Annotated in this window: 54 protein-coding genes and 1 pseudogene (2 of these 55 cut by a window edge); 28 read left to right on the plus strand and 27 right to left on the minus strand. The window is 73.8% G+C overall.

Annotated features, from left to right (window positions below):
• Window positions 1–1124 carry the final stretch of a bifunctional lysylphosphatidylglycerol synthetase/lysine--tRNA ligase LysX gene (lysX, locus tag ACZ60X_RS38340; RefSeq protein WP_469609053.1) on the plus strand. It extends 2149 nt beyond the left edge of the window, so the window shows 1124 of its 3273 coding nt (coding positions 2150–3273); its start codon lies beyond the left edge, outside the window; the stop codon is at window positions 1122–1124.
• On the opposite strand, the gene ACZ60X_RS38345 is transcribed toward lysX, so the two are convergent.
• A complete protein-coding gene (locus tag ACZ60X_RS38345; RefSeq protein ID WP_469609054.1) occupies window positions 1069–2550 on the minus strand; it encodes an MFS transporter in 1482 nt (493 codons plus the stop codon). The genes lysX and ACZ60X_RS38345 overlap by 56 nt on opposite strands.
• Window positions 2551–2722: 172 nt before the next feature.
• Between ACZ60X_RS38345 and ACZ60X_RS38350 the strand changes: the two genes are divergently transcribed.
• Window positions 2723–3559: a polysaccharide deacetylase family protein gene (locus tag ACZ60X_RS38350; protein WP_469609057.1), complete on the plus strand. Its 837-nt coding sequence runs from the start codon at window positions 2723–2725 to the stop codon at window positions 3557–3559.
• 60 nt (window positions 3560–3619) lie between these two features.
• On the opposite strand, the gene ACZ60X_RS38355 is transcribed toward ACZ60X_RS38350, so the two are convergent.
• A complete protein-coding gene (locus ACZ60X_RS38355; protein WP_469609059.1) occupies window positions 3620–4291 on the minus strand; it encodes a class F sortase in 672 nt (223 codons plus the stop codon).
• A gap of 333 nt (window positions 4292–4624) precedes the next feature.
• Here ACZ60X_RS38355 and ACZ60X_RS38360 point away from each other — a divergent pair, with 333 nt between their 5' ends.
• Window positions 4625–5419, plus strand: a complete 795-nt coding sequence (locus ACZ60X_RS38360; RefSeq protein WP_469609062.1) for a hypothetical protein — start codon at window positions 4625–4627, stop codon at window positions 5417–5419.
• A 44-nt stretch (window positions 5420–5463) separates the two neighbouring features.
• Here ACZ60X_RS38360 and ACZ60X_RS38365 read toward each other — a convergent pair whose 3' ends face one another.
• The 3 genes from ACZ60X_RS38365 to ACZ60X_RS38375 all read right to left on the minus strand — a co-directional run bounded on the left by ACZ60X_RS38365 (window position 5464) and on the right by ACZ60X_RS38375 (window position 7088).
• Complete coding sequence (locus ACZ60X_RS38365) at window positions 5464–5940, minus strand: hypothetical protein (protein ID WP_469609064.1); 477 nt, start codon at window positions 5938–5940, stop codon at window positions 5464–5466.
• 168 nt (window positions 5941–6108) lie between these two features.
• Window positions 6109–6873: a bestrophin-like domain gene (locus ACZ60X_RS38370; RefSeq protein WP_469609066.1), complete on the minus strand. Its 765-nt coding sequence runs from the start codon at window positions 6871–6873 to the stop codon at window positions 6109–6111.
• A gap of 32 nt (window positions 6874–6905) precedes the next feature.
• Entirely contained in the window at window positions 6906–7088 is a 183-nt protein-coding gene (locus ACZ60X_RS38375; RefSeq protein ID WP_469609069.1) for a hypothetical protein, read from the minus strand.
• 673 nt (window positions 7089–7761) lie between these two features.
• Between ACZ60X_RS38375 and ACZ60X_RS38380 the strand changes: the two genes are divergently transcribed.
• From ACZ60X_RS38380 to ACZ60X_RS38390, 3 genes are all read left to right on the plus strand, one after another.
• A complete protein-coding gene (locus ACZ60X_RS38380; protein WP_469609072.1) occupies window positions 7762–8712 on the plus strand; it encodes an SCO0930 family lipoprotein in 951 nt (316 codons plus the stop codon).
• 277 nt (window positions 8713–8989) lie between these two features.
• Complete coding sequence (locus ACZ60X_RS38385) at window positions 8990–9802, plus strand: SAM-dependent methyltransferase (protein WP_469609073.1); 813 nt, start codon at window positions 8990–8992, stop codon at window positions 9800–9802.
• On the plus strand, window positions 9799–11952 hold the full coding sequence (locus tag ACZ60X_RS38390; RefSeq protein ID WP_469609076.1) for a putative bifunctional diguanylate cyclase/phosphodiesterase: 2154 nt from the start codon (window positions 9799–9801) through the stop codon (window positions 11950–11952). Before ACZ60X_RS38385 ends, ACZ60X_RS38390 begins: the two co-directional genes overlap by 4 nt.
• A gap of 25 nt (window positions 11953–11977) precedes the next feature.
• Here ACZ60X_RS38390 and ACZ60X_RS38395 read toward each other — a convergent pair whose 3' ends face one another.
• Window positions 11978–12862, minus strand: a complete 885-nt coding sequence (locus ACZ60X_RS38395; protein WP_469609080.1) for a LysR family transcriptional regulator — start codon at window positions 12860–12862, stop codon at window positions 11978–11980.
• A gap of 132 nt (window positions 12863–12994) precedes the next feature.
• Between ACZ60X_RS38395 and ACZ60X_RS38400 the strand changes: the two genes are divergently transcribed.
• The 5 genes from ACZ60X_RS38400 to ACZ60X_RS38420 all read left to right on the plus strand — a co-directional run bounded on the left by ACZ60X_RS38400 (window position 12995) and on the right by ACZ60X_RS38420 (window position 18217).
• Complete coding sequence (locus ACZ60X_RS38400) at window positions 12995–13666, plus strand: succinate dehydrogenase (protein ID WP_469609225.1); 672 nt, start codon at window positions 12995–12997, stop codon at window positions 13664–13666.
• A gap of 1 nt (window position 13667) precedes the next feature.
• Window positions 13668–15617, plus strand: coding sequence for a fumarate reductase/succinate dehydrogenase flavoprotein subunit (locus ACZ60X_RS38405; protein WP_469609082.1), 1950 nt, complete (start codon window positions 13668–13670; stop codon window positions 15615–15617).
• Window positions 15614–16363, plus strand: a complete 750-nt coding sequence (locus tag ACZ60X_RS38410; protein WP_469609084.1) for a succinate dehydrogenase/fumarate reductase iron-sulfur subunit — start codon at window positions 15614–15616, stop codon at window positions 16361–16363. The genes ACZ60X_RS38405 and ACZ60X_RS38410 overlap by 4 nt, the downstream gene beginning before the upstream one ends.
• A 244-nt stretch (window positions 16364–16607) precedes the next feature.
• Window positions 16608–17378, plus strand: a complete 771-nt coding sequence (locus ACZ60X_RS38415; protein WP_469609087.1) for a GNAT family N-acetyltransferase — start codon at window positions 16608–16610, stop codon at window positions 17376–17378.
• Window positions 17378–18217, plus strand: a complete 840-nt coding sequence (locus tag ACZ60X_RS38420; RefSeq protein ID WP_469609089.1) for a lysophospholipid acyltransferase family protein — start codon at window positions 17378–17380, stop codon at window positions 18215–18217. The genes ACZ60X_RS38415 and ACZ60X_RS38420 overlap by 1 nt, the downstream gene beginning before the upstream one ends.
• Window positions 18218–18472: 255 nt before the next feature.
• Here the strand turns inward: ACZ60X_RS38420 and ACZ60X_RS38425 are convergent, their stop codons facing one another.
• The 3 genes from ACZ60X_RS38425 to ACZ60X_RS38435 are packed head-to-tail and all read right to left on the minus strand — an operon-like array spanning window position 18473 to window position 22111.
• Entirely contained in the window at window positions 18473–20803 is a 2331-nt protein-coding gene (locus ACZ60X_RS38425) for an ATP-binding cassette domain-containing protein (protein ID WP_469609091.1), read from the minus strand.
• Window positions 20804–20835: 32 nt separating this feature from the next.
• Window positions 20836–21030: an antitoxin gene (locus tag ACZ60X_RS38430; protein WP_469609094.1), complete on the minus strand. Its 195-nt coding sequence runs from the start codon at window positions 21028–21030 to the stop codon at window positions 20836–20838.
• Window positions 20987–22111: an LLM class flavin-dependent oxidoreductase gene (locus tag ACZ60X_RS38435; RefSeq protein ID WP_469609096.1), complete on the minus strand. Its 1125-nt coding sequence runs from the start codon at window positions 22109–22111 to the stop codon at window positions 20987–20989. Before ACZ60X_RS38435 ends, ACZ60X_RS38430 begins: the two co-directional genes overlap by 44 nt.
• A 249-nt stretch (window positions 22112–22360) precedes the next feature.
• On the opposite strand from ACZ60X_RS38435, the gene ACZ60X_RS38440 reads away from it, so the two are divergent.
• The gene (locus ACZ60X_RS38440; RefSeq protein WP_469609101.1) at window positions 22361–22852 is read left to right on the plus strand and encodes a phosphatase domain-containing protein; all 492 of its coding nucleotides are present in this window, start codon (window positions 22361–22363) and stop codon (window positions 22850–22852) included.
• A gap of 49 nt (window positions 22853–22901) precedes the next feature.
• Here ACZ60X_RS38440 and ACZ60X_RS38445 read toward each other — a convergent pair whose 3' ends face one another.
• Window positions 22902–23117, minus strand: coding sequence for a dodecin (locus ACZ60X_RS38445; protein ID WP_067043298.1), 216 nt, complete (start codon window positions 23115–23117; stop codon window positions 22902–22904).
• A 203-nt stretch (window positions 23118–23320) separates the two neighbouring features.
• Here ACZ60X_RS38445 and ACZ60X_RS38450 point away from each other — a divergent pair, with 203 nt between their 5' ends.
• Window positions 23321–24574 carry an extracellular solute-binding protein gene (locus tag ACZ60X_RS38450; protein ID WP_469609103.1) on the plus strand — a complete coding sequence of 418 codons (1254 nt, stop codon included), beginning with the start codon at window positions 23321–23323 and terminating at the stop codon, window positions 24572–24574.
• 13 nt (window positions 24575–24587) lie between these two features.
• On the opposite strand, the gene egtD is transcribed toward ACZ60X_RS38450, so the two are convergent.
• Genes egtD through egtA form a run of 4 tightly spaced genes read right to left on the minus strand, consistent with a single transcriptional unit; the run spans window position 24588 to window position 29042 of the window.
• Window positions 24588–25547, minus strand: a complete 960-nt coding sequence (gene egtD, locus ACZ60X_RS38455; protein ID WP_469609106.1) for an L-histidine N(alpha)-methyltransferase — start codon at window positions 25545–25547, stop codon at window positions 24588–24590.
• Window positions 25544–26359, minus strand: a complete 816-nt coding sequence (gene egtC, locus ACZ60X_RS38460; protein ID WP_469609109.1) for an ergothioneine biosynthesis protein EgtC — start codon at window positions 26357–26359, stop codon at window positions 25544–25546. Before egtC ends, egtD begins: the two co-directional genes overlap by 4 nt.
• Window positions 26359–27702 carry an ergothioneine biosynthesis protein EgtB gene (egtB, locus tag ACZ60X_RS38465; RefSeq protein ID WP_469609112.1) on the minus strand — a complete coding sequence of 448 codons (1344 nt, stop codon included), beginning with the start codon at window positions 27700–27702 and terminating at the stop codon, window positions 26359–26361. The genes egtC and egtB overlap by 1 nt, the downstream gene beginning before the upstream one ends.
• Window positions 27699–29042: an ergothioneine biosynthesis glutamate--cysteine ligase EgtA gene (gene egtA, locus ACZ60X_RS38470; protein WP_469609115.1), complete on the minus strand. Its 1344-nt coding sequence runs from the start codon at window positions 29040–29042 to the stop codon at window positions 27699–27701. The genes egtB and egtA overlap by 4 nt, the downstream gene beginning before the upstream one ends.
• 275 nt (window positions 29043–29317) lie before the next feature.
• Between egtA and ACZ60X_RS38475 the strand changes: the two genes are divergently transcribed.
• Complete coding sequence (locus tag ACZ60X_RS38475; protein ID WP_469609118.1) at window positions 29318–30205, plus strand: TIGR02452 family protein; 888 nt, start codon at window positions 29318–29320, stop codon at window positions 30203–30205.
• A 167-nt stretch (window positions 30206–30372) separates the two neighbouring features.
• Here ACZ60X_RS38475 and ACZ60X_RS38480 read toward each other — a convergent pair whose 3' ends face one another.
• Both ACZ60X_RS38480 and ACZ60X_RS38485 read right to left on the minus strand, forming a co-directional pair.
• Complete coding sequence (locus tag ACZ60X_RS38480; protein WP_469609121.1) at window positions 30373–30819, minus strand: type II toxin-antitoxin system PemK/MazF family toxin; 447 nt, start codon at window positions 30817–30819, stop codon at window positions 30373–30375.
• A 73-nt stretch (window positions 30820–30892) separates the two neighbouring features.
• A complete protein-coding gene (locus ACZ60X_RS38485) occupies window positions 30893–31306 on the minus strand; it encodes a hypothetical protein (protein WP_469609124.1) in 414 nt (137 codons plus the stop codon).
• A gap of 147 nt (window positions 31307–31453) precedes the next feature.
• Here ACZ60X_RS38485 and ACZ60X_RS38490 point away from each other — a divergent pair, with 147 nt between their 5' ends.
• Window positions 31454–32125: a helix-turn-helix transcriptional regulator gene (locus tag ACZ60X_RS38490; RefSeq protein ID WP_469609127.1), complete on the plus strand. Its 672-nt coding sequence runs from the start codon at window positions 31454–31456 to the stop codon at window positions 32123–32125.
• A gap of 78 nt (window positions 32126–32203) precedes the next feature.
• A complete protein-coding gene (locus tag ACZ60X_RS38495) occupies window positions 32204–32632 on the plus strand; it encodes a hypothetical protein (protein ID WP_469609131.1) in 429 nt (142 codons plus the stop codon).
• A 99-nt stretch (window positions 32633–32731) separates the two neighbouring features.
• Here the strand turns inward: ACZ60X_RS38495 and ACZ60X_RS38500 are convergent, their stop codons facing one another.
• Window positions 32732–33961, minus strand: coding sequence for an MFS transporter (locus tag ACZ60X_RS38500; protein ID WP_469609134.1), 1230 nt, complete (start codon window positions 33959–33961; stop codon window positions 32732–32734).
• A gap of 56 nt (window positions 33962–34017) precedes the next feature.
• Here ACZ60X_RS38500 and ACZ60X_RS38505 point away from each other — a divergent pair, with 56 nt between their 5' ends.
• Window positions 34018–35013 carry an ArsR/SmtB family transcription factor gene (locus tag ACZ60X_RS38505; RefSeq protein WP_469609137.1) on the plus strand — a complete coding sequence of 332 codons (996 nt, stop codon included), beginning with the start codon at window positions 34018–34020 and terminating at the stop codon, window positions 35011–35013.
• Between the two features lie 500 nt (window positions 35014–35513).
• Here ACZ60X_RS38505 and ACZ60X_RS38510 read toward each other — a convergent pair whose 3' ends face one another.
• A complete protein-coding gene (locus ACZ60X_RS38510) occupies window positions 35514–36077 on the minus strand; it encodes an NAD(P)H-dependent oxidoreductase (RefSeq protein WP_469609140.1) in 564 nt (187 codons plus the stop codon).
• A 100-nt stretch (window positions 36078–36177) separates the two neighbouring features.
• On the opposite strand from ACZ60X_RS38510, the gene ACZ60X_RS38515 reads away from it, so the two are divergent.
• The gene (locus tag ACZ60X_RS38515) at window positions 36178–36861 is read left to right on the plus strand and encodes a TetR/AcrR family transcriptional regulator (RefSeq protein WP_469609143.1); all 684 of its coding nucleotides are present in this window, start codon (window positions 36178–36180) and stop codon (window positions 36859–36861) included.
• Window positions 36862–37216: 355 nt separating this feature from the next.
• Here the strand turns inward: ACZ60X_RS38515 and ACZ60X_RS38520 are convergent, their stop codons facing one another.
• A complete protein-coding gene (locus tag ACZ60X_RS38520) occupies window positions 37217–38401 on the minus strand; it encodes an FAD-dependent oxidoreductase (RefSeq protein ID WP_469609146.1) in 1185 nt (394 codons plus the stop codon).
• Window positions 38402–38485: 84 nt separating this feature from the next.
• The gene (locus tag ACZ60X_RS38525) at window positions 38486–39157 is read right to left on the minus strand and encodes a TetR/AcrR family transcriptional regulator (protein ID WP_469609149.1); all 672 of its coding nucleotides are present in this window, start codon (window positions 39155–39157) and stop codon (window positions 38486–38488) included.
• A gap of 132 nt (window positions 39158–39289) precedes the next feature.
• Between ACZ60X_RS38525 and ACZ60X_RS38530 the strand changes: the two genes are divergently transcribed.
• A complete protein-coding gene (locus tag ACZ60X_RS38530) occupies window positions 39290–40303 on the plus strand; it encodes a LacI family DNA-binding transcriptional regulator (protein WP_469609152.1) in 1014 nt (337 codons plus the stop codon).
• A gap of 98 nt (window positions 40304–40401) precedes the next feature.
• On the opposite strand, the gene trxA is transcribed toward ACZ60X_RS38530, so the two are convergent.
• Window positions 40402–40776 (minus strand): thioredoxin, encoded by a 375-nt coding sequence (gene trxA, locus ACZ60X_RS38535; protein ID WP_469609155.1) that lies wholly within the window; start codon window positions 40774–40776, stop codon window positions 40402–40404.
• Between the two features lie 139 nt (window positions 40777–40915).
• Here trxA and ACZ60X_RS38540 point away from each other — a divergent pair, with 139 nt between their 5' ends.
• The gene (locus tag ACZ60X_RS38540) at window positions 40916–42346 is read left to right on the plus strand and encodes a dihydrolipoyl dehydrogenase family protein (protein WP_469609157.1); all 1431 of its coding nucleotides are present in this window, start codon (window positions 40916–40918) and stop codon (window positions 42344–42346) included.
• A gap of 8 nt (window positions 42347–42354) precedes the next feature.
• Here the strand turns inward: ACZ60X_RS38540 and ACZ60X_RS38545 are convergent, their stop codons facing one another.
• The 4 genes from ACZ60X_RS38545 to ACZ60X_RS38560 form a co-directional block, all read right to left on the minus strand.
• Window positions 42355–42999, minus strand: coding sequence for a peptide deformylase (locus tag ACZ60X_RS38545; RefSeq protein ID WP_469609160.1), 645 nt, complete (start codon window positions 42997–42999; stop codon window positions 42355–42357).
• A gap of 154 nt (window positions 43000–43153) precedes the next feature.
• On the minus strand, window positions 43154–43504 hold the full coding sequence (locus ACZ60X_RS38550; RefSeq protein ID WP_469609227.1) for a tetratricopeptide repeat protein: 351 nt from the start codon (window positions 43502–43504) through the stop codon (window positions 43154–43156).
• A gap of 93 nt (window positions 43505–43597) precedes the next feature.
• Window positions 43598–44041, minus strand: coding sequence for a MarR family transcriptional regulator (locus tag ACZ60X_RS38555; RefSeq protein ID WP_469609164.1), 444 nt, complete (start codon window positions 44039–44041; stop codon window positions 43598–43600).
• Window positions 44038–44526 carry a MarR family winged helix-turn-helix transcriptional regulator gene (locus ACZ60X_RS38560; RefSeq protein WP_469609167.1) on the minus strand — a complete coding sequence of 163 codons (489 nt, stop codon included), beginning with the start codon at window positions 44524–44526 and terminating at the stop codon, window positions 44038–44040. Before ACZ60X_RS38560 ends, ACZ60X_RS38555 begins: the two co-directional genes overlap by 4 nt.
• Before the next feature lie 74 nt (window positions 44527–44600).
• Between ACZ60X_RS38560 and ACZ60X_RS38565 the strand changes: the two genes are divergently transcribed.
• Window positions 44601–45995 (plus strand): FAD-binding oxidoreductase, encoded by a 1395-nt coding sequence (locus tag ACZ60X_RS38565; protein WP_469609170.1) that lies wholly within the window; start codon window positions 44601–44603, stop codon window positions 45993–45995.
• Window positions 45996–46041: 46 nt separating this feature from the next.
• Window positions 46042–46476 carry an OsmC family protein gene (locus ACZ60X_RS38570; RefSeq protein WP_469609173.1) on the plus strand — a complete coding sequence of 145 codons (435 nt, stop codon included), beginning with the start codon at window positions 46042–46044 and terminating at the stop codon, window positions 46474–46476.
• A gap of 53 nt (window positions 46477–46529) precedes the next feature.
• Here ACZ60X_RS38570 and ACZ60X_RS38575 read toward each other — a convergent pair whose 3' ends face one another.
• On the minus strand, window positions 46530–47195 hold the full coding sequence (locus ACZ60X_RS38575) for a hemerythrin domain-containing protein (RefSeq protein ID WP_469609175.1): 666 nt from the start codon (window positions 47193–47195) through the stop codon (window positions 46530–46532).
• Between the two features lie 221 nt (window positions 47196–47416).
• Between ACZ60X_RS38575 and ACZ60X_RS38580 the strand changes: the two genes are divergently transcribed.
• From ACZ60X_RS38580 to ACZ60X_RS38590, 3 genes are all read left to right on the plus strand, one after another.
• Window positions 47417–47806 (plus strand): hypothetical protein, encoded by a 390-nt coding sequence (locus tag ACZ60X_RS38580; RefSeq protein ID WP_469609229.1) that lies wholly within the window; start codon window positions 47417–47419, stop codon window positions 47804–47806.
• 131 nt (window positions 47807–47937) lie between these two features.
• Window positions 47938–49740: a thiamine pyrophosphate-requiring protein gene (locus tag ACZ60X_RS38585; RefSeq protein ID WP_469609178.1), complete on the plus strand. Its 1803-nt coding sequence runs from the start codon at window positions 47938–47940 to the stop codon at window positions 49738–49740.
• Entirely contained in the window at window positions 49737–50849 is a 1113-nt protein-coding gene (locus tag ACZ60X_RS38590; RefSeq protein WP_469609180.1) for an SDR family oxidoreductase, read from the plus strand. Before ACZ60X_RS38585 ends, ACZ60X_RS38590 begins: the two co-directional genes overlap by 4 nt.
• On the opposite strand, the gene ACZ60X_RS38595 is transcribed toward ACZ60X_RS38590, so the two are convergent.
• Window positions 50777–52558, minus strand: a complete 1782-nt coding sequence (locus ACZ60X_RS38595) for a glycoside hydrolase family 15 protein (protein WP_469609183.1) — start codon at window positions 52556–52558, stop codon at window positions 50777–50779. The genes ACZ60X_RS38590 and ACZ60X_RS38595 overlap by 73 nt on opposite strands.
• 243 nt (window positions 52559–52801) lie before the next feature.
• On the opposite strand from ACZ60X_RS38595, the gene ACZ60X_RS38600 reads away from it, so the two are divergent.
• The 3 genes and pseudogenes from ACZ60X_RS38600 to ACZ60X_RS38610 all read left to right on the plus strand — a co-directional run.
• The gene (locus tag ACZ60X_RS38600; RefSeq protein WP_469609186.1) at window positions 52802–53104 is read left to right on the plus strand and encodes a hypothetical protein; all 303 of its coding nucleotides are present in this window, start codon (window positions 52802–52804) and stop codon (window positions 53102–53104) included.
• A 59-nt stretch (window positions 53105–53163) separates the two neighbouring features.
• Window positions 53164–53901 (plus strand): annotated as a pseudogene (locus tag ACZ60X_RS38605) (sigma-70 family RNA polymerase sigma factor); the annotation flags it as partial.
• Window positions 53902–54178: 277 nt separating this feature from the next.
• Window positions 54179–55052, plus strand: the 5' portion of a protein-coding gene (locus tag ACZ60X_RS38610; RefSeq protein ID WP_469609190.1) for a thiamine pyrophosphate-requiring protein. It continues 926 nt past the right edge of the window; the window shows 874 of its 1800 coding nt (coding positions 1–874); the start codon lies at window positions 54179–54181; its stop codon lies off the right edge, out of view.

Raw genomic sequence — 55052 nt, forward strand, 5'->3', positions numbered from 1 at the left:
GCCGCAGCGACAAGGGCGAGCCCACCGTCTTCCTCACCTCCTGGCAGCTCACCGGCAAGTGCCTGCGCCCGCTGCCCGACAAACGGCGCGGCCTCGCCGACCCCGAGGCCAAGGTCCGCCGCCGCTATCTCGACCTCGCCACCAGCCCCGCCGCCCGCGCGGTGATCCGGGCCCGCTCGGCCGTCGTACAGGCCCTGCGCCAGGGCCTGCTGGACCGCGGCTACGTCGAGGTGGAGACCCCGATGCTCCAGCAGATCCACGGCGGCGCCAACGCCCGCCCCTTCACCACCCACATCAACGCCTACGACCTCGACCTGTACCTGCGCATCGCCCCCGAGCTGTATCTGAAACGGCTGTGCGTCGGCGGCCTGGAGAGGGTCTTCGAGCTGGGCCGCACCTTCCGCAACGAGGGCGTCTCCTACAAGCACAACCCCGAGTTCACGATGCTGGAGGCCTACCAGGCGCACGCCGACTACACGGTGATGCTCGACCTCACCCGCGAGCTGATCCAGGCCGCGGCCGTCGCCGCCTTCGGCTCCGCCGTGGCCCGCCGGGACGGGCAGGAGTACGACATCTCCGGTGCCTGGCCGGTCAGGACCGTGTACGGAGCGCTCTCCGAGGCACTGGGCGAGGAGATCGGACCCGGCACCGAACTGCTGCGGCTGCACCGGCTGTGCGACCGCACCGGCGTGCCGTACACCGCCGACGACACCCCCGCCGACATCGCCCTGGAGATGTACGAGCGGCTCGTCGAGGAACACACCCGGCTGCCCACGTTCTACAAGGACTTCCCGACCGGCGTCTCCCCGCTGACCCGCCCGCACCGCACCGACCCCCGGCTCGCCGAACGCTGGGACCTCGTCGCCTTCGGCACCGAACTCGGCACCGCCTACTCCGAGTTGACCGACCCGGTGGAGCAGCGCCGACGGCTCACGGAGCAGTCGCTGCGGGCCGCGGGCGGCGACCCGGAGGCGATGGAACTCGACGAGGACTTCCTTCAGGCCCTGGAGTACGCGATGCCCCCGACCGGCGGTCTCGGCCTCGGCGTCGACCGGCTCGTCATGTTCCTCACCGGGCTGACGATCCGGGAGACCCTGCCGTTCCCGTTGGTGCGACGCCGCTGACCGCCGGCTGCGGGCCGGACGCCCGCACGGCGGCGCGGGGCAGGGCCAGCAGGGCGATCACCGCGGCGGTCAGGCACAGCGCCGTACCCAGGCGGAAGCACTGCCCGACCTCGTGCGCGAGGACGGCCTTGTACTCCCTCAGCCCGCCGAGCGTGCGCGTGGTCGTGCCCCGCTCGGCGACCGTGAGGATGCCGATGAACAGGGACGCGCCCAGACCGGCGCCCAACTGCCGGGAGGAGTTCAGCTCCTGGGGGAGCGCGCCGCTGCCCTGGCGCGCGAAACCGGCCGGCAGGGCCAGCACCCCGCAGCCGAACGCGATCAGCAGCAGCGGCAGTTGCACCGCGCCGAAGCCGTAGCCCGCTCCCGGCAGGCTCAGCAGCACGAAGCCGCCGGCCGCCACCACGCACGCCCCGGCCACCGTGCCCGCGAGCCCCACGCGGGCGGCGAGGACGGTCAGCACCGCACACCCCAGAACCACCCCGGCGACGGCGGGCAGCAGGGCCCAGCCCACCTGCATCGGGGAGAGGTCACCGAGCATCTGCAGGGCGATCGTGAGGAGGAACACCGCCCCGGCCAGGCTCGCGGCCAGCAGCGCCACCACCGTGTAGGCGCCGAACGCGGCCCGCTCCCGGCGCAGCCGGGCCGGCAGCGCCGGCATCCGCTCGCCGCGGCCCAGCCAGCCGAGCACGGACGGCAGCAGCGCGGCCCCCACGGCGATGAGGATGACCGTCGTCACGGACACGCTCCGGTCCCCGAGCCAGTCCGCGAACCAGGCCAGGAACCCCAGCGGCACGACGGCCAGCGCGGCGCCGCCCACCCGGGCACGCGCGTCGGGCGCGGGCGCGGTCTCGGCCAGCGCCACCGGGGTCAGCGCCAGGAGCACCAGCCCGGCCACCGCCTGCACCCAGAACACGGTGTTCTCCGTGTCGACCGTGTCCAGCAGCATGGTGCACGGCAGCAGCACGGCCGGGCCGGCGCAGGCGACCACCGCGAAGTGCACGTTCAGCGCCCGGTCCCGCTCCGGGCCCGCGGGGTGCGCGGCGTCGATCAGCGCCAGCGCCCCGGCCGTGATCACCGCCGCCGCCACGCCCTGCACCGCCCGCGAGGCCAGCAGCACGGCGGCGCCCGGCGACAGCGCGGGCGCCGCCGCGGCGACGCTCGACAGCGCGAACCCGGCCATCAGCACCATCCGGTGCCCGAACGCCCGACCGAGCGCCCCCGCGAGCACCGGCAGCGCGGCGAAACACACGCTGTACGCGGACAGCAGCCAGGTCAGTCCCGAGAACGACAGATTCCGCTCGTGCTGGATCAGCGGCAGCCCCACCGCGAAGACCGCGGTGTCGAAGACGACCAGGATCTGCGCGACCGCCAGCAGCACCACGGCCGGCGCACCGCGCCGCGCCCCGTTCTCTCCCCCGTACGACATCCCGGCTCGCCCCCGTGTCCCTTGTCCGACCGCCCTGTGGCGGACTGAATGGCTATCAGAACGCCGCGGCGGGTTCCACATCGGCCCCGGCGCTGGTCCGACCGGGTGCTTTCCCGCCGCCGCACCGGTGCCGTCGTGGTGCGCCGGAGCCTCGTGGGGCGAGGGATGAGTCATGCAGAAGGATCAGTTCTTCACGCGTCGCCGGATGCTCCTCGCCGGCGCCGCCGCACTGGGCGCCGCGGGTACCGCCGGAGCCGTCCTCGCGGGCGGCGCCGGGGAGACCGCCCCGACGGCAGCCGCCCCCGCTCCCGGCCCGCAGGCCCGTCAGGCGCTCAAGCCTTCCGCCTTCCGGCTCCAGCCGCTCACCGGTGACGGCCCGCCGCGTACCGCGCCGCGCAGGCTGAAGGCCCGTACGGAACCCCTCTTCAAGATCTCCGGGCGCGGCCGGCACATGATGCTGACCTTCGACGACGGCCCGAACCCGGAGTACACCCCGCACATCCTGGACACCCTCGCCAAGTACGACGTGCGGGCCATGTTCTTCGTGTGCGGCGAGTGCGTGGTCGTGAACAAGGAACTGGTGGCCCGGATGGCCGACGAGGGCCATGTCGTCGGCAACCACACCTGGACCCATCCGCTGCTGACCTCCCTCAACCGCTCCGAGATCCGCGACGAGATGGTGAGGACCAGCGACGCCGTCGAGGAGGCCTACGGCGAGCGCCCGCAGTGGTTCCGGGCCCCGTACGGCGCCTGGAACCGGGCCGCGTTCGAACTGGGCGCCGAGATGGGCATGGAACCGATGGCCTGGACGGTGGACACCACCGACTGGATGACACCGGGCACCGCCACCATCGTCGACCGGGTCGAGAGCGGCGCCGCCCCCGGCGTCGTGGTGCTCTCCCACGACGCCGGGGGCGACCGCTCGCAGACCGTCCACGCCATCCGTGAATGGCTGCCCTATCTCATCGACTCCGGATATCACCTGACCGTGCCGAACCGGCGCGTGTGAGCGATTCCCCGGCCCCGACGGGCACTTCGCCCGCCCGGCCGCGGCACTGGCGGTCCGCTGTCAGTTCACCGCGACCAGGCGGGCGAAGACGACGACATTCCCCTCGTAGCCGTTCCGCTTCGAGAATCCGCCGCCACAGGTGATGACCCGGAGTTCCGGAGCCCCCTTCGAGGCGTAGACGCGGTCGCTCGGGAAATCGGCCTTCGAGAACACCTCGATGCCGTAGATCTCGAACACCGCCGTCTTTCCGTCCTTGCGCAGGACCTCGACCCGGTTCCCCTTCTTCAGGGCCCCGAGTCCGTAGAAGACGGCGGGGCCCTTCTGATTGTCGACGTGCCCGACGATGACCGCGGTGCCCTTCTCGCCGGGGGAGACCGCACCGGTGAACCAGCCCGCGAGGCCGGGGTCGTCCGGCGGGGGCGCGCCGATCCAGCCGTCCGCGTCCAGGCCGACCGGCGTCACCGGCGCGTCCACCCCGATTGCGGGGATCCGTACCCGGTCGGCGGCGGAGAACGCGAGCGGTGCCGGAGCGGCGGCGAAGGTGCCCGCGGACGTACGGCTGTCCGGGACCGCCGCCACCGAGTCGGGCTGCGGTGGGCCGATGTCGAACTGCCCCGAACCGTTCCGGATGAGGGCCAGGCCGGTCAGCAGTACGAGCGCCATCACGCCCCACGGGGCACGCTTTTCCCGCCGCTCCTCCTCGGCGAGTTCGGACAGTCCGGACGCAGACATTCGCCATCCCCTCTCCACGCGGCCGCCGCCGCGTGCGTCGTGCATGGGAAAACGCTAAGTCCCGCGGGGGGCACGGGCGACGGGGTGAGCGGCGAACGGGTGGCTCACGGCGGGTGCGGTGCGCCATCCGAGTTGCCGTTCCCAGGATTTTTCGGACGGTCTGTGACCTGCGGAAATATCTGATTGTGTGCTTTCCGCCCGGTGTGTTGCCTCACCAGGACGGACCATTCTCGACATGCGGGCGTGTTCCCGGGGTTCGAGGGTCGTGCGCGGGAGGTGTTTTCTCGCCGATCGACCGGGGTCCGGACCCGGGCGCCTCCCGCGGAGGATCACATGCGAAACAAACGTGCCCTCGCGGCCGCGTGCGCCGCGGTCGCCGTGCTCGGATTCGCCGCCCCCGTGGCCGTCGCGGACGGCATGGGCAACGGCAACGGCGGCAACGTCGACAACCACGGTCACTTCACCGACGCCCGCCACGACCGCGAGCGGGAGGACCGCGACCGGGGAATCGGGGACCGAGGCCGAGACCGGGACGACGGCGGGCGGGATCAGCGCCGTGGGGACGACTCCGGCCGGGGCGACGACCACTGGCACGGCGACCGGGGCCACGACGGCGGCGACCGGGGCGACCGCGGCTACGGGGGCGACCGAGAGGCCCGGAGCGACGACGGAGGCGACCGGGGCGACCGGGGCGACCGGGGCGACCGGGGTGACGGTGGCGACCGGGGCGACAGCGGCGTGCGCCACATCGCCGCCGCACCGAGAGCGATCGTGAACGGCGCCCGGCTCACCGTCACCGTGGACGGCTGCCGCGGTGGCGTCATGTCCTCACCGGTCTTCCCCACCACCGAACTCAACCCGTTCCACGACGACACGGCTCGGGGAACCACCCTCATCGACCACGACGCCCGCCCCGGCCGGTACGACATCATGGCCCGCTGCGACGGCAGGAGCCTGACCCGCCTGGGGGCGTTCACCGTGCTCGGCGGTGTCCACGGCGGTCTCGGCGGCAGTGTCACCACCGGTGCCACACCGGCCGACATGGCGATCGGTGGCGGCCTCGTGAGCTCGGCCGTGATCGCGGGCGGGGTGTTCTGGCTGCGCCGCCGGAAGGAGAAGCGGATCTGACGCCGGCGGCGCGGACCGGTGGGGGAGCGGGCGGTCGGTGAGGGTCAGGCCCCGTCGTCCTGGGCGCGGCGGCGCGCGTAGTGGTACGCCGTGCCGAGGGAGCCGGTGATCAGGGCCGCGCCCAGGCCGATCTCCTTGGCGTCGAACCCGCCGATGCTGCCGCCCGCACCGGCCCGCACCCCGTGCGTCGCCGGCGAGAACGGCTGCTCGTAGCGCTGGTTCCCGCGCTGATCGCCCTGCTGGTCCCCGCGCTGGTACCCCTGCTGGTCACCCCGCTGGTCGCCCCAGGAGTGGCCACCACTGGAGTGACCGTCACTCGTGCGGCCATCACTCGTGCGGCCATCACTCGTGCGGCCATCAGTCGTGCGGCCATCACTCGTGCGGCCATCAGTCGTGCGGCCATCACTCGTGCGGCCGTCACCGGAGTGATCGTCTCCGGCGACGGCGGACGGTGCGACGAGAGCGAGGGCCAGGACGCCGGCGCCCAGCAGAGCGGCCGAAGCGACGCGTATCGCGCGCATGGTGTTTCCTCCGGTCCCCGAGGAGCAGCTGCGGACTTCGTTCCGCTGGGCCAGGCATGCACCTCGATGAAACGAACGCTAGGAACGGTCGCACACCCGCGCGATCGGAGTAGCGCGAACGGGGTACGGGTGTGCGCCGTCCGGGGAAATCCGCCGGCGTGTCCGGGGCTACTTCGGCAGACCCGGGAACAGGTTCGTGAACGGTTCCGCGGTCACCGCGATGCCCCGGCTGAAGGGGGCGTCGAAGTCCCAGATGAGGAACAGCATGAAGGCGATGGTCGCGGAGAACAGCCCGGCCAGCACCAGTTCGCGCCTGGTACGCCGGATCTGGAGCGCGAACACCATCCCGACGGTGACCAACGCGCCGGTGAGCAGTCCCCACCACACCACCGGCGGCATGGTGGCCCCGGTGGAGTCGGCGCGGGCGTTGCGCGCCTGGTCGGCTGCGGTCATCTGGTCCAGCAGCGGCTGGTAGGACTGCGCCTCGAAGTCGCTCTTCGGGTGGTAGTCGGTGACGTCCTGGCGGACCTTCTGGAGCAGCGCGGTACCGCGGTCCGTGACGCTCTCCTGGTGCGCCATCGTCTTCCACTCGTGGTCGACGACGTAGGACACGTACGTGTCGACGTCGCCGCGGACGCGGTCACGTACGTCCGGCGGGTAGACCCGGACCCGCTCCGAGATCTCGTGCAGGGCCTGGGCCTCGTTCTGCACGTAGTTCTCCGCGGAGCTGCGGGCCTCCCACACGCCCGCGATGGCCAGGCCCAGGACGATGGCGTACACGACGCCGATCCACATCGTCATGTACTCGATGACGTCCGGGGTCTCGCTGGGGTCCTCGTCCTCGGGAGCCCGCCTGTTGCGCAGGAAGGTGACGATCACCACGATGACACAGGCGCCCAGCATCGCGAGGACGAGAACAAGCCAATCCGGCAACGGATACCTCCAGGGGTGAGCGGGCCGGCGCGTCAGCGCGGGCGCAGGGCCGCGACGGCGACGATCGCGGGGACGGTGATGAGCAGCACGTAGACGACCGGCGGGGTGGTGCTCGGCGCCGTACGGCTGACGGGGTGCGGGCGGTAGGCGGGGTAGCTCACCGGCTTCACCGAGGGCTTCGGCGCGGGCTTCGGTGGGGGCGTGGGCTTGGGCACCGGTGCCGGCGTGGGCGTGGGTCTCGGTACCGGCCGGGGGGCCGGGGCAGGCGGTGCGGGCCGGGCCGGGGGCTTCGGCCGCGGGGTGGGCTTCGGAACCGGCGTCGGCGTCGGACGCGGCCGGGGCGTCGGCTTGGGCGGTGGAGGAGGCGGCGGTGGCGGTGGTGGGGTGGGTGTCGGCGTGGGCGGGCACGGCGGCGGGGGCGGCTGCGGGCAGGGCGGGATCGGCCAGTGATCGCCGTCACCGGCCCACGCCACCGCCACCGTGCCGTCCGGTCCCGTGGAGGCGTACGCGCAGGCGTCGGCCGACGCGCTGCCGGCCGGCCAGCCCACCAGGGTCCAGCCCAGCGTCAGCACGGCCAACGCCCTGACGGCGGGCGCGCATCGGGTCACTTCGTGTCCATGCACGACGACGATGATCGGATGTGAAAACCGCAAGTACGCCGTAGTGCGCCTGGATTGATCCGAAGGGGGGATATCTCGTGATCAGTGGTTTGACGCGCTGATATGCGCAGTTGGCGTGAAACATGCGCCCGCGTGCGCCTCCGGTCCACAGGAGCCGGAAAGAAATTCCCGTCCCCGTTGAACACGCAGGGCCCCGCGGTCCGTACCCATGGCCGTGCGGCGGCGCGTCAGGGCGCTGCAACAACCAGGCGAAAATGGGGAGTTGACGATGAAGACCTCCTGGCGGACCGTCTCACTGGCGGCGACAGCCGTCTCGGTGCTGGCGCTGACGACGGCGTGCGGTCAGGACAACAGCACCACTCCGGCCTCCGCGGCCCAGAACGTCGGTGCCACCGCGCCCGCGGGCAGCCCCACCACCGGCGCCGGCACGGGCAACGGCTACGGCGCCGACGGCAACCAGAGTTCCGCCTCCCCGGCCCAGGCCGCCCCCGCCGGCAAGCTCTCCGTGGCCGCCAACCCCGACCTGGGCAACGTCCTCACCGACGGCTCCGGCCTCACCCTCTACCGGTTCGACAAGGACACCGCGAACCCGCCCAAGTCGAACTGCGCGGGCAACTGCGCCACCACCTGGCCGCCGGTGCCCGCGAACGACGCCACCGCCGGCGCGGGCGTCGACAAGGCGCTGCTCGGCTCGGTCACCCGCCCCGACGGCACCAAGCAGCTCACCGTCGGCGGCTGGCCCGTGTACCGCTACGTGAAGGACGTCAACGCCGGCGACGTCAACGGCCAGGGCGTGGGCGGCACGTGGTACGCGGCGGCGCCCAACGGCAAGAAGGCCTCCCTGGGCTCGCTGCCCGGCCTGTCCGTCCGCAAGGACCCCAAGCTCGGCGACATCATCGTCGACAAGAACGGCAGGACCGTCTACCGCTTCCTGAAGGACAAGGCCTGGCCCAAGGTCATCTCGAACTGCACCGGAGCCTGCCTGGAGAAGTGGCCGGCCGTCGCCCCGGTCAAGGCCGACGACACGCAGGGCGTCAAGAAGAAGGGGCTGATGGGCTTCACCCGTCCCGACGGTACGCGGCAGATGACGGTCAACTGCTGGCCGATCTACACCTTCTCCGGGGACAAGGCCCCCGGTGACACCAACGGTCAGGGCGTGGGCGGCACGTGGTACGCCGTCGCGCCCGACGGCAAGCCGGTCGGCGCACCGGGCAAGTAGATCACCTCCCCAGGGTCGATCGTCCCGCCCGGCCCGGAGCGCCACCGTGGTCCGCCCCCTCCGAACCGCACGGAGGGGGCGGACCGTTGTGCTGTGCGCGGGCGTCCCGGGCCCGAGCCGGCCGTCACCGAGCGGGGGCGTCCGGGCACATGCCGCAGGCAGTGACCGGGAACGGATGGTCAATTTCCGGTTCTGCTCGCCCCTTTGGCGGGCGATCAGTAGCCTCAGCTCGAACACCGGATCGCCTACCCCTGTCGTCCACGCCTTGGAGAGATACATGGAGCGTCCCGCCTGGGCCCCACGGAGCATCGACATCTCGGTGCCGAGCGTCTCGCGGATCTACGACTTCTACCTGGGCGGTTCGCACAATTTCGAGGTCGACCGGGAAGCGGCGCGCAAGGCCATGGCGTTCCTGCCGGGCCTGCCCAAGATCATGCAGGCCAACCGGGCGTTCATGCGCCGGGCGGTGCGCTTCGCGGCCGCGGAGGGCCTCACCCAGTTCCTCGACGTCGGCTCCGGCATCCCGACGTTCGGCAACGTCCACGAGGTGGCCCAGGCGGCCGCCCCGGGCGCGCGCGTGGTCTACGTCGACCACGACCCGGTCGCCGTCGCGCACAGCCAGGCGGTGCTCGCGGGCAACGCGGACGCGGACGTCGTCGCGGCGGACCTCCGCAAGCCGCAGGAGATCCTCGCGAGCCCCGAGGTGGAGCGGCTGATCGACCTGAAGCGGCCGGTGGCCCTCCTGCTCGTTGCCATACTGCACTTCGTGGAAGACGCGGACGACCCCTACGGCGCGGTGGCCGGACTGCGCGAGGCGCTGGCCCCGGGCAGCATGCTGATCCTCACCCATGCCTCGTACGAGGGAATCCCGCTGCCCGCCGAGCGGGCCGAGGGGGCGGTGGACGTATACAAGGACATTCGCAACCCGCTGATCATGCGCTCGCGCGAGGAGATCGCGCGGTTCTTCGAGGGGTACGACATGGTGGAACCCGGACTGGTGCAGATGCCGCTCTGGCGCCCGGAAGCCGCGCCGGAGGACGAGGATCCCTTCGCCTTCTCCGGGTTCGCCGGCGTGGGGCGCGCGGCGTGAACGCGGAGCCGGACGGGCCGGAGGGCAGACTGCGCCGGTTCGCGACGATCTGGAGCCGGGCCGTCTACCCGGTGACCTCCACGTCGCTGACCCGCGTCGAGTTCGAGGAGCGACTGCTGCCGCTCGCGCGCCGGTTGAGCGAGCTGCTGCGGGCGCACAGTTTCGACGCCGACGGCGCGAAGGCGGTCGGCGCCGCCCTGGTGGCCGCGCACTGCACCGACCCCGAGGCGCTCACCCGCACCCTCGACTGCGTCGACGCCTATCTGGTGCTGTACTGCGGCGAGGAGGGCGCCGAGGTCCCGCAGGACGCGCCGCGGCTGCGCTCCTCCCGGCTGCAGCACGCGATGGCCGCCGGGTACGCCCAGGAGCTGCGCGAACGCACGCTCGCCGAGCAGGAGTCCATCGCCCAGGCCGCGCTCCGGGCCCAGGGTGTCGTCGCTCAGGCGCTGCACGCCAGCGAGGCCCGCTTCCGCGCGGTCTTCGAGGGTGCCGCGATAGGGATCGGCATCGCCGACCTCGACGGCAACGTCCTCCAGGTCAACGAGGCGCTGCTGCGCATGTTCGGCCTGTCCTCGCAGACCCTGCGCGGCCGCCGGGTGCAGGACTGGGTGCACCCCGAGGACGCCCCGCAGACCTGGAAGCTGTACGAGGAACTGGTGCGCGGGGAGCGCGAGCACTACCACCTGGAGAAGGCGTTCAACCGCCACGACGGCACGGTCCTGTGGACCAACCTGACCGTCTCCCTGCTCCGTGACGCCGACGGCGCCCCGCAGTACCAGCTCGCCCTCATGGAGGACACCACCGAGCGCCGTCTGCTCAACCTCCGGCTGCGCTACGAGGCGACGCACGACGCCCTCACCGGCCTGCCCAACCGCACCCTGTTCTTCGAACGGCTGGAAAAGGCCCTCGCCGCCGGCGAGGGCCAGCGCTTCGGCCTGTGCTACCTGGATCTGGACGGCTTCAAGACCATCAACGACAGCCTCGGGCACGCGGCCGGTGACCGGCTGCTGGTGGAGGTCGCCGACCGGCTCCAGTCCTGCGCGACCGCGCCCGGCGAGATGGTCGCCCGGCTCGGCGGCGACGAGTTCGTGGCCCTGATCACCGGTCCCGGCACCGAGCGCACGGTGGACGACCTCGCCGAGCGCATCATGAACGCCCTGGTGACGCCCATCAGCATCGACGGCCGGGACCTGATGGTGCGCGGCAGCCTCGGCATCGTCGAGGGCCCGGCCGGCGAACGCACCGCCGCCGAGGTCCTGCGCAGCGCCGACATCACCATGTACCGGGCGAAGTCGGCGGGCGGCAACCGCTCCGAACTGGCCGACCCGGAGGCCGACGCCCGCGCCATCACCCGCCACGGCCTGACCACCGCCCTCCCCACAGCCCTGGAGCGCGGCGAGTTCTTCATCGAGTACCAGCCACTGGTCCACCTCGGCGACGGCAGCGTGCGCGGCGCCGAGGCCCTGGTGCGCTGGCTGCATCCGCAGCACGGCGTCCTCGGCCCCGACCGGTTCATCCCGCTCGCCGAGCACACCGGCCTGATCGTGCCGCTCGGCCGCTGGGTGCTGGAGGAGTCCATCCGGCAGGCCCGCGCCTGGCGCGAACGGTACGGCGAGCAGACGGCGGCCGGGCCGCTGCGCATCAACGTCAACCTGTCGCCGTGCCAGCTCAGCCACCCCGGACTGGTGCAGGACACGGTCGACATCCTGGAGCGGGCGGGAGTCACACCGGACGCCCTGTGCCTGGAAGTCACCGAGTCCGCGCTCATCGGCGCCGACGACGACCTGCTCAAACCCCTGCGCCGGCTGGCCGAGATGGGCGTCGACATCGCCCTGGACGACTTCGGCACGGGCTACTCGAACCTGGCGAACCTGCGCCGCCTGCCGGTGCGGGTCCTCAAGCTGGACCGCTCCTTCACCCAGGGCATGCAGCAGTTCCCCGCCGACCCGGTCGACCTCAAGATCGTCGAGGGCATCGTCACGCTCGCCCACAGCCTCGACCTCGCCGTCACCGTCGAGGGCGTCGAAACCGGCGCCCAGGCCGAGCAGTTGCGCGTCCTCGGCTGCGACACGGCCCAGGGCTGGTACTACGCCCGCCCGGGCCCGCCGGAGCGGCTGCACGACCTGGCGCTGGTGGACGCGACGGGCTGAGCGGCAGGACCCGGTCCGGCCGCCCCTACCGCTCCAGCAACATCCGCTGCAACTCCCGCGCGGCCCGCGGCGGAGCCACGTCACTGCGATGCGCCAGCGCGATCGCCCGGTGCAGCCCGGGCCTGGCCAGCGGGGTCACCCTCAGCCCCCGCCCGGTCCGCGCCGCGACCATGCGGGGCACGACCGCGACGCCCAGCCCGGCCCGGACGAACCCCAGCACCGCGTCCATCTCACCCCCCTCGACGGCGAAATCCGGCTCGAACCCGGCGGAGCGGCACGCGGCGACCGTCAGCTCCCGCAGGTCGTACCCGTGCCGGAACATCACCAGCCGCTCACGCTCCAGATCGGCGATGTCCACGACCCGCCCGCCCCGGCCGGGTGCCGGCGCCTCCGGTGAGGACACCACCACCAGCTCCTCCCGCAGCAGCTCCACCGTCGTCAGCGCGGGCGCGGGCGTCGGCAGCGGCAGCACGACCAGCGCGAGATCGAGCGCACCGCGCGCCAGCTCCCGCACCAGGTCGTGCGAGCCGCTCTCCTCGATCAGCAGCTGGATGCCGGGATAACGGTCGTGGAAGGCGCGCAGCACATCCGGCAGCAGGCCGGTGCACAGACTCGGCGTCGCCCCCAGCCGCACCCGCCCCCGGCGCAGCTGCACCAGCTCCAGCACCTCATGGCGGGCCGTGTCCGCGTCGGCGAGGATCCGCCGGGCCAGCGGCAGCAGCGCCTCGCCGGCGTCGGTGAGCGTGATGTTGCCCCGGGCGCGCAGGAACAGATCCGCGCCCAGCTCCCGCTCCAGCGCCTTGATCTGCTGTGACAGCGACGGCTGGGCGACGTGCACCAGCTCGGCGGCCCGGGTGAAGTGCCGGGTCTCGGCGACGGCGACGAAGTACTGGAGCTGCTGGAACTGCATCCGGCAAGCATAGCGGCCACCATAGGAACAGGCTATGGAAACGAGCCATACCATGTCTTGGACCGATCGGGTCTTCCAGCCCTAGCGTGCTGTGCCATGGCACTGGCAACGCGGACGGACCGACGGCCGTCCATGGCACGCACGATGTGGGGCTCCTCCGTCGGCAAGAAGACCGTGATGGCCGTCAGCGGCCTGATCATGCTGGCGTACCTGGTCGTCCACATGATCGGCAACCTGAAGATCTACTTCGGCGCCGGCGAGTTCGACCACTACGCCCACTGGCTGCGCACCATCGGCGAACCCTTCATGCACTACGAGTGGACGCTCTGGCTCATCCGGGTCGTCCTCGTCGTCGCCGTGGTCGCCCACGCCACGTCCGCGTACCAGCTCAGCCGCCGGGACATCAAGGCCCGGCCCAGCACGTACGTGCACCGCAAGGCGCGGGCGAGCTACGCCACCCGCACGATGCGCTGGGGCGGGATCATCCTCGGCCTCTTCGTGATCTGGCACATCCTCGACCTGACCACCGGCACCGTGCACCCGGGCCACTTCGAGCACGGGCACCCGTACCAGAACGTCGTCGCCGACTTCTCCCACTGGTACAGCAACGTCATCTACATCGTCGCGATGCTCGCGCTCGGCCTGCACATCCGGCACGGGTTCTGGAGCGCCGCACAGACCCTCGGCGTCGGCAGCCGCACCCGCGACCGCGCCCTGAAGACCATCGCCAACGTCCTCGCGCTGCTGCTCACGGCCGGTTTCATCGCCGTACCCGTGGGCGTCATGACCGGAGTGGTGAGCTGACATGACCGACTACCTGAACTACACGACCGGGGAACCGGCCGTCGACACCAAGGCCCCCTCCGGCCCGATCCACGAGCGCTGGGACAAGCGCCGCTTCGAGGCCAAGCTCGTCAACCCCGCCAACCGGCGCAAGCACACCGTCATCGTCGTCGGCACCGGGCTGGCCGGCGGCTCCGCGGGCGCCACCCTGGCCGAACAGGGCTACCACGTCGTCCAGTTCTGCTACCAGGACTCCCCGCGCCGCGCCCACTCCATCGCCGCGCAAGGCGGCATCAACGCGGCGAAGAACTACCGCAACGACGGCGACTCGATCCACCGGCTGTTCTACGACACCGTCAAGGGCGGCGACTTCCGCGCCCGCGAGTCCAACGTCCACCGCCTCGCGCAGATCTCGGTCGAGATCATCGACCAGTGCGTGGCCCAGGGCGTGCCCTTCGCCCGCGAGTACGGCGGCCTGCTCGACACCCGTTCCTTCGGCGGCGTCCAGGTCTCGCGCACCTTCTACGCCCGCGGCCAGACGGGCCAGCAGCTCCTCCTCGGCGCCTACCAGGCCCTCAGCAGGCAGATCGCCGCGGGCAACGTGGAGATGCACCCGCGCACCGAGATGCTGGACCTGATCGTCGTGGACGGCCGGGCTCGCGGCATCGTGGCCCGTGACCTCGTCACCGGCAAGATCGCCACGTACTTCGCGGACGCGGTGGTGCTGGCCTCCGGCGGTTACGGCAACGTCTTCTACCTCTCCACCAACGCCATGAACTCCAACGCGACCGCCGTGTGGCGGGCGCACCGGCGCGGCGCCTACTTCGCCAATCCCTGCTTCACCCAGATCCACCCCACCTGCATCCCGCGCACCGGCGACCACCAGTCCAAGCTGACCCTGATGAGCGAGTCGCTGCGTAACGACGGCCGGATCTGGGTGCCCAGGGCCAAGGGCGACACCCGCCCGCCGCACCAGATCCCCGAGGACGAGCGCGACTACTACCTGGAGCGCATCTACCCGTCCTTCGGCAACCTCGTCCCGCGCGACATCGCCTCCCGCGCCGCGAAGAACGTCTGCGACGAGGGCAGGGGCGTCGGCCCCGGCGGCCAGGGCGTCTACCTGGACTTCGCCGACGCCATCCAGCGCATGGGCCGGGGGGCGGTCGAGGCGAAGTACGGCAACCTCTTCGACATGTACCAGCGGATCACCGACGAGGATCCGTACGAGGTGCCGATGCGGATCTACCCGGCCGTGCACTACACGATGGGCGGACTGTGGGTCGACTACGACCTCCAGACCACCCTCCCCGGCCTGTTCGCGATCGGCGAGGCCAACTTCTCCGACCACGGCGCCAACCGGCTGGGCGCCTCGGCGCTGATGCAGGGCCTGGCCGACGGCTACTTCGTACTGCCGGCCACCATCAACGACTACCTCGCCCGCAACCCGCACCAGGAGCGGGTGAGCGCCGAACACCCCGCTGTGCAGGAGGTGCTGGCCGAGACCGAGGACCGGCTGAACCTGCTGCTGTCCGTCGACGGCGACCGTACCCCGGACTCCTTCCACCGCGAACTCGGCGAACTCATGTGGGAGTTCTGCGGCATGGCCCGCACCGACGCCGGACTGCGCAAGGCCCTGGAGCGCATCCCGCAGATCCGCGAGGAGTTCTGGCGGCGCATCAAGGTGCCCGGCACCGGCGAGGAGTTCAACCAGTCGCTGGAGAAGGCCAACCGCATCGTCGACTACCTGGAGCTGGCCGAGCTGATGTGCCTCGACGCGCTGCACCGTGCCGAGTCCTGCGGCGGTCACTTCCGCGAGGAGTCCCAGACCCCCGACGGCGAAGCCGCCCGCAGGGACGACGAGTTCGGCTACGCGGCCGCCTGGGAGTTCACCGGCACCGGCGAAGCTCCCGTCCTGCACAAGGAAGACCTGGTCTTCGAGTACGTCCACCCCACCCAGCGGAGCTACGCATGAAGCTCACCCTGCGCGTCTGGCGGCAGAAGAACGCCGACGCCGACGGAGCGATGTCCACGTACGAGGTGGACGGCATCTCGTCCGACATGTCCTTCCTGGAGATGATGGACGTCCTCAACGAACAGCTCATCCTGTCCGGCGAGGACCCGGTCGCCTTCGACCACGACTGCCGCGAGGGCATCTGCGGCGCCTGTTCCCTCGTGATCAACGGCGACGCGCACGGCCCGGAGCGCACCACCACCTGCCAGCTGCACATGCGGTCCTTCCGGGACGGCGACACGATCGACATCGAGCCGTGGCGGGCCGCCGCCTTCCCGGTGATCAAGGACCTGGTCGTCGACCGGTCCGCGTTCGACCGGATCATCCAGGCCGGCGGCTACATCACCGCACCCACCGGATCCGCGCCCGAGGCCCACGCCACACCGGTGCCGAAGGCCGACGCCGACTCCGCCTTCGAGCACGCCGAGTGCATCGGCTGCGGGGCGTGCGTCGCCGCCTGCCCCAACGGCGCGGCGATGCTGTTCACCTCCGCCAAGGTCAACCACCTCAATGTGCTGCCCCAGGGCGCGCCCGAGCGGGAGACCCGGGTGCTGGACATGGTGGCGCAGATGGACGCCGAGGGGTTCGGCGGCTGCACGCTGACGGGTGAGTGCGCGACGGCCTGCCCGAAGGGCATCCCGCTGGTGTCGATCACCGGCATGAACCGGGAGTGGCTGCGCGCCACCCGGAAGGCGGGCAAGCGGTAGCGCCGCCGAACAGCGCAGGACGTTCGCCGAAGGGGGCGGACGGGCGGGGCCGGGAGTGGTGCTCATCCCCGGCCCCGTCTGGTTTTCCTTGATCGCGGGAAACCGGCGTTCAGCAATCCCACATCCGCTCTCCTGGCCCCGGTCACGCGCACGCCAACCGGCGTCGGAAGAACAGGAGCGACGGGCCGTACACGCCGAGCCCGCCGCCGCTGTCGCCGAACCGGCCCGTGACCAGGAGTGAGCCATGACCGGCGTATCCACCCTCGACCGTCCCCCACAGCCCGAGGCGCCCGCCCGCTACACCGTCACCCTCGCCCGTGACGAGGACGACGTGCGCGCCGCCCAGCGGCTGCGGCACGACGTCTTCGCCGGGGAACTGGGAGCCCTGCTCGCCACCCCGCAGCCGGGCCTCGACGTCGACGCCTTCGACGCCTACTGCGACCACCTGCTGGTCCGCGACACCGCGACCGGCCAGGTCGTCGGCACCTACCGGCTGCTGCCGCCGGAGCGCGCCGCGGTCGCGGGCCGGCTCTACTCGGAGGGCGAGTTCGCCCTGGGCGCGCTCGACGCCATCCGGCCCTCGCTGGTCGAGGTCGGCCGCTCCTGCGTGCACCCCGACCACCGCGACGGCGCCGTGATCAGCCTGATCTGGGCCGGAATCGCCCGCTACATGGTCGACCGCGGACACGACTGGCTCGCGGGCTGCTGCTCGGTGCCGCTCGCCGACGGCGGGGTGCTCGCGAGCGCCACCTGGGAGCGGGTGCGGGCCAAGCACCTCGCTCCCGAGGAGTTCCGGGTACGGCCGCTGCTGCCCTGGGTCCCGAGCACCGGGACCCCGGCCGGCCACCGCGAGCTGCCCGCGCTGCTGCGCGGCTACCTCCGCCTCGGCGCCTGGGTCTGCGGCGAACCCGCCCACGACCCCGACTTCGGGGTCGCCGACCTGTACGTCCTGCTGTCGATGCGCCGGGTCAACGCGCGCTATCTGCGGCACTTCCTCTCGCTCGTACCGGCCTGATGAGCGTCTGGCTGCCCACCGCGCCCTGCACCCCGGGCGCCTGTGTGGAACCGGCCCGCGGCACGGCCGCCGTACCCCGGGCCGTGCTGCGCCTGGCCGCCGTCGCGGCCCTGCTGCTGGCGGGGATCGCGCTGTCCCCACTCGGTGGGAGGATCCCCGCCGAGTGGGTCAGACGGTGGTGCCGGGCGCTGGTGCGGGCCATCGGGGTGCGGCTGCGCGTCACCGGCGCCCCCGTTCCGGCCGGCGGTGTGCTGCTCGTCGCCAACCATGTCTCGTGGCTGGACATCCCGCTGCTCACCGTCGTACGCCCCGCCCGCATGCTCGCCAAGACCGAGATACGGCAGTGGCCGGTGGCGGGCGCGCTGGCGGCGCGCGGCGGGGCGCTGTTCATCGAGCGGGACCGGCTGCGCGCCCTGCCCGGGACGGTAGAGCGGATCGCCGGGGCGCTGCGCGCGGGCGCGGCCGTGACCGCCTTCCCCGAGGGCAGCACCTGGTGCGGGCGGGCGCACGGCCGCTTCCGCCGGGCGGTGTTCCAGGCCGCGCTCGACGCGGGCGTGCCCGTCCAGCCGGTCAGCCTGCGCTACCGGCAGGAGGGCGGCGCCGCGGGCACGGCGGCGGCGTTCGTCGGCGAGGACACCCTGCTCGCCTCCCTGTGGCGGGTGGCCCGCGCCCGGGGCCTGGTGGCCGAGGTGGAGACACGGCCGCTGATCGCGCCGGGCGCCTGCTGCGACCGCCGCGCCCTGGCCCGTGCGGCCCAGCCCGTGGGCCCCGGACCGACCTGGACCCATCAGGCCCTGCTCACCGGCCGGCCGGCGGCGGTGACCGGCGCCCGGCACTGACCGGCCGACGGCGCTACACCGGCCGTACGACCGGTTCCGCGGAGTCGAAGGGCGTCCAGCGCCGCGCAGCTTCCCGGCGGCGAACGCGGCGGTCCCGGGGACGAGGAGGAACCGGACCGGGGTGCCGTCGTCGAGGTCCGTTGCGTGTTCGGACGAGACCGCCACGGCCTCATCATCGTCAGGGACCGGCGACGGACCGCACCGGCGGCCCAACTCGGCTCGCGCATCGATGCCTCGGGCATGCGTCGGCCGCGCTCAGGGCAGCACCCGCGCCAGGTACGGCGCCGTCGCGCTGCCCGCGGCCCGCGCCACCGACTCCGGCGGTCCCGATGCCACGATCCGCCCGCCCCGGTCGCCCCCGCCGGGGCCCAGGTCGAGCACCCAGTCCGCGTCCGCGACCACCGTCATGTCGTGCTCGACCACCACGACCGTGTGCCCGGCGTCGACCAGGCCGTGCAGCCGGTCCATCAGCACCTCGACATCGGCCGGATGGAGCCCGGTGGTGGGCTCGTCCAGCAGGTACAGGGTGTGGCCGCGCCGGCCGCGCTGCAGTTCGCTCGCCAGCTTGATCCGCTGGGCCTCGCCGCCGGACAGCTCGGTCGCCGGCTGCCCGAGCCGCAGATAGCCGAGGCCGACGTCGAGCAGGGTGCCGAGACTCCGGGCGGCGGCCGGGGTGTCGGCGAAGAACTCCGCCGCCGCCTCCACGGTCAGGTCGAGCACCTCGGCGATGTTCCGCCCCCGGTACGTCACCTGGAGCGTGTCGGGCCGGTAGCGGGCGCCGCCGCACTGCGGGCAGGGGGCGTACGCGCTCGGCAGGAACAGCAGCTCGACGCTGACGAACCCCTCGCCCTGACAGGTCTCGCAGCGGCCACCGGCCACGTTGAAGGAGAACCGCCCGACGCCGTACCCGCGCGCCCGCGCCTCCTCGGTGCCGGCGAACACCTTGCGGACGACGTCGAACAGGCCGGTGTACGTGGCGAGGTTGGAGCGCGGGGTGCGGCCGATCGGCCTCTGGTCGACCCGGACCAGCCGCCCGACGCCCTCCAGTTCCGGCGTCAGCTCGCCGATCAGCGTGGACTTCCCGGAGCCGGAGACCCCCGTGACGGCGGTGAAGGCGCCGAGCGGGAACGCGGCGGTCACCTCCCGCAGGTTGTGCCGGGTCACCGGTCCGATCGTCAACCAGCCGCGCGGCGAACGCACTTCGCGCGCCGGACCCGGGGACTCGTCGAAGAGGAACGCCGCCGTCGCCGACTCCTCCACCGACGCCAGTTCGGCGGGCGGCCCGCTGTACAGCACGCGCCCGCCGTGCTCGCCCGCGCCGGGGCCGACGTCCACGAGCCAGTCGGCGCGGCGCACCACCTCCAGATGGTGCTCCACGACGAACACCGAGTTGCCCGCCGCCTTCAGCCGCTCCAGCACCCTCAGCAGCGCCTCCGTGTCCGCCGGGTGCAGTCCGGCGGACGGCTCGTCCAGGACGTACACCACGCCGAACAGCCCCGAGCGCAACTGCGTCGCCAGCCGCAGCCGTTGCAGCTCGCCCGCCGAGAGGGTCGGGGCGGCGCGGTCCAGGCTGAGGTAGCCGAGGCCGAGTTCGACCACCGGTGCGATCCGGGCCTTCAGGTCCGCGGTGAGCACCCGGGCGGTCTCGTCCCGGCCGGCCGGCAGTCCGGCCAGGTCGGTCAGCGGCAGCGCGGCCAGCTCGGCGACGGTCCGGCCGTCGAAGGTCACCGCGAGCGCCTCCGGCCGCAGCCGGCTGCCCCCGCACGTCTGGCACGGCGTGCTCGCCAGGAAGCGCTCGGCCTTCGCGCGCAGCGTCGGGGACTTGGTGTCCGAGAAGGTCTTCAGCACATACCGGCGGGCGCTCATGTACGTGCCCTGGTACGGCCGTTGGATGCGGTCGGCGTCCCGGACCGGGTGCACGGTGACGACCGGCTGCTCGTCGGTGAACAGGATCCACTCCCGCTCTCGCGCGGGCAGTTCGCGCCAGGGCCGGTCCACGTCGTGGCCGAGCGTGTCCAGGATGTCGCGCAGGTTCTTGCCCTGCCAGGCCCCCGGCCACGCGGCGATCGCCCCCTCGCGCACGGACAGGGACGGGTCCGGGACGAGCAGTTCCTCGGTCGTCTCGTGCACCTGGCCGAGCCCGTGGCACGCGGGGCACGCACCGGCCGCCGTGTTCGGCGAGAACGCGTCGGAGTCCAGCCGCTCGGCGCCCGGGGGGTACGTACCGGCGCGCGAGAACAGCATGCGCAGGGAGTTGGAGAGGTGGGTGACCGTGCCCACCGAGGAGCGGGAGGTCGGGGCCGCGCGGCGCTGCTGGAGCGACACCGCGGGCGGCAGCCCGCTGATCTCGCCGACCCTGGGCGCCCCGACCTGGTGGATCAGCCGGCGCGCGTACGGAGCGACCGACTCGAAGTAGCGCCGCTGTGCCTCGGCGTAGATCGTGCCGAACGCAAGGGAGGACTTCCCCGAGCCGGACACGCCGGTGAACACGGCCAGTACGTCCCGTGGGATGTCCACGTCGACGCCCTTGAGGTTGTGCTCGCGGGCGCCGCGGACGCGGACGTAAGGGTCATGTGAGTGGTGCATGGACGGGCAACTCTATCCGTGCCCGCGCGCGGCTACTGCGGAGGGTTGTCCCGGTCCTGGGGACGGGTGCCGAACTCGTCCCGGATCTTGTCCTGCGCGGTGTCCACCTGCGACTGGTACTTGTTCCCGGTGCGCTGGTCGACGTAGTCGCCACCCTTGTCGATGCCCTTGTCGGCCATGCCCTCATGACCCTTGAGCATGCCCTTGATCTTGTCCATGAAGGACATGGCAGCCCTCCTCGTCGATTGAGGCTTCCCCTCCCAGGGTCACCGGCGCGGGCCGCGTTCGCATCTCGGGGCCTGGCCGGCCCGGCGCGAACAGCGCGGCGAGCCGCCGGTAGGAGTCCAGCAGGCCGGTGCGGTCGTAGGAGCTGGTGGTGACCAGGACCTCGTCGGCCCCCGTCTCCTCCAGCACCGTCTCCAGCTCGTGGACGACCTGCTCGGCGGTGCCGGTGATGTGCCCGGCGAGCCCGGCCTCGTAGAAACCGCGCTCCTTGGCGGTCATCGGGCGGGCCTCGGTCTCCTCGGCGGGGGCGAGCGGCGGGAAGGTGCCGTGGGTGCGGGAGTACGCCATCGACCACGCCTCCGGCACCAGCAGCCGCCGCGCCTCCTCCTCGCTCCCGGCGACCGCGATCGTGCCGGAGACCACGACGTACGGGCCGGCGGCCCAGGGGGAGGGGCGGAAGTCCGAGCGGTACCGGTCGATGCCGCGCAGCATCTTCTCGCGGTTGCGCAGATCCCCGATGACCACGGGCAGCCCCGCGCGGGCCGCGATCCGCGCTCCCTCGCCCATGGCCAGCACGAACGGCGGCACCCGCAGCCCCTCGGACGGGCGGGCACGCACCCCGGTCGGCGAGGTGCCCTCGAACCAGCCGAGCAGCTCGCCGAGCTGCGCCGCGAAGTCCTCGGCGTCCTCCTTGTCCCGGCCGAGCGCCCTGCGCACCCCGTCGGTGAAGCCGACGGACCGCCCGAGCCCCATGTCGATCCGGCCGGGGAAGAGGGCCTCCAGGACGCCGAACTGCTCGGCTACCACGAGGGGTTGGTGGTTCGGGAGCATCACCCCGCCGGTGCCGACCCGGATCGTGCGGGTGGCCGAGGCGACCGCGGCCGCCAGCACGGTCGGCGCGGAGCCGGCGACGCCGGGCACGCCGTGGTGCTCGGACACCCAGAAGCGGTGGTAGCCCAGCGCCTCGGCGTGACGGGCCAGCGCGACCGTGTCCCGCAGCGCCTCGGCGGCCGGGTGCCCCGCGCGGGTGCGGGAACGGTCGAGGACGGAGAACCGGGTCCGGGCGATCACTGAGCTGCTCACGGAGGTTTCAACGCCGTGGCCCACCGGGGATTCCCGCACCCCCTCGCCAGTGCCAGGGCAGGCGGCGTTCGCCCCGTCGCGACGCCCGGCACGCTCCCTCGCCGCGCGGGAGGTGCTCCCCACTCGCCGCACCGGCCGCAAGCCCACGCACGCCCGGTACGAGGACTTCCGTCCGGCACGCCGCCGGCACGCACCGGACGCCGCTCCTCGCCGGGCGAACGATGCCTGCCGGGACACTAGGGTGGCGGTGTGACCGACAGCAGCACGCGGCCGCTCGCCGTGTTCGACCTCGACAACACCCTGGCCGACACCGCCCACCGGCAGTGCTTCCTGGAGAGCCGGCCGAAGGACTGGGCCGGGTTCTTCGCCGCGGCGCCCGCTGACCCGCCCCTGGCCGAGGGCATCGCGCTGGCGGTGCGCAGCGCGGCCGACTGCGAGGTGGTCTATCTCACCGGCCGCCCCGAGCGGTGCCGGCGCGACACGCTGGACTGGCTCGCGGCCCACGGGCTGCCCGAAGGGAGGGTCTTCATGCGGCGCGACGCCGACCGCAGGCCCGCCCGGTTCACCAAGCTGGAGATCCTGCGCCGGCTCGCCCAGGGCCGCGAGGTCCGCTTCCTCGTCGACGACGACGAGCTGGTCTGCGACGACGCCGAACGCGCCGGGTTCAGCGTCGTACGGGCCCGCTGGGCGGCGAGGTCCGCCGCGCTGGAAGAGGCTCAGGAGCGGGAGGGCCGCACCTGACACGAGGGGCTGCGCCGGCCCTCGTCCTCGGTCGGGGCAACAGGACGGGTCAGTCCCCGTCCTCGATCCGGAAGCCCACCTTCAGGCCCACCTGGTAGTGCTCGATCCGCCCGTTCTCGATCTGCCCCCGGACCTGGGTCACCTCGAACCAGTCCAGGTTGCGCAGGGTCTGGTCGGCCCGTGCGATGCCGTTGCGGATGGCCTGGTCGACGCCTTCGTGCGAGGTGCCGACGATCTCGGTGACCCGGTAGGTGTGATTCGACATGAGGGTGCTCCTCTCTGTCAGGCCACCCTCCACCGTGCCCCATCCCCGTCCTGCCCGCACGGCGTCCCCGCGCTGCCCGGCCCTTGACCTTCGCATTGGTCCATACCAAAATCCCAGCACACCCGTGCGAGCGCCCCGCTCGTCCCCCACGTCGGGCCCCCACGCCTGTCCGCACCCCTTGCCAGACAGAACAGGACCCCCTCGTGAGACGTCGCCTGCTCGCCCTCGTCTGTGCCACCGGCTGCCTCGTGAGCGCCTGCGGGATGCTCCCCGGCGGGCACTCGCGCACGACGGTCACCGTGTGGCTGATGAAGGACAGCGCCTCCAAGGAGTTCCTCCAGCGCTTCACCGAGGACTTCGAACGCACCCACACGGACCTGCGCCTGGACATCCGCATCCAGGAGTGGACCGGCATCGTCGAGAAGGTGCGCGCGGCCCTGAAGGACACCTCCGGCGACGCGCCCGACGTCATCGAGGTGGGCAACACCCAGGTGCCGCTGTACGCCGACGGCGGCCGGCTCGCCGACCTCACCCTGGAGTCGATGCGCGACTGGGGCCAGGACGCGTGGCTGCCCGCCCTCGCCGAGCCGGGCAGGGACGGCAACGCCCAGTACGGCATCCCCTGGTACGCGGCCAACCGCGTCGTCATCTACCGCAAGGACCTCTTCGAGGCGGCCGGCATCACCCGCGCGCCGAAGACCCGCGGGGAGTGGCTCGCCGACACCGGGAAGCTCAACTCCGGCGGCAACCAGGGGATATACCTCGCCGGGCAGGACTGGTACACGCTCTCCGGCTTCGTCTGGGACGAGGGCGGCGACCTCGCGGTGCAGAAGGACTACGACTGGAAGGGCACCCTGGACACCCCGGCCGCGCTGCGCGGCATGGACTTCTACCGACGCCTGCAGGCCCTCGGCAAGGGCCCCGTGGACGCCGACGAGGAACACCCGCCGCAGGCGGGGGTGTTCGCCGGCGGAAAGGTCGCACAGATCGTCGCCGTACCGGGACTCGCGCAGGCGGTCGTGCGGCAGAACCCGGCGCTGAAGGGCGAGTTGGGCTTCTTCGCGGTGCCCGGGAAGACCGCCGGGCAGCCGGGTACCGTGTTCACCGGCGGCTCGGACCTGGTCGTCCCGCGGAACACCAAGGACCAGTTCGCCGCGACGGCCGTCGTCGGCGCCCTCACCGGCGCGAAGTGGGACACCGAACTCGCCCGCGCCATGAACTGCGTGCCCAACAAGACCGCCCTGGCGGGCGCCGTCGCGGCCGGGGAGGGGGTCGCCGCCATGGCCGCGGGCGCGGCGCACGGCCGGGCGACCCCCAGTACGCCTCAGTGGGCCGACGTCGAGGCCGACAACCCGATCAAGCCGTACATGACCCGGGTGCTGACGGGGGCCGACCCGGCGACGGAGGCTCGCCGGGCCTCCCGCAGGATCACCGAGGAGCTGACCCCCCGCCTCTGACACGGCCGGCGTGTCAGCGGGCGACGCTCAGCGACAGCGCGAACCGTCCCTCCGTGTCGGTCCACCAGTGGGTCAGCTCCAGCCCCGCTGCGGCGAGTTCACCGCTTACCCCCTCCCGGCGGAACTTCGCCGACACCTCGGTGCGCAGCTCCTCGCCCGCCGCGAAGTCCACGGCGAGGTCCAGCGCGGGCACCTTCACCGTCTGCGCGACCCGGGAGCGCAGTCGCATCTCGATCCACTCGTGCTCGGCGTCCCACAGGGCCACGTGGTCGAACGTCTCCGGGTCGAAGTCGGCTCCCAGCTCGCGGTCCACGACGGCCAGTACGTTCTTGTTGAAGGCGGCCGTCACCCCGGCCGCGTCGTCGTACGCCCGGACCAGCACCCGCTCGTCCTTGACGAGATCGGTGCCGAGCAGCAGTCCGTCGCCCGGCGCCAGCAGGGAGCGCACCGAGGCCAGGAACGCCGCGCGTTCGTCGGGCAGCAGGTTGCCGATCGTGCCGCCGAGGAAGGCCAGCAGCCTGGGACCGGGCGTCGCGGGCAGGGCCAGCGGAGCGGTGAAGTCGGCGATCAGCGCGTGGACCTCCAGCTCCGGGCGCTCCTCGACGAGCGCCCGCCCGGCCTGGGTGAGCGCGCTCTCGCTGACGTCGACCGGGACGTACGCCGACGGAGCCAGCGCGTCGAGGAGGTGGCGGGTCTTCTCCGAGGAGCCCGAACCCAGCTCGACCAGCGTGCGGGCACCGCTCGCCGCGGCGATCTCGCCGGACCGGGCGGCGAGGATCTCCCGCTCGGCACGCGTGGGGTAGTACTCGGGCAACTCGGTGATCCGCTCGAACAGTTCGCTGCCGCGGGCGTCGTAGAACCACTTCGGCGGCAGCCACTTGGGGTGGACGGTGAGGCCGGTGAGGACGTCGGCGCGCAGCGCGGCGTCCGTCGCGTCCTCCGGGAGGGTGCGGGTGACGTGCAGGGGGCTCACGTACAGGGCTCCTTCGATGATGGGGGTCCCCCCGCTCGAGCGGAGTCGAGAGTGGGGGAGGACGCCGGATCCGCCAGCGGGTCGAGCAGCGCCCCGGCGCGGCTCGCGGTGAGCAGGGTGCGGTCGGGGACCTCCTGCCAGAGCGGGTCGTCGTCGTACGGCTCGGAGGCGACGACCGTGCCGCGGCCGGGCTCCGAGCGGAACCAGAGGCTGTCGCCCCAGCGGGTGGCGGCGATCACGTCGCCGTCCGTCAGCAGCAGGTTGAGCCGGGAGGCGGGCGCCGCCCCGGCCAGCAGGCGAACCGTTTCGCCGAGGGCCTGGCCCGGTTCGTCGCCGGCGCGCAGCCGGTGCAGGACCAGGGCCCAGACGAACGCCGAGTCGGTCCGCGCCTCCAGGGCCAGCAGGTCGACCGGGGGCAGGGCGGACATCAGCGGCGCCGCCGCGTCCGGCCAGCCCGCCACCGCGCCGTTGTGACTGAACAGCCACCGCCCGGCCGCGAACGGCGCGGCGGCCGCCTCGGCGTCCGCGCCCGCGAGCGTCGCGTCCCGTACGGCGGCGAGCACCGCCCCGGAGCGCACCACCCGGGCCAGGTCGGCGAAGGACAGGTCGGCCCAGATCGGCCCGGCCCGTCGGTAGCGGGCCGGCACGGGATCATCCGGCGCGTACCAGCCGACCCCGAAACCGTCGGCGTTGACCGTCCCGGACGCCTGCCGCAGTGGCGCCCACGACTGGTGCACCAGGCTGTGCGCGGGCTCCGTCAGCAGGCGGCCGAGAGGTGTCTCCGGGCCGACATAAGCCATGTGACGGCACATCAGAGGCCTTCCGAGCGGGCCGTGCGGAAGCCGGAGAAGATCTGCCGCCGGATCGGATAGTCCCAGTTGCGAAACGTGCCCCGGCAGGCGACCGGGTCCACCGCGAACGAACCGCCGCGCAGCACCTTGTACTCGGGCCCGAAGAACACCTCCGAGTACTCCTTGTACGGGAAGGCCTGGAAACCGGGGTACGGCAGGAAGTCGCTCGCGGTCCACTCCCACACGTCGCCGATCAACTGCCGTACGCCGAGCGGTGACTCACCGGCCGGATAGCTGCCGGCCGGCGCCGGGCCGAGGTGGCGCTGGCCCAGGTTGGCGTGCTGCGGCGCCGGGTCGGCGTCGCCCCAGGGGTAGCGCCGGGAGCGGCCGGTGGCCGGGTCGTGGCGGGCGGCCTTCTCCCACTCGGTCTCGGTGGGCAGCCGCCGCCCGGCCCAGCGGGCGTAGGCGTCGGCCTCGTACCAGCACACGTGCAGCACCGGCTCGTCCGGCGCGACCGGCTCGGTGAGGCCGAACCGGCGGCGCAGCCACTGGCCGCCCTCCCGGTGCCAGAACAGCGGCGCCGTGAGCTCGTGCCGCCTGACGTGCGCCCAGCCCTGCGGCGTCCACCAGCGCTCGGTGTCGTACCCGCCGTCCTCGATGAACGCCTGGTACGCCGCGTTCGTGACCGGGGTGGTGTCGATCCAGAACGGCGCCACCTCCCGCACGTGCGCCGGGCGTTCGTTGTCGAGCGCCCACGGCTCACCGGAGGTGCCCATCGTGAACGGGCCGCCGGGCACGAGGACTTCGGCCGGGCCGGTGTACGGCGGGCCCGGCTCGGGGTCCGGAGCGGCAAGCGCCCGCGGGCCCTTCCTGAGCTGATGGGTGATCAGCATCGTCTCGTCGTGCTGCTGCTCGTGCTGGGCGATCATGCCGAAGGCGAAGCCGGCCTCGGTCAGCCGGGAGCCGGTGAAGTCCGCGCCCGCCAGCAGGTCCGTCACCCGGCCGCGCACCTCGGCCGCGTACGCGCGGGCCTCGGCGGGCGGCAGCAGCGGTAGTGAGGGACGCGCGGCGCGCGGATGCTCGAAGGCGTCGTACAGGCCGTCGATCTCGGGCCGCAGCGCCTCCCGGCCGCCGACCGCCCGCAGCAGCCACAGCTCCTCCTGGTTGCCGATGTGCGCGAGGTCCCACACCAGCGGGGACATCAGCGGCGAGTGCTGGGCGGTCAGGTCCGGGTCCTCGACGCAGGTCGTCAGCAGCGTGGTGCGGTCCCGGGCGGTGACCAGGGAGGCGAGCGCGCGCTCGCGCAGCGCCTCGGTGTCCTGCTCGGCCGTACCGGCGCGCACACCGGTCTCGGGGGCGGTCATGTGCGGATGTCCTTCCTGCGGCGTTCGGTGGGGGGTCCTCCGGCGCGGCCGGGCCGGGACGGCCGCGTGCGGCGCCGCCGGTCCAGCAGGTCGTCGGCCGGGCAGCGGCCGCGGGCGACGTAGCGGTCCCGGTACGCGGCGACCGCGCCGAGCACCTCGGCGGTGGCCCCGAGCCGGGGCAGGGCGTCGAGCGCCGCCGCGAAACACTCGGCGGCCACCTCCCGCAGCTCCGGGTCGGCGAGCCCGGTGCGGGCCGCGTCGGTCCACAGCGGATTGTGCGGGGCGGGCAGGCCCAGGGCCCGCTCCGCCAGCGGCTGCACGCTGCGGTACGCCGTCTCGGCGGCCCGCGGGTCGTCGAACAGCGCCGCCGTCACCGCGAGCGGCACGATCCAGCCGTCCTCGCCGGGCTGGGCGTCGATCATGCGCAGCTCCAGGTGGCCGCGCGGGCGGACCGGCGGGAAGAGCGTGGTCAGGTGGTAGTCGAGGTCGGCCCGGGTGGGCGGCCGGGGCACCCCGGAGCGGGTCCACTCGCGGAAGGTGAGCCCCTCGGGCACCTCCCACGGCCCGCCGTCCCGGCGCACGCACATCACGGGCGCGTCGAGGACGTGCCGGGCCCAGGCGGACCGCGGACCGCCGTCCAGCGGGGGAGCCCCGGCGCGGCCGGCGCCGATCTCCATCCACAGCAGCTGCCGGGTGGACCGCCAGCCCGTGGGTTCCTGACCGATGAGCGGGGAGTTGGCGAACGCGGCCACCAGGACCGCGCCCAGGTGATGCGCCAGCCACCAGCGCCGCTCGTGCCCGAGCGGCCCGGGCTCCTCCTGACCGGCGTCCACGCAGACCTGCACGGACGCGGAGGCGCACATCATGTGCCGGCCGGCCGGACCGGTGCGGTCCAGGCAGGTCTCCATGGCGTCGTAGCGCGGTTCGCGCAGGAACCGGCGCGGGGTGTGCCAGGGATCGTGGCCGCAGCCGACGAGGATGAGACCGTGCTCGGCGAGGACCGCGCGCACGGTGTCCAGGTCGGCGGAGACGGTGCGGGCGCACTCCATGAGGGAGGCGGCCGGCGGGCTGCTCAGCTCCAGCTGGCCGCCGGGCTCCACGGTGAGCGGTGAGCGCAGGGGTACGGCCCGCAGGGCGGCGTAGGCCGCTCGAAGTCGTTCGGGTGTCACGGGCAGCTGCGGCGCGCGCAGCTCATGGACGAGCCATTCCAGTTCGACGCCGAGCGTGCGGGGTGGGCCGGTCTTGAAGCAGATGCCCCGGACCAGGGCCTCCACCTCTGCCTCGGTGACGGCGGTGCGGTGGTCCGTACAGTCGCCGCCGTCGCTCTTCGAGTCGGACATGTCGGGATCCTCCTGAGATTCCACCATGCCATCCGCCCGGTCGGACACGGGGGCCGGGCAGGCATGCGCTCTACCCAAGACCCTCGGGCTGGTTCGCACAAGGGTGCCCCACCGACGTTCCGGTTCTCCCCTGTCCGTTTCCCGCGCGTTCTCCGGGGCGTTCCGGCGCGGGAAACTCCGTTGCGGTGCCTCACCAGCATCACCCAGGATGCGTGCATGGGCACGACGGGGGAGACCGCGTGGGCCGTCGCCAGGGCGTCCACGGGGGTGGCGCCGTGAGCGCGCGCCTGCGCGGGATCGCCGCGGAGACGGAAGTGATCGTGGCGGTGGGCCGGTACCGCGCGCCGGACGGCCGGGAGGTGCTCCTCGCGGCGCAGATCGAGGCCGCGCGGGCGGGCACGCGGACCTTCGGGCCGGAACCGGTCCCCGTACGGCGAACGGGTGACGCGCCCGTCGCGGAGGCGTCCGGTTCCGCGAGCGGCGGCGCTGCCGGGCAGACCGTGTTCGAGGTGACCGGCGAGAGCAGCCTGGAGGCCGCGCGCCGGCTGGCCGGCGCTCCGGTCGCCGTCCTGAACTTCGCCTCGGCCCGCAATCCCGGCGGCGGCTATCTCAACGGCGCGCAGGCCCAGGAAGAGGCCCTGTGCCGCGCCTCCGCGCTGTACACCTGCCTGCTCACGGCCCGCGGCTTCTACGACCACCACCGCGCCGACCGCGACCCGTTCTACACCGACCGGGTGATCCACTCACCGGCCGTCCCGGTCTTCCGCGACGACCGGGGCCGGCTGCTGACCGAGCCGTTCCGCGCGGGCTTCCTGACCGCCGCCGCCCCCAACGCGGGGGTCGTACGGCGGACGGCGCCGCGGCGCGCGGCCGGACTGCCCGGCGCCCTGGCGGTCCGCGCCGAGCGGGTGCTGGAGACGGCCGCCGCCCACGGCTACCGCCGGCTGGTCCTGGGCGCCTGGGGCTGCGGCGTGTTCCAGAACGACCCGGCGCAGGTCGCGGAAGCCTTCCGGGTGCTGCTCGGGCCCGGCGGCCGGTTCGCGCGGACCTTCGGGCACGTGGTGTTCGCGGTGCTGGACCGGACGCCGGGTGCGGTGGTCCGGGAGGCGTTCGCGCAGGTGCTTTCCGAGGGCCGGGGGTGGGGTGGTCGGGTCCGGCCGTAGGGGGGATCCGGCGCGGGTCGTGGGTGCGTTGGGGGTGCTGTGGGATCCGGTGGGCGGTTCGCCGGGTCCTTGGGGCATGGGGTGTGGGGGGTGCTGGACCGGACGCCGGGTGCGGTGGTCCGGGAGGCGTTCGCGCGGGTGTTTCCTGAGGGGCCGGGCGGGCGCGGTCAGGTCCAGCCGTAGCGCTCGTGCAGCCGTTGCCGGACGAGGTTGAACCGCCCCCGGTCCAGCGCGCACGCCTCGCGGCGCATGCCCTCCTCGTGCAGCCGCAGCACACGGTCCACGTCCACCCACGAGTCCCGGTCCGAGCGGTCCCACGGCCCGCTGCCGATCGCCACGTAGTCCCGCCGGCCGTCATGGCGTTTGCTGGTCAGCTGCACGGCGAGGACGGTGCCGGCGGCCTCCCGGGCGACGACCAGTACCGGGCGGTCCTTGCCCCGGCCGTCGTTCTCCTCGAAGGGCACCCAGGTCCACACGATCTCGCCGGGGTCCGGGTCGCCGTCATGGGCAGGGGAGTACTCGGTGCGCACCCGGCCGACCTCGCGCGGGTCGGCCTCGGTGGTGGCGTGGGGACCGTGGCGGCCGGGGACGTTCTCTTCGGTGGACGTGCTCACGGGGGCACCTTAGCGGGCGGTCCTCCGACTTCAACGGGCGCCCCCGGCCCCGCCGTTGCGCCGCCGGAGCCGGTCAGGCGTCCGGGCGGGTGCCGATCCACATGCCGGGACGGCGGCGGTGCACCGTCACGTACGTCAGACCGGCCGCGCCGGCGGTGATCGCGCGGGTGGAGCCGTGCGGCAGCCAGACCAGCGCGCCCTCGGTCAGCGGCCGCGGCGCGCCGGCGGGGCCCGCCGCGAGCGTGCCGTCACCGGCGACGACGAGGACCAGCACGTCCAGCTGGGTCTCCGTGTGGGTCTCGACCCGCCCACCCGGAGCGAGCCGGACGACGTTGGCGTCGAGCTGACGGCCGCTCTCGGCCAGCTTCCACAGCACGCCGCCCGGCAGCGGCGGGTCCTCGGCCAGGGCCCGCGCGTCGCACAGCACGCGCGGCTCGGGCGCCGTGGCCCCAGCCGAGCCGGTGTCCCTCGCGGAAGGCGACGTCATCTGCTCTTCACCTCGTGTCTCTGACGTGTCCGGGTCGCACTCTGCCGACGGGCGCCCCGGGTCACTCCGGGTGCCCCCTGCCGAACCTACAATTTATACATGTAGGATTCATGAAAAATGACCGCAGGTGGAGAGGGGTGTCCCGAGGTGACCGCACGGCGGAGCCCGCGCCGCCAGGAGGTGCTGGACGCGCTGCGCGCGGCGCCCGCGCCGCTCGGCGTGGCGGAGGCGGCGCAGCGGCTGGGCGTCCATCCCAACACCGTCCGCTTCCATCTGGACGCCCTGGTGACCGCGGGGCTGGCCGAGCGCCGTACCGCGCCGTCCCCGGGACCCGGCCGGCCCCGCACCGTCTACTCCGCCCGCCCCGGCATGGACCGTGGCGGCGCCCGCGACTACCGGCTCCTCGCCCGCGTCCTGCTCAGCCGGTGGGCCACCGCCGATCCGGCCGAGGCGCGCGCGCAGGCGGTGGAGACGGGCCGGGCGTGGGGCGGTTTCCTGGTGGACCCGCAGCCCCCGTTCGAGCCGCCGACGGCCGAGCGCTCGACGGCCGCGCTCCTCGCCCTCCTCGACCGGCTGGGCTTCGCGCCGCGGGCGGAGGGGGCACGGACGCCCGACGGCCCACCACCGCGGATCCGGCTGCGGCACTGCCCCTTCCTCGAACTCGCCGAGGAATACGGCCGGTTGGTCTGCCCCCTCCATCTCGGCCTGATGCAGGGCGCGTTGGCCCGGCTGGAGGCCCCGCTGACGGCCGCCGGCCTCGAACCCTTCGCCGAACCCGACTCCTGCGTGGCCCACCTGACCGGGACCACCACCGCCTGACCCACCCCGGGCGGGCCCGCCGCGGCCGCCACCGAAACGAACCTCCCCCGCCGCCCCGGCGGAGAAAGGCCCCCGCAGATGAACGCCACGTCCGCCGCCCTCGCCGGTGCCCTCACCTTCCTCTGGCTCGGGATGGTGCTGGCGATCTCCTTCCTGGAGGCCCCGCTGAAGTTCCGCGCGGCGGGCGTGACCATCCCGGTCGGCCTCGGCATAGGCCGGCTGGTCTTCCGCGCGCTCAACGCCGTGGAGGCGGTCCTGGCGGTCGTGGTGATCGCCGCGATCGCCGTGGGCGGTGCCCCGGCCGCGGTCGTCGGGCTCACCGCGGCCGTCGCGGTCCTCCTCCTCGCCCAGCTCGCCGTCGTGCGCCCCGTCCTCAACCGCCGCTCCGACCGCGTCCTCGCGGGTGAGGACCTGCCCCGATCCCACAGCCACCTGTGGTACGTGGCCCTGGAACTCCTCAAGGTCGCCGCGCTGATCGCCCTCGGCATCGCCCTGCTCGGCGCGTGACGGCACCGGCCTGTCGCCCCGGCGCCCTCGCGCGCCCGGGGCGAACGGCGTGATACCGGTCGCCGCGCCTGCTCCGCGCCGCTCACCGCGTCCCCGCGCTCACCGTGTCCGCGCGGCAGCCTTCCTGACCGCCCCCGCGGCTCCCAGGTGCCCCAAGAGTCCCAGCCCGCTCAGCAGGCCTGCGGCAGCGCACACGCCGGGCCAGCCGGACCGGGCGTAGGCCTGGGCGCCGAGCCAGGAGCCGAGGGCGCCGCCGAGGTAGGCGCAGGTCATGTAGGCGGTGCTGAGGCGGCTGCGGACGTCCGCGCCGAGCGCGTAGATCCGCACCGTGTTGGCGACCATGCCGGACTGCATGCCCACGTCCAGCAGCAGGGTGCCGGCCACGAGCGCGGGCAGCCCCGGACCGCCGCCGAGCGCGCCCGGCGCGAGGACCGCGGCCGCCAGGAGCACCAGCAGGAAGCAGGCCTGGTTCACCGCGTCGGCGCCCCGCCGGTCCACCAGCCGGCCCGCGTACGGCGTGACCAGCATGGTCACCGCGTTGACCAGCGCGAGCATCCCGACCGCGTCCGCGCCGTACCCGTACACCGGGCCCGTCAGCAGCAGCGCCACCCCGGTCCACACGGCGGAGAAGCCGGCGAACACCGTCGCCTGGTAGAAGGAGGAGCGGCGCAGGGCGGGTTCCGTGCGCAGCAGGCGGACCGACTCGGCCAGCAGGCGCGGGTAGCGCTGCCGGGACGGCGCGGAAAGCGGCGGGAGCGTGCGGTACAGCAGCAGCGCGACCGCCAGGGCGAGGACGGCCGCGAGGACGTACGGCGCCCGCCAGCCCCACCGCTCGCCCAGGGCACCGCCGGCCGTGCGGGACAGCAGCATTCCGGCCAGGGACCCGCTCAGCAGCGTGCCGCCCACCACGCCCCGCCGCTCGGGCGGGACCAGCCCGGCCGCCAGCGGTCCGGCCAGCGGGGCGAGCACCGTGGCCGCGCCCACGAGCACGCTCGCCGCGAGCAGCGGCCCCAGCGCGGGCGCGGCGGCCGCGGCGGCGAGTCCGAGACCCGTCACGGCGAGCAGGGTCACCAGCAGGGGTCGGGGCGCCAGCCGGTCGCCGAGCGGCACGAGCAGGAAGATGCCCGCGGCGTAGCCGAACTGGGTCGCTGTCACCACCCCGGCCGCCGTGTCCGGGGAGACGCCGAGTCCCGTCGCCGCGAGCGGGGCGACGGCCTGCGGGAAGTAGACGTTGCCGACCGCGACCCCGCAGGCCACGGCCAGGACCGCGACGAGCCGGGCGGTGCGGGGCGCGCTCGCGGTACGCTGCCCGGTGGTGTGATCCGTCATGGGCCGAAGTCCACGCCGTGCGCGGGTGGTTGGCCAACGATGTAGACGGGGGCTAAATGATCAGCTTCCGGCTGGGGGTCGACGACCTCGCCGACACCCGGTTCGCGATCTCCCCGCTCGGCGAACTGATGGAGAGCCTGCGGGTGCTGCGCGCACCCGCCCTGCACCCCCTGCACCGCGGCTGGCGCCGGACCGTGCTCGCCGCCCTCGACCCCGCCGATCTGCCGCTGCTGTCGGCGCTGGTCGGACCCACCCTCGCCATGCCCGACTTCCTGAGCCCTCGGCCGGCGCGGCACGCGCCCACGCTGGACGAGGAGCTGACCGTCGTACGGGCCACACCCGCGGACGTCGTACGGCGGGACCTGGCCGCCGCGCACGCCCCGCGCCCGCTGCCCGCCGCACTGCGGCAGGCCCGGGCACCCGGCGACGGACCGGTCCTCGAACTCCTCGCCGCCATCACGGAGTTGCTGCCGCGCTACTGGCGGACCGCCCTGCTGCCGTACTGGCCGCGGATCCGGCTCGTCCTGGAGGCCGACATCACGCACCGCGCGGGGCAGCTGGCCACCGGCGGCGCGCGGTCGCTCTTCGCCGGGCTGCACCCGAACCTCGCGTGGCGCGACGGCACACTGACCGTGCGCAAGATGATCGGCCGGCACGACGTGGACGGCGCCGGGCGCGGACTGCGGCTGGTCCCCTCGGTGTTCGCGCACAAACCGGCGCCCCCGATCAGTGCCGAGGCCCCGCCGATGCTCGCCTACCCCGGCCGGGGCACCGCCACCCTGTGGGAACCGGAGCCCGAGCCCGGCGCGCCCGCGCTCACCGCCCTGCTCGGCGCACCCCGCACCACCCTGCTGCGGCTGCTCGCCGAACCGCTGCCCACCGTCGAACTCGCCCGCCGGCTCGGCGTGACCCCGAGCGCCGTCTCCCAGCACCTGCGGGTCCTCGACGCCACGGGCCTCGTGACCCGGGCCCGGGACGGCCGCCGGGTGCTGTACCGGCGCAGCCCGCTGGCCGAACGGCTGGTCTGCGGCGGCCCCGGCGCGCGTGGTTGACATCGAGCGCGCCCCAGCCGCTGGCGTCGACGCCCCGCCATCACTCGTACGACAGGGAGAGGGCCATGGGCGTGGGTGTGCACCGCGCACTCGTCACAGGAGTGATCTACCGTCATCCCGGACTGCTCGCGAAGACCGTCCCTTCGACATGCTGTCCGGCGGCCGGGCCACGCTCGGCATCGGCGCGGCCTGGTACGACTGTGAGCACCACGGCCTCGGGGGGTGGGATCCGCGCGGCAACGAGCACACCACCACGGGCGACCTCGACGCGTGTCCGCGGGACATCGAGGGCTACGGCGGGTTCGGCGTCGACATGGTCGTCCTCGCCCCGCGACTCGCCGAGACCGCCGCGTGGACGGAGCGGTTCGCGGCGCCGGCGGTGGAGCGGCCGGCCGGGCTCGACCGAGGCACGCCCGTGTCCGTGTGCGTGAAGGGGCCGGAGCGGACTCCGGCCCCTTCACGGGTGCGGCCCTGTGCCGGGCTCACGCAGTGCCCGCGGCTCAGGCGGCCGCGGCCTCGCCCACGTTGCCGTGCAGGCGGGCGACGACCTCGGTCAGCTGGGCGGCGACCTCGGCGTCGTCCACCGGGTGGGTCTCGGCGAAGCGGGTCACGGAACCCGGGATGGACAGCTTGATGTCCTCGATCACCTTGCCGCCGGCGATGCCCACGGCCTTGCGGGTGTCGTCCTGCGCCCACACGCCGCCGTACTGGCCGAAGGCGGTGCCGATCACGGCGACGGGCTTGCCGCCGAAGGCGCCGGCGCCGTAGGGGCGGGACAGCCAGTCGATGGCGTTCTTCAGGACGGCCGGGATGGTGCCGTTGTACTCGGGCGAGAACAGCAGGAAGGCGTCGGCGGCCTGGGCGGCCTCACGCAGCTTCGCGGCGGCGGCCGGGACGCCGCCCTCGACGTCGACGTCCTCGTTGTAGAAGGGGACGTCGGCGAGGCCTTCGTACACCACGACCTCGGCGCCCTCCGGAGCGAGCTTGACGGCTGCCTCGGCGAGCTGGCGGTTGTGCGAACCGGCGCGGAGGCTGCCGACGAGCGCGAGGATGCGAACAGACATGGGAACTCCAAGGGGGGTGAAACGTCGCTGTAACGATCCGGACCGAGGTCCGTTTAACTGTGTACCACTCTAAGCGGACCGTGGTCCAGTTTTGTTCCCCATGCTTTACGCTGGCTTCATGTCCGCCGAGCTGCCGCCCTTCCCGTTGCCCGAGGAGTCCTTCGACGCTCCTCAGCTGCTTCAGGTCGCACCGTCCGCGGAGGAGCCCTGCCTGCGCGCCGACGCGGCCCGCAACCGGGCCCGTCTGCTGGAGGCTGCCGCCCGGCTGATCGCCGAGCACGGCGTGGCCGGCGTCACCATGGAGGCCGTCGCCGCGGCGGCCCAGGTGGGCAAGGGCACGGTCTTCCGTCGCTTCGGCGACCGTACGGGGCTGCTGATGGCCCTCCTCGACCACTCGGACCGGCAGCTCCAGGCCGACTTCCTCGGCGGACCGCCGCCGCTGGGTCCCGGCGCGCCGCCCCTGGACCGGCTGCGCGCGTTCGGTGTCGCGGTGCTGTACCGGTCGGCCGAGCAGCTCGACCTCCAGCTGGCCGCCCAGCCGGAACCCACCCGGCGCTTCTCGCATCCGGCGCTCGCCGCACGCCGCACCCACGTCACGATGCTGCTGCGGCGGATCGTGCCGGACGCCGACTGCGATCTGCTGGCCCAGACCCTGCTGGCCTCCCTCGACCCGGCGCTGATCCACCATCAGACCCGCCAGTGCGGAATGCCGATGGAGCGGCTGGAGGCCGGCTGGACCGACCTGGTCGCGCGCGTGACCGGCACCCGGCCGCCGTCCGGCTGAGGGGGTTGTTCAGGCCCCGCCCGGCTCACGGTCGTACAGGCGCCGCCCGGCTGAGATGCACGCGTCGGGCCCGCCGAGCATGTTGAGCAGGCCCTGGGGGGGGTGTCGGCCCGGAGCGGCGGGGTGCCGCTGTCCGTCGGCTCTCGCGTCGGCGCCTGGTCGGCGCGCGGGTGACCGGCACCCGGCCGCCGTCCGGCTGGGGGATGTTCAGGCGTCGGGCCCGCCGAGCATGTTGAGCAGGCCCTGGGGGGTGTCGGCCCGGAGCGGCGGGGTGCCGCTGTCCGTCGGCTCTCGCGTCGGCGCCTGGTCGGCGCGCGGGTGACCGGCACCCGGCCGCCGTCCGGCTGGGGGATGTTCAGGCGTCGGGCCCGCCGAGCATGTTGAGCAGGCCCTGGGGGGTGTCGGCCCGGAAGAGCAGGGCGCCGCTGTCCGCCGACTGCCGTGCCGACACCTCGGCGCGCCGGAACATGCGCTCCTCGTACGCCGCCAGCGCCGCCTCGGTGTTCCCGGGGCGCGCCGCCAGCGCGAGGCCCAGCTCGGCGCCGTCGATCAGGGCGAGGTTGGCGCCCTCGCCCGCGAACGGCGACATCAGGTGGGCCGCGTCCCCGAGCAGTGTGACGCCGGGGACCCGTGCCCAGCGGTGTCCGGCCGGCAGGGCGTGGATCCGCCGGGGCACCAGCGGCCCGTCCGCGTCGGCGACCAGGGCCCGCAGGCCCTCGTCCCAGCCGCCGAACTCCTTCAGCACCGCCGCCTTCGCGGCCTCGTGATCGTCGAAGTCGATGCCGTCCAGCCAGTCCTGCGGTGCTTCGACGGCCGCGTAGACGTGCAGGGTGCCGTCGCTCTCGCGGTGGGCGAGGAAACCCCGGCCCGCGCCGAGCGCGAACAGCATCCCGCCGCCGACGACCGCCGCGCTCGCCGGATGCCGCACGTCCGCCTCCAGCAGGTCGGCCTCGACGAACGACACGCCGGTGTAAGCGGGTCGGGCCGGGGAGAGCAGCGGCCGGATCCGCGACCAGGCGCCGTCCGCGCCGACCAGCAGGTCCGTGGTGAACCGGGTGCCGTCGGCGAGCGTCACCTCGTGCCGGCCGTCGCCCAGCCCCCGGGCTCCGGTGACCTTGGCGCCCCAGCGGACGGTGCCCTCGGGCAGGGAGCCGAGCAGCAGCTCGCGCAGCTCCCCGCGCTCGATCTCGGGCCGGCCGCCGGTGCCGTCGTCGGGCTCGGCCAGCCGGACCGCGCCGTACCGGTCGAGCACCCGTACGGCCTGGCCGCCGGGATGGACCCGGGTCAGGAACTCCGCGTGCAGCCCGGCGGCCCGCAGCGCCTCCTGGCCGGAGTCGTCGTGGATGTCGAGCATGCCGCCCTGGGTCCGGGCGCCGGGCGCGGTTTCCAGGTCGAAGACGGCGGCTTCGACGCCGTGCACATGCAGCACCCGCGCCAGCACCAGCCCGCCGAGCCCGGCACCGACGACGGCGACCGGATGGTGGGGGAGGGGAGCGGTGCCCGTGCGAGCCGGGGCGGCGGCGGGCGCGGGACTGGTCATGGCGGACTCCTGGTGCGTGCTCGGGCCGGAGGGCGGGCGGGCCGCCGGGGGCTGCGGGTGAGGGGGAGGCGGGCTCGTGCCGGCCTACTCGGCCACGGCGGTCCGCTCGATGCCCTGGATCAGGGCCTGGAAGGCCCAGGACAGGCGGGCCTCGGGGGTGCCGGACAGCAGGGCGTCGGCGGTCTCGGCGATGCGGGGGTGCGTCGCGGCGGGCGCGTCGTGCAGGGCGTGGAACACCGCCTGCCAGTCGCCGGGGGACCCCTCCCCGGCGTGTTCGGCGGCGGTCGCCGTGGCGTGCTGGAGCAGCAGGTCGACGCCCCACGCCGCCTGGGCGCGCGGCACACCGCCGTCGTGCAGCAGCTCCAGCAGGGTCTCGACGAGGCGCAGGTAGTGCGGGCCGCTGGGCCGTGCCGTCAGCGCCGAGCGGGCGAGGCTCGGGTGCTCCAGGAGCATCGTGGTGTACGCGGTGAGCACCTGCTCCAGCCGCTCCCGCCAATCCCCCTCGGCCGGGGCGGGTCCGACCGTGCCGAGCAGTTCGTCCAGGACGGCCGCGTGCAGCTCGGCGGTGTTGCGGACGTACACGTACAGCGAGGCCGGACCGGTGTCCAGCTCCTGCGCGAGGCGCCGCATGGTCACCTTGCGCAGCCCCTCGGCGCGCAGGATCGCGACGGCGGCGGCGACGATGCCCGCCCGGCTGAGAGCGGGCTTGGCGGGCCGCTCGCGGCGGGAGCGGGGGGAGTCGGGGGAAGCGGTCATGGCCCCACTGTAGCGAACATGTTCGTGCCGAACAAGTTCGCTACGAACGTGTCCGTCGCTGCGCGTACAGGATTCCGTCGAACGATGAACCACATCGCCCCGCCCGGTCCCGGTCCCCGTCCCTCTGCCAAGATGCCGTCTGTCATGGTGCAGATACCGAACACGCCCACGAGCGCCGACGTCGCCCGCCTGGCCGGAGTCTCCCGCGCGACCGTGTCCTACGTCCTGAACAACACCAGCGCCGTACGGATCAGCGAACCGACGCGCCGACGCGTCCACGAGGCCGCGCGGGAACTGGGGTACGTACCGCACGCCGCCGCCCGCAGCCTGCGCGCCGGTCACAGCCGGACGGTCCTCATGCCCGCCCCCGCGATCCCGGCGGGCCCCCTCTACAGCGGCTTCCTCAACGAACTCCAGCAGGCGCTCGGCCGCCTCGACTACACCGTCGTCCAGTACGGCACGGTCGGGCCGCACGCCGACGAGGCCGCCCGCGGCTGGGCCGAGCTGCGCCCGGCCGCCGTCCTGGTACCCGGCGCGCAGCTCGGCCCGCAGGGCGTCCAGGTCCTCAAACGCTCCGGCACCCGGGCCGTGGTCACCCTCGGGCCGGTGCGCGTCGACGGCGCGCACGCCCTGCTGATGGACTACGGCGCGGTCGGCCGCTGCGCGGGCGCCCACCTGCACGCGACGGGCCGGCGCCGGATCGGGGTCGTGGTGCCCGAGGAGCCCGGCCTGGAGTCCTACTCGCGGCCCCGGCTCGCCGGGGTGCGCGCGGCCCTGCGCGGCACGGACGCCGCCGTGACGGAACTGCCGCTCGCGTACACGGAGGAGTCCGCCGCCCGACTGGCGTCCCGCTGGCGGGAGTCGGCGCTGGACGCGGTGTTCGCCTACAACGACGAGTACGCGATGCTGCTGATGCGCGCGCTCCAGGACGAGGGGCTGCGCATCCCCGGCGACGTGGCCGTGATCGGCGCCGACGACCTCATGCTCGGCAGGCTGCTGCGGCCCCGGCTCAGCACGGTGCACATCGAACTGCCCTCGGGGCGCGACCTCGCCGAACTGGTCGACCGCGCCGTGCGCGACCCGGGTGGTGAGCCGGTGGCGCACCCGGTCCTGGGCGCCTCCGTGGTCCGCCGCGAGTCCACCTGACCTGCCCGGCCCGTGAGGCCGCGACCGCAGTCATGGTGGGTGAGGGGCGAAAGGCCCCTGGCCTCCCGCCCCTCACCCACCGGCCTTGCGCCGCCGCGTCACTGCGCCCCGCCCTGCTGGGCGGCGACGCTCTTGCGGACCTCGTCCATGTCCAGCTTCCGGGCCTGTCCGATGAGGTCCGTCAGCGCGGCCTCCGGCAGGGCGCCCGGCTGGGCGTAGACGGCGATCCGGTCGCGGATGATCATCAGCGTCGGGATGGACTGGATGTCGAAGGTCGCGGCCAGCTCCCGCTGGTCCTCGGTGTCCACCTTGCCGAAGACCAGGTCCGGATTGGCCTCGGCGGCCTTCTCGTAGACCGGCGCGAACTGCCGGCACGGCCCGCACCAGGACGCCCAGAAGTCGATGAGAACGAACTCGTTCTCGGTGACCGTCTGGTCGAAGTTGTCCTTGGTCAGCTCCACGGTGTTGCTCATCGCGTGTCCCTACTTCCCGGTGTGGGGTGTGCCGTCGGCGCAAACACGGCCGTCGGGTCGGCTATTCCATGCGCGCACGGCTGTGTCCCGCGCGCGTACCCATGTGGCCGCCACGCACACCACCCACCAGACTGTGCCCATGACGGAAACGGAATCCATTGCGTACGACGTCGTGGTGCTCGGGGCCGGTCCGGTGGGGGAGAACGTCGCCGACCGCACCCGTGCGGGCGGCCTCACCACCGCGATCGTGGAGAGCGAGCTGGTCGGCGGCGAGTGCTCGTACTGGGCGTGCATGCCGAGCAAGGCGCTGCTGCGACCGGTGATCGCCCAGGCCGACGCCCGCCGCCTGCCCGGTCTCGCCGGGGCGGCCCAGGGCCCGCTCGACACCCCGGCGGTCCTCGCCCGCCGCGACGACTACACCTCCCACTGGAAGGACGACGGCCAGGTCGCCTGGGTGGACGGCATCGGCGCCGACCTGTACCGCGGCCACGGGCGGCTCGCCGGCCCCCGCACGGTCACCGTGACCGCCCCCGACGGCTCGGTCACGACCCTCACCGCCCGGCACGCCGTCGTCGTCGCCACCGGCACCCGCGCCCAACTGCCCGACCTGCCGGGGCTGTCCGCGGTGAGGCCCTGGACCAGCCGCGAGGCGACGAGCGCGCAGGCGGCCCCCGCGCGCCTGATCGTGGTCGGCGGGGGTGTCGTCGCCACCGAGATGGCCACGGCCTGGCAGGCCCTCGGCTCCCGGGTCACCCTGCTCGTCCGGGGCAAGGGGCTGCTGAACCGGATGGAGCCGTTCGCCGGGGAACTGGTCGCCGCGGCGCTCGGCGAGGCGGGCGCCGACGTGCGCACCGGTACGTCCGTGGAGTCCGTCACCCGCGAGAACGGCACGGTCGTGGTGGTCACCACCGCCGGCGACCGGCTGGAGGCCGACGAGATCCTGTTCGCCACCGGCCGCGTCCCGCACACCGACGACATCGGGCTCGACACCGTCGGCCTGGAACCGGGCTCCTGGCTGGACGTGGACGACAGCCTGCGCGTCACCGGCACCGACTGGCTCTACGCCGTCGGCGACGTCAACCACCGGGCCCTCCTCACCCACCAGGGCAAGTACCAGGCCCGCATCGCCGGGGCCGCCATCGCCGCCCGCGCCGCCGGCCAGGCCCTCGTCGAGGAGCCCTGGGGCGTGCACACCGCCACCGCCGACCACCACGCCGTACCCCAGGTCGTCTTCACCGACCCCGAGGCCGCCGCGGTCGGCCTCTCCCTCGCGGAGGCGGAACAGGCGGGCCACCGGGTCCGGGCCGTCGACGTCGAGTTCTCCTCGGTCGCCGGTGCGGGGCTGTACGGCGACGGCTACAAGGGCCGCGCCCGCATGGTCGTCGACGTGGAGGACGAGATCCTGCGCGGCGTCACCTTCGTCGGCCCCGGGGTGGGCGAACTCGTCCACTCCGCGACGATCGCCGTGGCAGGCCGGGTCCCGGTCGGCCGCCTTTGGCACGCGGTCCCGTCGTACCCGACGCTGAGCGAGGTGTGGCTGCGGCTGCTGGAGGCCTACCGGGACAACTGACCGGGCTTTCAGGGGAGTTCGAAGCCGAGGGACTCGGCGGCGGCCGTGGGTTCCGGCTGGGCCCACAGGGCCGCCACCGCCTCGTTCGTGGACAGGGAGCGCGGTTCGGCGCGGTCCAGGTAGAGGATGCCGTCGAGGTGGTCCGTCTCGTGCTGGACGATGCGGGCCGGCCAGCCGGTGAACACCTCGTCCAGCTCGCGGCCCCGCTCGTCCTGGCCGCGCAGCCGTACCTCGGCGTGCCGGGCCACCACCGCCTGCCAGCCCGGCACGCTCAGGCAGCCCTCGAAGAACGCGGCGCGTGCCGTGCCGACGGGCTCGTACACCGGGTTGACCAGGACGCGGAACGGCTGCGGGACGCGGCCCCGGACCACGGCGACCTCCTCGGGCACCGGGGCGGGGTCCTCGATGACCGCGAGCCGCAGCGGCACGCCGACCTGCGGCGCGGCGAGGCCGACACCGGGCGCGGCGTGCATGGTCAGGCGCAGGGCCTCGATGAAGCGGGCCAGTAGGGCGGGGCCGAGCTGGCCGTCGTACGGTTCGGTGCCGCGCCGCAGCACGGGCCGGCCGGCGGCGACGATGGGCAAGGGGCCGCCGGCGGCGAGGAGTTCCTCGACCCGCTCGGCGAGCGGCGCGTGCTCAGGGGAGGGTGCCATCGCGCCAGGATGCCATGGCGTCCGCCGTCCCCGGCGGGTGTCCGGGCGCCCGCGCGCCAGGGGCCCGGTCCCTGCCGGAACCGGGCCCCTGCCCCGGTGCGCACGCGGGAAGCCGCCGGCGCCGCTCCCGCTCGCCTGCCCGGAGCGGCCCGCCTCACTCCTCGGGGAAGTCGCCCGCGAGCGCCGAGGCTATCCGCAGGTGCCGCTGCGCCTCCTCCTGCCGGGCCTGGCGCTGCAGTGTGCGGCCCAGCAGCAGCCGGGCGTAGGCCTCCACCGGGTCACGCTCCACGATGAGGCGCAACTCGGCCTCGGCGCGGCGCAGTTGGGCCGAGTGGTAGTAGGCGCGGGCGAGCAGCAGCCGGGGACCGGTCTGCTCCGGCACCTCCTCGACCAGCCCCGTCAGCACCCGGGCCGCGCCCGCGTAGTCCTTGGCGTCGAAGAACCGCTGCGCGCGCTCCCAGCGCTCGGCGGGCGTGCCGTGGTCGTAGTACGTCGTCGTCTCCACTCGCGTCTCCACTGGTGACCTCCTTCGGTCGCCTCAACGGAGCGCGGTTGTTCAATATTCCACTAACCCTGAAGTCCGGCCCCGGACGGCCGCCTACGCGTCCAGGGCGGCCAGTTCGGCGTCGGCCCGCTCGGTGATCAGCGTGAGCACACGGCCGGCCACGGCCCGGTCCGCGTCGGAGATGCCCGCGTAGATCCGGGCGGTGACGGGGGCGGTCTCGGCGGAGGTCGTGGCGTACAGCTCCCGTCCGGCGTCCGTGACGCGCACCCGGGACCCTTCGGCGGACACCAGGCCGGCGGCGGTCAGCGCCTCGATCGCGCGGTCTGCGTCGGCCTCGGTGACCTTCACCGCGCCGACGACGTCGGCGACGAGGGCGGACCGCTCGACCGGGCCGTCCGCCACGACGGTCAGCCGGAGGGTGACGGACCCGAGGAAGTCGATGCCGTGCCCGGCGAGGAAGCGCTCCAGGACGGCGCGGGCGGCGTAGTGGGCAAGGGCGATGACACGGGGGTCGACGCTGGGTGCGGTGGTGGTCATGGCTGCTCCGTCTCGTGATCGGCGGTGCCGAACGGGTCAAGCGGTGCGTCGAGCAGGGTGGTGAGTTCGCGGGTGAACTCCCGGGTGCGCGGGCTGCCGGGGCCGCCGAGCGGCGCCAGGAGCTGCCGCAGCAGGCCCTGGACGACCTCGATCGCCCGCCCGGCGACCTCGCGCCCCCGGTCGGTCAGGGTGAGCTGGACGGCGCGCGGGTCGGCGGGGTCCCGGGTGCGCTCCAGCAGGCCGGCCGACTCCAGGCCACGGGCCAGCTTGGAGACGTAGAGCGCCTCCAGGCCCGTGTGATCGGCGAGTCGGCGCTGGCTGGGGCGCAGGCCGGAGCGGTGCATGCCGTACAGCGAGGCCACCACGACGTACTGCGCGTGGGTCAGTCCCAGCGGAGCGACCGCCCGGTCCACCGCGACCCGCCACTTCATCGACAGCCGCCACACCAGGAACCCGGGCGTGGCCCCTTCGGAACCGTTGCTCACGGAGAGATACAGTACATGGCTACTATGTACATGGCTACTGTTTTGCCGCCGGACCGCCCCGCTACGGTGCTGCCATGCCTGAGCGACTCCCCGATCCCGCGCTGACCGAACGGCTCCGCCGAGACCTGCCCGAGGGGCGCGTCGTCACCGAGCCCGCCGTGCTGGCCGGGTACGCGCACGACGAGGCCGAGTGGGCACCCCACGGGCAACCCGTGGCGGTGGTGCGGCCGCGGACCGCCGAGGAGGTGCGGACCGTCGTCCGCGCCTGCCTCGACCACGCGGCCCCCGTCGTCACCCGCGGGGCCGGCACCGGCCTGTCCGGCGGCGCGAACGCCGTCGACGGGGCCGTGGTGCTCTCCACCGAGGCCATGACGGCCGTCAGGCGCATCGACCCCCTGGAACGGCTCGCGGTCGTCGAGCCCGGTGTCGTCAACGAGGACCTGCGCACCGCCTGCGCGGCACACGGCCTGTGGTACCCGCCGGACCCGGCCAGCGCCCGCTGGTCCACCATCGGCGGCAACGTGGCCACGAACGCGGGCGGGCTGTGCTGCGTGAAGTACGGCGTCACCCGCGACTACGTGCTGGGCCTGGAGTTCGTCACCGGCACCGGAGAGCTGGTGCGGGTCGGCCGCCGCACCGCCAAGGGCGTGGCGGGCTACGACCTCACCGGCCTGCTGGTCGGCTCCGAGGGCACCCTCGGCGTGATCACCGAGGTGACGCTCCGGCTGCGGCCCGGCCGGCCGCCGGAGCACACGGTCGCCGGGCACTTCGCGTCCCTCGTGGACGCGGGGCGCGCGGTCGCCGCCGTGGCCGCCGCGGGGATCGTCCCCTCGGCCCTCGAACTCATCGACCGGTACTGCCTGGAGGCCGTCGACGCGTGGAAGCGGATGGGGCTGTCCGCCGACGCCGACGTCGTCCTGCTCGGCCGCACCGACGCGCCCGGCAAGGCGGGGCAGGAGGAGGCCGACACCATCCTGCGCTGCTTCGAGGAGGCGGGCGCCACCTGGGCGGCCCGCTCCACCGACCCGGGGGAGGCGGAGGCGCTGTTCGAGGCGCGCCGGCTCGCCTACCCGGCCGTGGAACGCCTCGGCCCGGTGCTCACCGAGGACATCTGCGTCCCGAAGGCGGCCGTACCGGAGATGCTCGGCCGCATCCACGCCATCGCCGAGCGGCACGACACGCTCATCGCGAACATCGCACACGCCGGGGACGGCAATCTGCACCCGCTGCTGATCACGCGGCCGGGCGACGAGGCGGCCCGCGAGCGGGCGCAGGCAGCCTTCCACGAGATCATCGCCGAGGCGCTGGCGCTGGGCGGCACCGTCACCGGGGAGCACGGCGTGGGCCTGCTCAAGCGGGAGGGGCTGCGCGCCGAGGTGGGCCCGGAGGTGATGGCCCTCCACCAGGCCGTCAAGGACGCCCTGGACCCCCGCGGCCTGCTCAATCCCGGCAAGGTCATCTGCTGGTGAGGTGGCTGCCCGTGCGGTGCAGGCCGCGCCCGTTAGGGTCACCGGCATGACCGACAACTCCCTGCGCTCCGTCACCGTCGAGCGCACCAGCACCGGCCACTTCACGGCGACGAACGTCCGCGGCGGCACCATCGCCTTCGGCACCGGGGCCGCCGGGGACACCGCGTTCACCCCGGTCGAGCTGCTGCTCGCGGCGCTCGGCGGCTGCACGGCGGTGGACGTGGACATCGCCACCGGCCGGCACGCGGAGCCCAGCGCCTTCACCGTCGCCGTCCAGGGCACCAAGGTCGAGGACGACCTCGGCAACCGCCTCACCGACCTCGCGGTGACCTTCCACGTCACCTTCCCCGACGGCGAGGGCGCCGAGCGGGCGCGGGCGATCCTGCCCCGGGCGGTGAAGACCTCCCACGACCGCCTGTGCACCGTCAGCCGCACCGTGGAGGCCGGAACGCCGGTGACGGCGACGGTCGAACAGGCCTGACCTGTCACGCATGACGGTCAGGCGTGACAGGTCGGGCCTGACAGCAGGACGTTTCAGGCGGCCCGGCGGTGGCGGACGGCGTCGAGTGCGCGGTCGACGGGGCCGAGGACCGGCGCGGCCAGCTTGTTCGCGGCCTCGTTGTTGACCCAGCGGTGCGGCCGGGTGGGCGCGTAGACCTGGGTCAGTTTCACCTCGGCGCCCAGCATGCGCAGCCGCGACGGGCTGACCGCCTTGCGCAGCGCCGTGAACTCCTCGCGCTCCTCACGCGCGGCGTGCCGGGTGACCGCGCGCCGCGCCTCGTTCAGCAGGCGCAGGTACCCGGCGCCGTCCGGGCCGGTCCGCCACAGCGTCACCAGCACCTGTTTCGCGTCCTTCTCCTCGTGGCGCCGCCGGGCGGCCAGTTCCCGGCCGTGCTGGAGCGCGCGGCGCGCGACGGGGTGGACATGGGCCTCCTCGGCGGCCTCGTGCACGGCGAGCAGACGCATCAACCGCTCGAAGTTCCGGCGGCGCCACGGGCCCGGCAGCGCGGCACGCAGAAAGCCGAGCTTGATCTGCCGGTGCTGGCGGGTGAGCACGTCGACGACGTTCTCCCCGCTCAGCGTGCGTGCCACCCGCCGGGACCAGGCGGGGGCGGTGGTCGTCACGCCCTTCGCCGCCTTCCCGGCGAGCAGCGGCCTGGTGACCGTGTTCAGCGCGGCCGGCCTGGTCAGTGTGGCCATGGTCCCTCCTCACTGCGGACTCAGCGCTCGCGAGTACCCGGCCGGGCCGCTCGTACGCACACTTCGGTGCCGTTTTGTCCCCGGATGTCCGGGGGGAATGATGGGAGGTGTCCGTTTCGCGGGCGGGCGGAACAGGCACCCGACGGGCCGGGGCCCGCAGCGTCGCCGGCTGGCGCGGCCCCCTCCCTGCGAGCGCGGCGGCGAGGACCGACGGGGTGCAGATGCGGTGGAAGAGGAAGAAGGCGGACCGGAGGCGGGCGGTCCGCCTGGAGCTGTGCGACCTGTGCGCGGTCACCCTCCCGCAGGACGAGGCACGGCGCGGCTACGTGCCCGACTCCTCCAGCGTGAACCCCCGCAACGACTGGTTCGACGGCCTGCGGCTCATCACGGCGTGCGGCGAGGACCACCTCGCGGTCATGCGGGAGATCTACCGCAGCCGCCCCTTCGTCCAGGAGGAGCTGTGGGCAGCGAAGATCACCCGCGCCCTGACCGCCGGGCCGCCCGTCCTCACGCTCGTGGAACTCCAGCGCCGCACCGGCCTGCACGAGCCGGAGATCAGACGCGCCATCGCCTGGCACAACGACCGCACGGCGCCGGGGGCGACCCCCTGACCGGGCGCGGCCCGCGTCCCCGGCCTGCCCGCCGCCCGCGCGCCGGCGGCCGGCCCGGCGTGGTTTACGCGCGACGCGCTGTGGCAACCCAGAGGCCCGACCCCGCACACCTCTGGCTCAGGAGGACCCTCATGACCCAAGTCGCCGACTATGTGCTGCAACGCCTCACCGAGTGGGGTGTCCAGCGGGTGTACGGCTATCCCGGGGACGGGATCAACGGCCTGCTGGGCGCCTTCGACCGGGCGAAGGGCAGCCCCGAGTTCATCCAGACGCGGCACGAGGAGATGGCGGCGTTCATGGCGTGTGCGCACGCCAAGTTCACCGGCGAGGTCGGCTGCTGCACGGCGACCTCGGGGCCGGGCGCGGTCCATCTGCTCAACGGGCTGTACGACGCCAAGCTGGACCACCAGCCGGTGGTCGCCGTGGTCGGCCAGCAGAAACGGCTCTCCCTCGGCGCCCACTACCAGCAGGAGGTCGATCTGGAGCGCCTGTTCGCGGACGTCTCCGAGTTCTGCCAGATGGTGGTGCATCCCGCGCAGGTCCGGCATGTCATCGACCGCGCCTTCAAGACGGCCCTGACCACGCGCGGCGTCGCCACGGTCATCATCCCCAACGATGTCCAGGAGGAGGACGCCCAGCCGTCGCCGCCGAAGACGCACGGCTCCGTCTTCTCCAGCGTGGGCTGGAGCCGCCCGCGCGTCCTGCCCGACCCCGACGAACTGCGCCGTGCCGCGGACGTACTGAACGAGGGCTCCAAGGTCGCGATGCTGGTGGGACAGGGCGCGGCGGGGGCCCAGAAGGAAGTCGTCGAGGCCGCGGATCTGCTCGGCGCGGGGGTCGCCAAGGCGCTGCTGGGCCGGGAGGTGCTGCCGGACGACCTGCCGTTCGTGACGGGCCCCATCGGGCTGCTCGGCAGCAAGGCGAGCGACGACATGATCCAGAACTGCGACACCCTCTTCATGATCGGCAGCAGCTTCCCCTATTCCGAGTGGCTGCCCGACGAGGGGCAGGCCCGGGGTGTCGAGATCGACATCGACGGGCGGATGATCGGCGTCCGCTACCCCATGGACGCCCACCTCGTCGGCGACGCCAAGGAGACGCTGCGCGCGCTGATCCCCCTGCTGCGGCGCAAGGAGGACCGCGACTGGCGGGAGCGGATCGAGAAGGACGTCCGTGAATGGAACGACCTGTGCGACCGGTGGGCGGGCGAGCACTTCGAGGGCACCATCAACCCGCAGGCGGTCGCGGCCCAGCTGTCGCCCCGCCTCCCGGACGGCTGCATCCTCACCGCCGACTCCGGCTCGGGCACCAACTGGTGGGCCCGGCACCTGAAGCTGCGCAGCGGCATGCGGGCATCGCTGTCCGGGACGCTCGCGACGATGGGCCCGGGGACCCCGTACGCCATCGCGGCGCGGTTCGCGTACCCGGACCGGCCGGTGATCGCGTTCGTCGGCGACGGAGCGTTCCAGATGAACGGCATGAACGAGATGATCACCGTCAAGCGGTACCTCGACCGGCTGTCCGGGCCCGCGCCCTTCGTCTTCTGCGTCTTCAACAACCAGGACCTCAACCAGGTCACCTGGGAACAGCGCGCCATGGCCGGCGACCCCAAGTATCCGGCGTCCCAGGAGATCCCGGACATCCCCTACGCGGCCTACGCCCAGCTGCTCGGACTGAAGGGCATCGTCTGCGAAGACCCGGACAAGGTCGGCTCGGCCTGGGACGAGGCGCTCGCCTCGGACAAGCCGGTGGTGCTGGAGTTCAAAGTGGACAACGAGATCGCGCCCATCCCGCCGCACATCATGAAGTCCCAGGCCAAGAAGGCCGCCAAGGCCGCGCTCCACGACCCGGAGAAGGCCGGCATCACCGCCAGGGGCGTACGGCAGAAGCTGACCGAGTACGCCGAACACCTCCCGGGCCGGGGGCAGAAGTGAGCGGCACCCGCCAGGACGGCCCGCGCGGCGGCCCGCAGGTCGTGGTCGTCACCGGCGCGAGCGCCGGCGTCGGCCGGGCCACGGCCCGCGCGTTCGGCGCGCGCGGGGCGGCGGTGGCGTTGCTGGCCCGCGGCCAGAAGGGGCTGGAGCAGGCGGCGCACGAGGTCCGCACGGCCGGCGGGCAGGCCCTGCCGCTCGTCGTCGACGTCGCGGACCCCGAGGCCGTGGAGGCGGCCGCGCGCCAGGTGGAGGAGCAGCTCGGACCGATCGACGTGTGGGTGAACGCCGCGTTCGCCACGCTGTTCGCGCCCGTCACCGAGATCCGCCCGGACGAGGTGCGGCGGGCCACCGAGGTGACGTACCTCGGCTTCGTCCACGGCACCCTGGCCGCCCTGCACCGCATGGTGCCGCGTGACCGGGGCACGATCGTGCAGGTCGGCTCCGCCCTGGCCTACCGCAGCGTGCCGCTTCAGGCCGTCTACTGCGGCGCCAAGGCCGCGATCCGGGGCTTCACCGACTCCCTGCGCTGCGAGCTGATGCACGAGGGCAGCGGGGTGCGGGTGACCACGGCGCACCTGCCGGGGGTGAACACGCCCCAGTTCAGCTGGGTGCTGACCCGCCTGCCCCGGCACCCCCGGCCGGTGGCCCCGGTCTACCAGCCGGAAGTCGCCGCCGAGGGCATCCTGTACGCGGCCGACCACCCCGAGCGGCGCGAGCACTGGATCGGCGGCTCCACAGTCGCCACGCTGCTGGCCCAGCGGTTCGCCGCGGGCCTGCTGGACCGGTACCTGGCCCGCACCGCGTACGACTCGCAGCAGACGGACCAGCCCGTCGACCCCTCGCGCCCCGCCAATCTCTGGAAGCCGGTCGACGACACCCACGGCGCCGACCACGGTCCGCACGGGATCTTCGACCAGGAGGCCCACTCCCGCAGCCTCCAGCTTTGGGCCTCGCGCCACCGGCGTCCGCTCGTCCTCGCGGCGGCCGCCGCGGGCACCGCCGGTACGGCGCTCGCCGTGGGCCTGCGCCCGCTGTCTCAGCGCGGCAGCGTGGCGGCGTCGTTGAGACGGGCGGCGCACTCCAGCAGCAGGGCGTGGACGAAGGCCTGAGGCAGGTTGCCGCGCAGCTGGCGCTGACGCACGTCGTACTCCTCCGCGAACAGCCCGGACGGCCCGCAGGCCGCCCGGGTCCGTTCGAACCAGCGCAGGGCCCCGGTCCGGTCGCCGAGCCGGTCGGTGGCCAGCGCCATGGTGAAGCCGCACAGCAGGAAGGCGCCCTCGGCCTCGCCGAGGTCCATGCCCGGGTGGGCGAAGCGGTACAGGTACCCGTCCTCGGCCAGCTGCTCCTCGACGACGCGGCGGGTGGCCGCGGCGCTCGGGTCGTCGGCGGACGGACAACCACGGGCCAGCGGGGTCAGCAGGGCGGCGTCCGGGCCGTCGTCGTCGGCGGCCCGGCGCCACGGTCCGTCCGCGCGCAGACAGCGCCGGCGGGTCTCGGCGTAGACGGCCTCGGCGAGCGCCGCGCACCGCTCCGCCGTCCGCCCCGGCAGCGCCCCCGCCACCTGCCGCAGGCCGCAGACCACGCTCAGCCGGGACTGGGTCCACCACCGTTCGTCCAGCTCCCACAGCCCGGCGTCGGGCCGTCGCCAGTTGCGCTCCACCGTGTCGGCCGCGACCGTGACCGCCCGCTCCGCCTCCGGTGTGAGCCGGTCGAGGTGCGCGGCGGCGGCGAACAACTGCAGCGCCTCCCCGAACGTGTCCAGCTGGAACTGCTCGGCCGCATGGTTCCCGATCCGGTCGTTGCCGCCGGGGTAACCGGGCAGCGGCAGCCGCCGTTCCGGCGGTACGCGTCCGCCGTCGACGGTGTAGGCGGGGTGGAGGCCGTCGCCGTCGGCGAGGACGCGTTCGGCGGTGAAGCGCACCGCGCTGTCGAGCAGGTCGTGCGGGCCGTGCGCGGCGACCGCGAGGCCGGCCCAGCTCTGGTCGCGCAGCCAGGCGAAGCGGTAGTCGTAATTGCGGCCGGCGTTCGCCCGTTCCGGCAGGGAGGTCGTGACGGCCGCGGCCATCCCGCCCGAGGAACTCGTCAGGCCCCGCAGCACGGCGTAGGCGTGCCGGGCGTCGCGCGGTGCGGCCAGGCCGGAGCAATCCGGCACGGACCGCTGCCAGGCGTCTTCCGTCCGCGCCCACAGCCGGTCGGCGTCCAGCCGGGCGGTGCTCTCCGGTTCCGACACCTCCAGCACGAGGTCGTGGTGATCGCCCTTGCGCAGCCGGACGGTACCGTGCAGCCCCGACTCGGGGTCCCAGGCCGCCCGGTGCGCTCCGCTCAGCCGGAGCCGCAGACCGCCCGCGTCCGCGAGCCACACCCCGTCCGCCAGCCGGGGACCGCGCACCCGGCCCGCACCGAAGCCGGGCCGCGGATCGAGCCGCACCCGCAGCCGTGCCTCGCCCTCCTCCACCCGCATCCGGCGCAGCAGCACCAGGCGGTCCGTCGAGGCCGGCATCGCCAGCGCGTCACGGCACTCGATCACGCAGTCCGCGGTCAGCCAGCGGCTGACCCGGATCAGCGTGCCGTCCTCGTAGTAGCCGCCCCAGACGTGCCAGGGGTCCTCCGGTTCCACCCCGAAGTACCCGGCGCCGCCGATGAGGGCGGAGAACAGCGCGTCACTGTGCCAGCGGGGGGCGCACAGCCATACGATCCGCCCCTGCGGGTCCACGACGGCGCCGCGTTCGCCGTCGGCGAGGACCGCGTACTCCCGCAGCACCCACGGAGGGCAGAGGCCGTTCGCCGCACGCGGCGGCTTGTCCGCTCGGTCTTCCATGGCACTCGGGTTTTCCCGCTCGCCCGTCCGGGAAACGGCCTCCTGCTCCGCCAGGACCACATCCGCCCACCGGACCCCGGGCACCGCACGTGCCTCCCGGCCGCACCGGCTTGCCCCGGCGTCACCGGTCTCCCGGAAGATGCGGGAGACGCCCTCTGCCCCGCCAGGACGATGCCCGCCACCGGCCCACCGGCCCACCGGCCCACCGGCCCACCGGCCCACCGGCCCACCGGCCCACGCGCGATGCCCCGCACCACCCTGCTCGCCTTCTGGCTCTACGTGTGCCGCGCGGTGACGGTGCTGTCGGGCTTCGCGGCGTCCGACGGCGCCCACGCAGACGGCTGGTCCTCCTGTCCGCCCATGCCCGACCGGGACTACTCGCCGTCCGTGGGTACGGACCTGTGGATCGTCGGTGTCTCCGTCACCGCCGTCAGCAGCATCCGGTCCCGGGGCGCAAGGCCCCCGCCCCGCGCCCCGCGGTGCCGACGGCTCGCCGTACGGCCGCCAAGGGGTGGCCGGGCAGCCGATCGGGTGAGCCTTGCATAGCGCAACGGAAGCGGGAAACCCAGCCACTGCCCCCAGCCGAATCAGGAGCAGAGGCCCACATGACTCCTCTCAGCGCCCTCCCCCCGCCGGTGCGCCGCCGCGGCGCCGCCCTCTCCTCGCAGGAGATCGACGAGCGCGTCGCCGGGATCAGCCGGCTGCCCAGGGGCCGGGCCCGGCAGGCGGCCCGCGAGGACGCCGTCCGCGCGCTGCTTCCCCTGGCGCGCCGGATCGCCGGCAGGTACCGCGGCATCGGCGTGGAGGAGCAGGACGACCTCGTCCAGGTGGCCTGCGTGGGGCTGGTCAAGGCCATCGACGGCTACGACCCCGACAAGGGCCACGCGTTCCTGTCGTACGCGCTGCCGAAGATCACCGGGGAGCTGAAGCGGCATCTGCGGGACCGCACCGGACTGGTCCGGCTGCCGCGTTCCGTGCAGGAGACACGGCAGCAGGTCGAGCGCGCGCAGCGGGAGCTGGAGCAGCGGCACCACGGGCGCCCGCCCACCACGGCCGAGCTGGCCCGCGCCGTGGACCTGCCCGAGGAAGCCGTCGCCGAGGCGGTGCGCTCCCGGGGCGCGCTGCGTCCCCGTTCGCTCGACGCACCGCCGGACGGCTCCGACGACGCGCCGGCCGGCCTCGGCGACGTGCTCGGCGGTCCCGACCCCGGGCTCCAAGCCGCCGCCGAACGGGTGGAACTCCTCACGGCACTGCGGCAGTTCCCCGACCGTGAGCGCCGCATCCTCGTCCTGCGCTTCTTCCACGACCAGACACAGCAGCAGATCGCCACGGCCGTGGGCGTCTCCCAGATGCACGTGTCCCGCCTGCTCGCCCGGTGCCTGGCCCAGCTGCGGCAGACACTCGCCCACCTGGAGCCCCCCGCCCCCGCGCGCGCCCGCCAGGCGGCGCACGACGCCGCGGAACCCGCCGGGCAGGCACCCACCGCCCCCGGCACCGCGCCCCGCACCCCGCCGCGGCGGCATCCCGTCCGGGCAGCGGAGCAGCCGCCTGTTTACGGAAGCGGGGCGGCGGGTCACCCCGTCCCGACGGCAGAGGTGCGTGTCCGAGGGAGAGCAAGTCATGACGCTGGTGGCCGACTTTGTACTGGAACGACTGCGGGAGTGGGGGATCGAGCGGGTGTACGGCTATCCCGGGGACGGGATCAACGGCCTGCTGGGCGCCTTCGACCGGGCGAAGGGCAGCCCCGAGTTCATCCAGACGCGGCACGAGGAGATGGCGGCGTTCATGGCGTGTGCGCACGCCAAGTTCACCGGCGAGGTCGGCTGCTGCACGGCGACCTCGGGGCCGGGCGCGGTCCATCTGCTCAACGGGCTGTACGACGCCAAGCTGGACCACCAGCCGGTGGTCGCCGTGGTCGGCCAGCAGAAACGGCTCTCCCTCGGCGCCCACTACCAGCAGGAGATCCCCCTCGCCCAGCTCTTCGCGGACGTCTCCGAGTTCTGCCAGATGATCGTCCATCCGGGACAGGCGCGGCACGTCATCGACCGCGCCTTCAAGACGGCGCTCACCATGCGGGGTGTCGCCACGGTCATCATCCCCGAGGACGTCCAGGAGGAGGACGCCCAGCCGTCGCCGCCGAAGACGCACGGGTCGGTGTTCTCCAGCGTCGGCTGGAGCCGGCCGCGCCTGCTGCCCGACGCCGGCGAGCTGCGCAAGGCGGCGGACGTCCTCAACGCCGGCACCAAGGTGGCCATGATCATCGGCCAGGGCGCCGCGCATGCCGGGAGCGAGGTCGTGGAGGCGGCCGAGCTGCTGGGCGCGGGGGTCGCCAAGGCGCTGCTGGGCCGGGAGGTGCTGCCGGACGACCTGCCGTTCGTGACCGGCCCCATCGGACTGCTCGGCAGCAAGGCGAGCGACAACATGATCCAGAACTGCGACACCCTGTTCATGATCGGCAGCAGCTTCCCGTACGCGGAGTGGCTGCCGGACGAGG

This window comes from Streptomyces sp. NPDC104106 (assembly GCF_055584345.1).

Coding starts and splice junctions, on each gene's coding strand:
- ACZ60X_RS38580 (WP_469609229.1), top strand. CDS start 47,417: ATGCGGTGGAAGAGGAAGAAGGCGGACCGGAGGCGGGCGGTCCGCCTG.
- ACZ60X_RS38430 (WP_469609094.1), bottom strand. CDS start 21,030: ATGTCCTTCATGGACAAGATCAAGGGCATGCTCAAGGGTCATGAGGGC.
- ACZ60X_RS38385 (WP_469609073.1), top strand. CDS start 8,990: ATGGAGCGTCCCGCCTGGGCCCCACGGAGCATCGACATCTCGGTGCCG.
- ACZ60X_RS38495 (WP_469609131.1), top strand. CDS start 32,204: ATGAACGCCACGTCCGCCGCCCTCGCCGGTGCCCTCACCTTCCTCTGG.
- ACZ60X_RS38345 (WP_469609054.1), bottom strand. CDS start 2,550: ATGTCGTACGGGGGAGAGAACGGGGCGCGGCGCGGTGCGCCGGCCGTG.
- ACZ60X_RS38445 (WP_067043298.1), bottom strand. CDS start 23,117: ATGTCGAATCACACCTACCGGGTCACCGAGATCGTCGGCACCTCGCAC.
- ACZ60X_RS38400 (WP_469609225.1), top strand. CDS start 12,995: ATGGCACGCACGATGTGGGGCTCCTCCGTCGGCAAGAAGACCGTGATG.
- ACZ60X_RS38585 (WP_469609178.1), top strand. CDS start 47,938: ATGACCCAAGTCGCCGACTATGTGCTGCAACGCCTCACCGAGTGGGGT.
- ACZ60X_RS38530 (WP_469609152.1), top strand. CDS start 39,290: ATGCCGTCTGTCATGGTGCAGATACCGAACACGCCCACGAGCGCCGAC.
- ACZ60X_RS38415 (WP_469609087.1), top strand. CDS start 16,608: ATGACCGGCGTATCCACCCTCGACCGTCCCCCACAGCCCGAGGCGCCC.
- ACZ60X_RS38355 (WP_469609059.1), bottom strand. CDS start 4,291: ATGTCTGCGTCCGGACTGTCCGAACTCGCCGAGGAGGAGCGGCGGGAA.
- egtA (WP_469609115.1), bottom strand. CDS start 29,042: ATGTCCGACTCGAAGAGCGACGGCGGCGACTGTACGGACCACCGCACC.
- ACZ60X_RS38555 (WP_469609164.1), bottom strand. CDS start 44,041: ATGACCACCACCGCACCCAGCGTCGACCCCCGTGTCATCGCCCTTGCC.
- ACZ60X_RS38505 (WP_469609137.1), top strand. CDS start 34,018: ATGATCAGCTTCCGGCTGGGGGTCGACGACCTCGCCGACACCCGGTTC.
- ACZ60X_RS38565 (WP_469609170.1), top strand. CDS start 44,601: ATGCCTGAGCGACTCCCCGATCCCGCGCTGACCGAACGGCTCCGCCGA.
- ACZ60X_RS38485 (WP_469609124.1), bottom strand. CDS start 31,306: ATGACGTCGCCTTCCGCGAGGGACACCGGCTCGGCTGGGGCCACGGCG.
- ACZ60X_RS38595 (WP_469609183.1), bottom strand. CDS start 52,558: ATGGAAGACCGAGCGGACAAGCCGCCGCGTGCGGCGAACGGCCTCTGC.
- ACZ60X_RS38380 (WP_469609072.1), top strand. CDS start 7,762: ATGAAGACCTCCTGGCGGACCGTCTCACTGGCGGCGACAGCCGTCTCG.
- ACZ60X_RS38500 (WP_469609134.1), bottom strand. CDS start 33,961: ATGACGGATCACACCACCGGGCAGCGTACCGCGAGCGCGCCCCGCACC.
- trxA (WP_469609155.1), bottom strand. CDS start 40,776: ATGAGCAACACCGTGGAGCTGACCAAGGACAACTTCGACCAGACGGTC.
- ACZ60X_RS38405 (WP_469609082.1), top strand. CDS start 13,668: ATGACCGACTACCTGAACTACACGACCGGGGAACCGGCCGTCGACACC.
- ACZ60X_RS38420 (WP_469609089.1), top strand. CDS start 17,378: ATGAGCGTCTGGCTGCCCACCGCGCCCTGCACCCCGGGCGCCTGTGTG.
- egtC (WP_469609109.1), bottom strand. CDS start 26,359: ATGTGCCGTCACATGGCTTATGTCGGCCCGGAGACACCTCTCGGCCGC.
- egtB (WP_469609112.1), bottom strand. CDS start 27,702: ATGACCGCCCCCGAGACCGGTGTGCGCGCCGGTACGGCCGAGCAGGAC.
- ACZ60X_RS38520 (WP_469609146.1), bottom strand. CDS start 38,401: ATGACCAGTCCCGCGCCCGCCGCCGCCCCGGCTCGCACGGGCACCGCT.
- ACZ60X_RS38525 (WP_469609149.1), bottom strand. CDS start 39,157: ATGACCGCTTCCCCCGACTCCCCCCGCTCCCGCCGCGAGCGGCCCGCC.
- ACZ60X_RS38575 (WP_469609175.1), bottom strand. CDS start 47,195: ATGGCCACACTGACCAGGCCGGCCGCGCTGAACACGGTCACCAGGCCG.
- ACZ60X_RS38600 (WP_469609186.1), top strand. CDS start 52,802: ATGCCCCGCACCACCCTGCTCGCCTTCTGGCTCTACGTGTGCCGCGCG.
- ACZ60X_RS38395 (WP_469609080.1), bottom strand. CDS start 12,862: ATGCAGTTCCAGCAGCTCCAGTACTTCGTCGCCGTCGCCGAGACCCGG.
- ACZ60X_RS38350 (WP_469609057.1), top strand. CDS start 2,723: ATGCAGAAGGATCAGTTCTTCACGCGTCGCCGGATGCTCCTCGCCGGC.
- ACZ60X_RS38410 (WP_469609084.1), top strand. CDS start 15,614: ATGAAGCTCACCCTGCGCGTCTGGCGGCAGAAGAACGCCGACGCCGAC.
- ACZ60X_RS38570 (WP_469609173.1), top strand. CDS start 46,042: ATGACCGACAACTCCCTGCGCTCCGTCACCGTCGAGCGCACCAGCACC.
- ACZ60X_RS38425 (WP_469609091.1), bottom strand. CDS start 20,803: ATGCACCACTCACATGACCCTTACGTCCGCGTCCGCGGCGCCCGCGAG.
- ACZ60X_RS38540 (WP_469609157.1), top strand. CDS start 40,916: ATGACGGAAACGGAATCCATTGCGTACGACGTCGTGGTGCTCGGGGCC.
- ACZ60X_RS38515 (WP_469609143.1), top strand. CDS start 36,178: ATGCTTTACGCTGGCTTCATGTCCGCCGAGCTGCCGCCCTTCCCGTTG.
- ACZ60X_RS38545 (WP_469609160.1), bottom strand. CDS start 42,999: ATGGCACCCTCCCCTGAGCACGCGCCGCTCGCCGAGCGGGTCGAGGAA.
- ACZ60X_RS38365 (WP_469609064.1), bottom strand. CDS start 5,940: ATGCGCGCGATACGCGTCGCTTCGGCCGCTCTGCTGGGCGCCGGCGTC.
- ACZ60X_RS38510 (WP_469609140.1), bottom strand. CDS start 36,077: ATGTCTGTTCGCATCCTCGCGCTCGTCGGCAGCCTCCGCGCCGGTTCG.
- ACZ60X_RS38360 (WP_469609062.1), top strand. CDS start 4,625: ATGCGAAACAAACGTGCCCTCGCGGCCGCGTGCGCCGCGGTCGCCGTG.